The 57,671-nt window shown below is 70.6% G+C and carries 49 protein-coding genes (2 of these 49 cut by a window edge); 22 read left to right on the forward strand and 27 right to left on the reverse strand.

What is annotated here, in order from left to right:
- Together EAS64_RS14430 and EAS64_RS14435 are read right to left on the reverse strand one after the other, a co-directional pair.
- On the reverse strand, positions 1-472 hold the 5' end (the start) of the coding sequence (locus EAS64_RS14430; RefSeq protein WP_145853390.1) for a M56 family metallopeptidase. 638 nt of this gene lie to the left of the window's left edge; only the first 472 of its 1,110 coding nucleotides appear in the window; its start codon is at positions 470-472; its stop codon lies off the left edge, out of view.
- Positions 469-834, reverse strand: a complete 366-nt coding sequence (locus EAS64_RS14435; RefSeq protein WP_222849298.1) for a BlaI/MecI/CopY family transcriptional regulator — start codon at positions 832-834, stop codon at positions 469-471. The genes EAS64_RS14430 and EAS64_RS14435 overlap by 4 nt, the downstream gene beginning before the upstream one ends.
- Positions 835-989: 155 nt before the next feature.
- On the opposite strand from EAS64_RS14435, the gene EAS64_RS14440 reads away from it, so the two are divergent.
- Positions 990-1,796, forward strand: a complete 807-nt coding sequence (locus EAS64_RS14440) for a hypothetical protein (RefSeq protein WP_145853391.1) — start codon at positions 990-992, stop codon at positions 1,794-1,796.
- Positions 1,797-1,802: 6 nt separating this feature from the next.
- Here EAS64_RS14440 and EAS64_RS14445 read toward each other — a convergent pair whose 3' ends face one another.
- On the reverse strand, positions 1,803-2,249 hold the full coding sequence (locus tag EAS64_RS14445; RefSeq protein WP_145853392.1) for a hypothetical protein: 447 nt from the start codon (positions 2,247-2,249) through the stop codon (positions 1,803-1,805).
- A 40-nt stretch (positions 2,250-2,289) separates the two neighbouring features.
- Positions 2,290-3,924 carry a phospholipid carrier-dependent glycosyltransferase gene (locus tag EAS64_RS14450; protein WP_187365914.1) on the reverse strand — a complete coding sequence of 545 codons (1,635 nt, stop codon included), beginning with the start codon at positions 3,922-3,924 and terminating at the stop codon, positions 2,290-2,292.
- Positions 3,925-4,029: 105 nt separating this feature from the next.
- Here EAS64_RS14450 and EAS64_RS14455 point away from each other — a divergent pair, with 105 nt between their 5' ends.
- A complete protein-coding gene (locus EAS64_RS14455; RefSeq protein WP_145853394.1) occupies positions 4,030-5,187 on the forward strand; it encodes a hypothetical protein in 1,158 nt (385 codons plus the stop codon).
- Between the two features lie 58 nt (positions 5,188-5,245).
- Here EAS64_RS14455 and EAS64_RS14460 read toward each other — a convergent pair whose 3' ends face one another.
- The 3 genes from EAS64_RS14460 to EAS64_RS14470 all read right to left on the reverse strand — a co-directional run bounded on the left by EAS64_RS14460 (position 5,246) and on the right by EAS64_RS14470 (position 9,673).
- Positions 5,246-6,373, reverse strand: a complete 1,128-nt coding sequence (locus EAS64_RS14460) for a glycosyltransferase family 4 protein (RefSeq protein WP_145853395.1) — start codon at positions 6,371-6,373, stop codon at positions 5,246-5,248.
- Positions 6,374-6,393: 20 nt separating this feature from the next.
- Positions 6,394-7,644 (reverse strand): nucleotide sugar dehydrogenase, encoded by a 1,251-nt coding sequence (locus EAS64_RS14465; RefSeq protein ID WP_145853396.1) that lies wholly within the window; start codon positions 7,642-7,644, stop codon positions 6,394-6,396.
- Between the two features lie 190 nt (positions 7,645-7,834).
- Positions 7,835-9,673 (reverse strand): glycosyltransferase family 4 protein, encoded by a 1,839-nt coding sequence (locus tag EAS64_RS14470; protein ID WP_246115671.1) that lies wholly within the window; start codon positions 9,671-9,673, stop codon positions 7,835-7,837.
- Between the two features lie 134 nt (positions 9,674-9,807).
- On the opposite strand from EAS64_RS14470, the gene wecB reads away from it, so the two are divergent.
- The 3 genes from wecB (at position 9,808) to EAS64_RS43565 (ending at position 16,991) form a co-directional block, all read left to right on the forward strand.
- Positions 9,808-10,893 carry a non-hydrolyzing UDP-N-acetylglucosamine 2-epimerase gene (gene wecB / locus EAS64_RS14475; protein WP_145853397.1) on the forward strand — a complete coding sequence of 362 codons (1,086 nt, stop codon included), beginning with the start codon at positions 9,808-9,810 and terminating at the stop codon, positions 10,891-10,893.
- Positions 10,890-12,704: a hypothetical protein gene (locus EAS64_RS14480; protein WP_145853398.1), complete on the forward strand. Its 1,815-nt coding sequence runs from the start codon at positions 10,890-10,892 to the stop codon at positions 12,702-12,704. Before wecB ends, EAS64_RS14480 begins: the two co-directional genes overlap by 4 nt.
- 66 nt (positions 12,705-12,770) lie before the next feature.
- Positions 12,771-16,991, forward strand: a complete 4,221-nt coding sequence (locus tag EAS64_RS43565) for an asparagine synthase-related protein (protein WP_187365915.1) — start codon at positions 12,771-12,773, stop codon at positions 16,989-16,991.
- Between the two features lie 367 nt (positions 16,992-17,358).
- Here EAS64_RS43565 and EAS64_RS14490 read toward each other — a convergent pair whose 3' ends face one another.
- Both EAS64_RS14490 and EAS64_RS14495 read right to left on the reverse strand, forming a co-directional pair.
- Positions 17,359-18,507 carry an ABC transporter permease gene (locus EAS64_RS14490; RefSeq protein WP_145853399.1) on the reverse strand — a complete coding sequence of 383 codons (1,149 nt, stop codon included), beginning with the start codon at positions 18,505-18,507 and terminating at the stop codon, positions 17,359-17,361.
- A gap of 140 nt (positions 18,508-18,647) precedes the next feature.
- Positions 18,648-19,391 (reverse strand): zinc ribbon domain-containing protein, encoded by a 744-nt coding sequence (locus EAS64_RS14495; protein WP_145853400.1) that lies wholly within the window; start codon positions 19,389-19,391, stop codon positions 18,648-18,650.
- Positions 19,392-19,475: 84 nt separating this feature from the next.
- On the opposite strand from EAS64_RS14495, the gene EAS64_RS14500 reads away from it, so the two are divergent.
- Both EAS64_RS14500 and EAS64_RS45845 read left to right on the forward strand, forming a co-directional pair.
- The gene (locus EAS64_RS14500) at positions 19,476-19,952 is read left to right on the forward strand and encodes a pyridoxamine 5'-phosphate oxidase family protein (RefSeq protein ID WP_246115672.1); all 477 of its coding nucleotides are present in this window, start codon (positions 19,476-19,478) and stop codon (positions 19,950-19,952) included.
- A gap of 182 nt (positions 19,953-20,134) precedes the next feature.
- Positions 20,135-22,045: a molybdopterin-dependent oxidoreductase gene (locus EAS64_RS45845; RefSeq protein ID WP_145853402.1), complete on the forward strand. Its 1,911-nt coding sequence runs from the start codon at positions 20,135-20,137 to the stop codon at positions 22,043-22,045.
- Between the two features lie 467 nt (positions 22,046-22,512).
- On the opposite strand, the gene EAS64_RS14510 is transcribed toward EAS64_RS45845, so the two are convergent.
- The 3 genes from EAS64_RS14510 to EAS64_RS14520 form a co-directional block, all read right to left on the reverse strand.
- On the reverse strand, positions 22,513-23,469 hold the full coding sequence (locus tag EAS64_RS14510; RefSeq protein WP_145853403.1) for a ribosomal protein L7/L12: 957 nt from the start codon (positions 23,467-23,469) through the stop codon (positions 22,513-22,515).
- Positions 23,470-23,563: 94 nt separating this feature from the next.
- Positions 23,564-24,442: a GNAT family N-acetyltransferase gene (locus tag EAS64_RS14515; RefSeq protein ID WP_145853404.1), complete on the reverse strand. Its 879-nt coding sequence runs from the start codon at positions 24,440-24,442 to the stop codon at positions 23,564-23,566.
- Between the two features lie 112 nt (positions 24,443-24,554).
- Positions 24,555-25,787, reverse strand: a complete 1,233-nt coding sequence (locus EAS64_RS14520; protein ID WP_145853405.1) for a cysteine desulfurase-like protein — start codon at positions 25,785-25,787, stop codon at positions 24,555-24,557.
- 250 nt (positions 25,788-26,037) lie between these two features.
- On the opposite strand from EAS64_RS14520, the gene EAS64_RS45850 reads away from it, so the two are divergent.
- From EAS64_RS45850 to EAS64_RS44765, 4 genes are all read left to right on the forward strand, one after another.
- Entirely contained in the window at positions 26,038-27,903 is a 1,866-nt protein-coding gene (locus EAS64_RS45850) for an ABC transporter ATP-binding protein (RefSeq protein WP_145853406.1), read from the forward strand.
- Entirely contained in the window at positions 27,900-29,816 is a 1,917-nt protein-coding gene (locus tag EAS64_RS14530; RefSeq protein ID WP_145853407.1) for an ABC transporter ATP-binding protein, read from the forward strand. Before EAS64_RS45850 ends, EAS64_RS14530 begins: the two co-directional genes overlap by 4 nt.
- Before the next feature lie 129 nt (positions 29,817-29,945).
- Positions 29,946-30,998: an LLM class flavin-dependent oxidoreductase gene (locus EAS64_RS14535; RefSeq protein ID WP_145853408.1), complete on the forward strand. Its 1,053-nt coding sequence runs from the start codon at positions 29,946-29,948 to the stop codon at positions 30,996-30,998.
- Between the two features lie 144 nt (positions 30,999-31,142).
- Positions 31,143-32,165 carry a recombinase family protein gene (locus tag EAS64_RS44765; RefSeq protein WP_222849299.1) on the forward strand — a complete coding sequence of 341 codons (1,023 nt, stop codon included), beginning with the start codon at positions 31,143-31,145 and terminating at the stop codon, positions 32,163-32,165.
- Positions 32,166-32,194: 29 nt separating this feature from the next.
- On the opposite strand, the gene EAS64_RS14550 is transcribed toward EAS64_RS44765, so the two are convergent.
- Both EAS64_RS14550 and EAS64_RS14555 read right to left on the reverse strand, forming a co-directional pair.
- Positions 32,195-33,520 carry a TolB-like translocation protein gene (locus EAS64_RS14550; RefSeq protein ID WP_145853409.1) on the reverse strand — a complete coding sequence of 442 codons (1,326 nt, stop codon included), beginning with the start codon at positions 33,518-33,520 and terminating at the stop codon, positions 32,195-32,197.
- Positions 33,517-34,032 (reverse strand): RNA polymerase sigma factor, encoded by a 516-nt coding sequence (locus tag EAS64_RS14555; protein WP_145853410.1) that lies wholly within the window; start codon positions 34,030-34,032, stop codon positions 33,517-33,519. The genes EAS64_RS14550 and EAS64_RS14555 overlap by 4 nt, the downstream gene beginning before the upstream one ends.
- Positions 34,033-34,172: 140 nt before the next feature.
- On the opposite strand from EAS64_RS14555, the gene EAS64_RS14560 reads away from it, so the two are divergent.
- Positions 34,173-34,826 (forward strand): nucleotidyl transferase AbiEii/AbiGii toxin family protein, encoded by a 654-nt coding sequence (locus EAS64_RS14560; RefSeq protein ID WP_145853411.1) that lies wholly within the window; start codon positions 34,173-34,175, stop codon positions 34,824-34,826.
- A 128-nt stretch (positions 34,827-34,954) separates the two neighbouring features.
- Here EAS64_RS14560 and EAS64_RS14565 read toward each other — a convergent pair whose 3' ends face one another.
- Positions 34,955-36,682: a lysyl oxidase family protein gene (locus tag EAS64_RS14565; RefSeq protein WP_145853412.1), complete on the reverse strand. Its 1,728-nt coding sequence runs from the start codon at positions 36,680-36,682 to the stop codon at positions 34,955-34,957.
- Between the two features lie 210 nt (positions 36,683-36,892).
- Here EAS64_RS14565 and EAS64_RS14570 point away from each other — a divergent pair, with 210 nt between their 5' ends.
- Together EAS64_RS14570 and EAS64_RS44770 are read left to right on the forward strand one after the other, a co-directional pair.
- Positions 36,893-37,309, forward strand: a complete 417-nt coding sequence (locus EAS64_RS14570; protein WP_246115673.1) for a hypothetical protein — start codon at positions 36,893-36,895, stop codon at positions 37,307-37,309.
- A 408-nt stretch (positions 37,310-37,717) separates the two neighbouring features.
- Positions 37,718-37,918 (forward strand): DUF5999 family protein, encoded by a 201-nt coding sequence (locus EAS64_RS44770; RefSeq protein WP_145853413.1) that lies wholly within the window; start codon positions 37,718-37,720, stop codon positions 37,916-37,918.
- A gap of 62 nt (positions 37,919-37,980) precedes the next feature.
- Here EAS64_RS44770 and EAS64_RS14580 read toward each other — a convergent pair whose 3' ends face one another.
- Positions 37,981-38,625: an alpha/beta hydrolase family protein gene (locus tag EAS64_RS14580; RefSeq protein ID WP_145853414.1), complete on the reverse strand. Its 645-nt coding sequence runs from the start codon at positions 38,623-38,625 to the stop codon at positions 37,981-37,983.
- A 243-nt stretch (positions 38,626-38,868) separates the two neighbouring features.
- On the opposite strand from EAS64_RS14580, the gene EAS64_RS14585 reads away from it, so the two are divergent.
- Positions 38,869-40,113: a 4-hydroxybenzoate 3-monooxygenase gene (locus tag EAS64_RS14585; RefSeq protein ID WP_145853415.1), complete on the forward strand. Its 1,245-nt coding sequence runs from the start codon at positions 38,869-38,871 to the stop codon at positions 40,111-40,113.
- A gap of 314 nt (positions 40,114-40,427) precedes the next feature.
- Positions 40,428-41,273, forward strand: coding sequence for a COG4705 family protein (locus EAS64_RS14590; protein WP_187365916.1), 846 nt, complete (start codon positions 40,428-40,430; stop codon positions 41,271-41,273).
- A gap of 113 nt (positions 41,274-41,386) precedes the next feature.
- Here the strand turns inward: EAS64_RS14590 and uvrA are convergent, their stop codons facing one another.
- From uvrA to EAS64_RS14605, 3 genes are all read right to left on the reverse strand, one after another.
- Positions 41,387-44,248 carry an excinuclease ABC subunit UvrA gene (uvrA, locus tag EAS64_RS14595; RefSeq protein ID WP_145853417.1) on the reverse strand — a complete coding sequence of 954 codons (2,862 nt, stop codon included), beginning with the start codon at positions 44,246-44,248 and terminating at the stop codon, positions 41,387-41,389.
- Between the two features lie 427 nt (positions 44,249-44,675).
- Positions 44,676-45,446 (reverse strand): dienelactone hydrolase family protein, encoded by a 771-nt coding sequence (locus EAS64_RS14600; RefSeq protein WP_145853418.1) that lies wholly within the window; start codon positions 45,444-45,446, stop codon positions 44,676-44,678.
- A gap of 63 nt (positions 45,447-45,509) precedes the next feature.
- Complete coding sequence (locus EAS64_RS14605) at positions 45,510-46,058, reverse strand: flavodoxin domain-containing protein (protein WP_145853419.1); 549 nt, start codon at positions 46,056-46,058, stop codon at positions 45,510-45,512.
- Between the two features lie 326 nt (positions 46,059-46,384).
- Between EAS64_RS14605 and EAS64_RS14610 the strand changes: the two genes are divergently transcribed.
- Positions 46,385-47,602, forward strand: a complete 1,218-nt coding sequence (locus EAS64_RS14610) for an arginine deiminase (protein WP_145853420.1) — start codon at positions 46,385-46,387, stop codon at positions 47,600-47,602.
- 30 nt (positions 47,603-47,632) lie between these two features.
- On the opposite strand, the gene EAS64_RS14615 is transcribed toward EAS64_RS14610, so the two are convergent.
- The 3 genes from EAS64_RS14615 to EAS64_RS14625 are packed head-to-tail and all read right to left on the reverse strand — an operon-like array spanning position 47,633 to position 51,352.
- Positions 47,633-49,975: a xanthine dehydrogenase family protein molybdopterin-binding subunit gene (locus tag EAS64_RS14615; RefSeq protein ID WP_145853421.1), complete on the reverse strand. Its 2,343-nt coding sequence runs from the start codon at positions 49,973-49,975 to the stop codon at positions 47,633-47,635.
- A gap of 15 nt (positions 49,976-49,990) precedes the next feature.
- A complete protein-coding gene (locus EAS64_RS14620; RefSeq protein WP_145853422.1) occupies positions 49,991-50,461 on the reverse strand; it encodes a (2Fe-2S)-binding protein in 471 nt (156 codons plus the stop codon).
- A gap of 3 nt (positions 50,462-50,464) precedes the next feature.
- Positions 50,465-51,352, reverse strand: a complete 888-nt coding sequence (locus tag EAS64_RS14625) for an FAD binding domain-containing protein (protein ID WP_145853423.1) — start codon at positions 51,350-51,352, stop codon at positions 50,465-50,467.
- Between the two features lie 262 nt (positions 51,353-51,614).
- Between EAS64_RS14625 and EAS64_RS14630 the strand changes: the two genes are divergently transcribed.
- Positions 51,615-52,313, forward strand: coding sequence for a hypothetical protein (locus EAS64_RS14630; protein WP_145853424.1), 699 nt, complete (start codon positions 51,615-51,617; stop codon positions 52,311-52,313).
- A gap of 352 nt (positions 52,314-52,665) precedes the next feature.
- Positions 52,666-53,319 (forward strand): MBL fold metallo-hydrolase, encoded by a 654-nt coding sequence (locus EAS64_RS14635; protein WP_145853425.1) that lies wholly within the window; start codon positions 52,666-52,668, stop codon positions 53,317-53,319.
- Between the two features lie 190 nt (positions 53,320-53,509).
- On the opposite strand, the gene EAS64_RS14640 is transcribed toward EAS64_RS14635, so the two are convergent.
- From EAS64_RS14640 to EAS64_RS14660, 5 genes are read right to left on the reverse strand one after another with little or no spacing between them, the layout of a single operon-like run.
- Positions 53,510-53,821 (reverse strand): hypothetical protein, encoded by a 312-nt coding sequence (locus tag EAS64_RS14640; RefSeq protein ID WP_145853426.1) that lies wholly within the window; start codon positions 53,819-53,821, stop codon positions 53,510-53,512.
- Positions 53,822-53,826: 5 nt separating this feature from the next.
- Positions 53,827-54,153, reverse strand: coding sequence for a hypothetical protein (locus EAS64_RS14645; protein ID WP_145853427.1), 327 nt, complete (start codon positions 54,151-54,153; stop codon positions 53,827-53,829).
- Entirely contained in the window at positions 54,150-54,590 is a 441-nt protein-coding gene (locus tag EAS64_RS14650) for a chromate resistance protein ChrB domain-containing protein (protein WP_145853428.1), read from the reverse strand. Before EAS64_RS14650 ends, EAS64_RS14645 begins: the two co-directional genes overlap by 4 nt.
- The gene (locus EAS64_RS14655) at positions 54,587-54,946 is read right to left on the reverse strand and encodes an antibiotic biosynthesis monooxygenase family protein (protein ID WP_145853429.1); all 360 of its coding nucleotides are present in this window, start codon (positions 54,944-54,946) and stop codon (positions 54,587-54,589) included. Before EAS64_RS14655 ends, EAS64_RS14650 begins: the two co-directional genes overlap by 4 nt.
- On the reverse strand, positions 54,943-56,229 hold the full coding sequence (locus tag EAS64_RS14660; protein WP_187365917.1) for an MFS transporter: 1,287 nt from the start codon (positions 56,227-56,229) through the stop codon (positions 54,943-54,945). Before EAS64_RS14660 ends, EAS64_RS14655 begins: the two co-directional genes overlap by 4 nt.
- Positions 56,230-56,359: 130 nt before the next feature.
- Here EAS64_RS14660 and EAS64_RS14665 point away from each other — a divergent pair, with 130 nt between their 5' ends.
- From EAS64_RS14665 to EAS64_RS14675, 3 genes are all read left to right on the forward strand, one after another.
- On the forward strand, positions 56,360-56,839 hold the full coding sequence (locus tag EAS64_RS14665; RefSeq protein ID WP_145853431.1) for a Chromate resistance protein ChrB: 480 nt from the start codon (positions 56,360-56,362) through the stop codon (positions 56,837-56,839).
- Positions 56,836-57,273: a chromate resistance protein ChrB domain-containing protein gene (locus EAS64_RS14670; protein WP_145853432.1), complete on the forward strand. Its 438-nt coding sequence runs from the start codon at positions 56,836-56,838 to the stop codon at positions 57,271-57,273. The genes EAS64_RS14665 and EAS64_RS14670 overlap by 4 nt, the downstream gene beginning before the upstream one ends.
- 343 nt (positions 57,274-57,616) lie before the next feature.
- Positions 57,617-57,671, forward strand: partial view of a metal-dependent hydrolase family protein gene (locus EAS64_RS14675; protein ID WP_145853433.1) — the beginning only. 1,142 nt of this gene lie beyond the right edge of the window; the window shows 55 of its 1,197 coding nt (coding positions 1-55); the start codon lies at positions 57,617-57,619; its stop codon lies beyond the right edge, outside the window.

The raw sequence follows: 57,671 nt of genomic DNA on the forward strand, positions 1-57,671 counted from the left end.
TCGCGGTGCCAGGCTGAGTCGCGGTGCCGTGCTCGGCTGCGGCGGCGATGTCCTGTGCCAGGTCGCGGCCGACGATGCGGGCGGCCTCGGCGTGCGCCCTTGTCTGCCGTCGCGACCGCTTGACCCGGCGGCCGTAGCGCCAGGCCGCCACCGCGCCTCCCGCGGTGAGCGCGATCGCCAGGGCGGCCACGCCTGCCTGGTAGAAGACACTCTCGTAGACCGCGGTGGTGCACGCCTCGCCGGCGATGGAACGGCACAGGGTCTGGGTGAGGCGTGGCCAGTCAGCCGCAGCCGTTGTGAGGGATGATTCGAGTGCGAGGGCTGCGGCCGCGAGGACGCTGGCCATCGCGATCAGCCACGTGGCGAGGCCGACCCGCACGGACAGGCCGCGGCCGCACAGCGGCACGAGCAGCGCCGGCGCGCACCACGCGGCGCAGGCGGCGTAGCCGAGCAGGGCCAGGGCGCCGATCATGACGTGCGCCCGGCGAGCTTGTCGAGGACGGCGCGCAGCGCGGCGGACTCGGCCCCGTCCATCTGGGCGACGAAGTGGCTGAGCACCGCCTCGGTGTCGGCCGCCCCGTCCATGGCTTCGCGCATGAGGCGGGCGCTGTACTCCTCGCGGCTGCTGACCGCCGTGTAGCGGTAGGCCTTGCCGTCGCGCTCCCTGGCCAGCCAGCCCTTGCGGTGCAGGTTGTCCATGGTCGACATCACCGTGGTGTAGGCGATGTTGCGGTCCTCGCGCAGCTTCTCGAACAGGTCGCGGACGGTGACGGGCGCCTCATGCGCCCACACCTGGTCCATGATGACCGCCTCCAGGTCGCCGAAACCCCGCACCGGCCGCCTCCGTTCGCCTTCCCATTCGCCTCAGCCGCCCCGCGTGCCGCGCATTCCGCCGCCCCCGGGGCTCGCCCTTGCGTGCATGGCCATGGTAGTTGCTACTATCTCCGTACGTAAATAGTACGTAGTTGATACGTAGATCGGAGGACGCCGTGCCCTCTGCACGCAATTCCCGTGAGACCAGGCGGCAGGCGCTGGAGCAGGCCAGGCGGGCGCAGGCGCGGCGCAAAAGGCGGCTGCGCATTGGCATCTGGGGCGGCGTGGCCGTGGTGCTCGCCGGGGCAGGCACCGGGATCGCACTCGCCCTGTCGGGCTCCGGGTCGAGCACCCCCACCACCGGAGCCACTGGCTCCACTGGCTCCATCGGGTCCACCGGGTCCACGCTGCCGCTTTCGACGCTCGGCACGCTCCAGTCGACCCCCGCCGCCGGAGCACTCGGGCCGGAGCAGGTGCCGATCCCGTCCGCGCCCGTCCTCGCGGCGACGTCCGCGGCGACCGCCGGGCAGGCGATCGACGGCGTGAGCTGCAATACCAGCGAGCAGACGCTGTTCCACATCCACACGCACCTGACGATCTTCGTCAACGGGCAGGCGCGCCAGATCCCCGCCGGGATCGGCATCCCCGGCGCGGTATCGACGCAGTCCCAGTCCGGCCCGTTCGTCGAGTCGGGCAACTGCTTCTACTGGCTGCACACCCACGCCGCGGACGGGATCGTCCACATCGAGTCGCCGGTGAAGCGGACCTTCACCCTCGGCAACTTCTTCGACGAGTGGGGCCAGCCCCTTGGACCGGACCAGGTCGGCCCGGCGCACGGGAAGGTGACGGTGATCGTGAACGGCCGCGTGTTCACGGGCAACCCGCGCAACGCGCCCCTGGGGTCGCGCGAGAACCTGCAACTCGAGGTCGGCACCCCGCTGGTGGCGCCGGAAACCATCGACTGGTCCATCACCGGCCTGTGACCCAGGCTACTCCTGGCGCCAGCGGGCACGGCCGAACATGCCCCCGTACATCCGGTTGTACGCCCCAGGCGGGCCTGCCTGGTCGATGGCGTTGGCATAGAGGACCGGCGGGCCGGACGGCGGCTGAAGGAGTCCGGCCTGCGACCTGTCCAGGTCGCAGCGGATGTAGCCGACGGTGATCGCCGCGATCTTGTCCGCATGGACGAATCGCAGGTCGTTGTGCCGGAACGTCTCAAGGAAACGGGCGGCGGACTGGTGACCCATGCTCAGCTCGCGCTGAACCTTGCGCTCGACCCAGCCGCCGTGGCCGACCCAGACCACGATGCCCTCGAAGATGTCCTCCTCTTCCACCGCGAGAACATGCTCAAGGACGCCGAATTGCTCCCCGTCCCTGGTCAGTACCGGGAGGCCGAGGGTGGCTGCCATGTAGGAGACCTGCTCTTCATCGTCCACAACCAGTAACGCTACCCGCCGGGGAGGCGCCTGAGGAGGGTCAGGCGACCTGGTCGGGGACGGTGGACTCGACGCTGGCCGCCGACGCCGGGCTTTCCGGGCGGGCCGGGGTGGCGCGGCGCGGTGCGAAGGACAGGCCGGCCGCCAGGCAGGCGAAGGGGATGGCGGGCAGCAGGTAGCGGTAGTCGAAGTCGGCGATCGCGATCGGGAACACCAGCAGCGCGACGGCCGTGACCCAGGGCAGCATCGTCGTGCCGCGCGGCGCCCAGTGGACGCGGACGGTGCTCAGCCGTACCGAACGCAGCGCCTGGACAGGCCGCCGCCACGAGCCGCGGTCCGCGCCTGGCCGCCTCGCGGCGGTCACCGACAGCAGGCCCCCGAGCCCGATGAGGAAGATCAGCGCGAGCAGCGGGCCGTAGGTGAACACCACCCGCTGGTAGGCAAGGATCGGCAGGGCGAAGACGCGGTGCACGACGCCGGGCGCCTGATGGCCGTAGGACAGCCAGTCCTGGTAAGCGGTGCCGCCTGGAATCCACTCGTGGTTCGGGTTGTCCGGCGGCAGCGTGTTGTACGTCGATGTCACGTAGTGGACGTGGAAGTTGTAGAAGAACGTCGTGCCCGCACCCGGATAGGCGATCCTCGGGAAGCCGAACGACAGCATGGTGTTGAAGAACACCGTCTTCAGGTAGTCAAGCGGCTGCGCCTCGACCGCGTGGATGGCGAAGTTGGTCAGCAGCGTGTTGTTGGCCGCCGTGACCGGGCCGCCGCTGTCCCACATGTACTGCGAGCCGTGCAGGACGCCGTTGACCTTCACCGCGTGCACCTGCGGCGCGTGCCAGACGAAGTTGCCCGGCGGGGTGCGGGTCGCAAGCGGCTCGGTCGGGCAGACCTGCGCCTCGAGGCCCGTCGGCTTGATCCGCGCGCAGTCGGCGAACGAGGACACCCGGCCCCACAGGTAGAAGCCGGTGGACATGGTCATGTTGTATTGCCCGGTGCGCTGGTGGAACCAGGCCGCGTAGCCCGCGACGGGTACCAGCGAGACGACCGTGAACACGATCGCGATCAGCCAGCCGCGCAGCGTCTTCCACGCCCAGCCGCGCAGCAGCAGGGCCAGCGGGATCACCCCGAGCATGACCGCGCCCTGGGTGCGGACGATCACCGCGTACCCGACAAGCAGCCCGGCGATCACCGCCGCCCACCAGCGGACCCGGTCCGGCCGCCACAGCAGCAGCACGAGCGCGACCATGAGGCAGAAGGTGAACACCGTCTCCGCCATGATCAGGTGCTCGTCCTCGAGAATGTACCCGTCGAGCAGCACCGGCAGCGTCGCGATCGCCGACCAGGTCTTGGACACGCGGCTGCGGCGCAGCAGCACGTAGATCAGCACCGCGACGGCCAGCCCCATCAGATGCTGGACCGCCGTGACAAACGTCAGCGAGTGAAATGGCAGCAGCAGCCGCAGGAAGAGCGAGTACCCGGTCGACTTGGACAGGTTCGGCTGCGGGCGTAGCGCGGCGCCGAGATAGACGTAGGAATCCCCCGCGAACCAGAGCGCGCCCGGGTAGCCCAGCATCGCGAACAGCCGCAGCACGGCCCCGGCCGCCAGTGCCCCGGTGAACAGCTTGTGCTCACCGGCCAGCTGGCGCAGGCGCGGCACTACGAGTCGCGGATTCACGCCCATGATCCTATCGGGGCGAATCACGCCGTGTGGCCATGGCAAATTTCTGCCCCCGGCCTGCCACCATAACCACAGGTAGTATCTACCCGGGAAGGGAGTAGCATGCCGCCGCACGGTTACGAGCGCCCGACCCGGCCCGGGTCGTCGCAGCCCCGCGCCGACTTCGGCGTGCGCCGCTCCCCCGCCGGCCCACGCGACGCCGGCCCACGCGACGCCAGCCCACGCGACGGCAGCCCCTATCAGGACCGCGGCGAGCCGCCGCGCCCCGCCTTCACCCCCGCCCCGGAATTCCAGGGTCCAGGACCGCGCCCGCGCCCGGGCGGCGGGCCCGACCGAGGCGGACCGCGGCCGGATGAGAGCGGCCCACGACCCGACCGAGGCGGACGCCCCGAGCGCGGCGGCCAGCACCAGGAAACGGGCGTCACCAACCGAGGCGCACCCGATCGGGGCGCACCGCGGCCTGGTTCCGGCGACGAGCGCCTGGCCCCGCCGCCGCCGCCCCGCCTAAGCGGCGCGGAGCTGATCGAGCAGATGCTGCTCGCCGCGCAGCGGCAGATCGCCGAGTTCGCCAGGTCCGCCGCAGCCGAGGGCGAGCGCGACGCGGAGAAGATCCGCGCCACCGCCGAGGCGTACGCGGCCGGACTGCGCACCGCCGCCGAGTTCGACAAGGCGAGCGTGCACGCCGCCGCCGAGCGCGAGGCGGCCAAGATCAAGGCGGCCGCCGAGCGGGAACGCGACGACATCGTGCGAGCCGCGCGCCGCGAGGCCGACGAGATCCGCCGCCGCGAGCAGTTCCTGCTCGAGCAGTCCGAGGCGCTGCGTTCTCAGGCCGAGGCCGACCTGGAGGTCGAGCTCGCCGCCCGCAGGGAAGAGGCGGAACGGCAGCAGGTGGAGCGGCTCGCCGACGCTCAAGAGGCCACTCGCAAGCTGGTCGAGGAGGCCGAACGGCGAGCGGCCGACGCGGAGAAGCGCAGCGCCGACGCCATCGCGCGGGCGGAGCAGTCAAGGCGCGATGCCGAGGCCGACGCGAAGAAGGAGATCGCCGACGGGCACCGCAAGGCGGAGCTCGTCATCGCCCAGGCCAAAGACGACGGCAAGCAGATCCTCGCCGACATCGAGGCCGACGGCGACAAGCGCCGTGCCGCGATCCAGAAGGAGCTCGACGAGCTCACCAAGCAGAAGCACGACGTCGACGCGAAGCTGGCGCAGATGCGGCAGCTGTTCTCGGTCAGCACCATCCTCGACTCCCCAGCCGGCTGACCGGGACCGCCGGCCGCGTCGCCGGCCGGGGTTCAGCGCGCAGCGCTTGTTGCTGTTATCAGGCTGGGGTCCGGCCCGCGGCTGCCCAGGACTCGAGCTGGGCGACGAAGGCGGCCGCGTGCGGGGGCCAGGCCAGGTTGGCCAGGGCGTACTCGTGGGCGCGCAGGCCCATTTTCACCCGGAGGTCGGGGTCGGCGTCCAGTTTGTGTATCGCGTCCGCCGCGCCGCCCGGGTCATTGAACGGGACGACGAAGCCGCCGTCCGCCGCCTCCACTAGCTCCACGGCGAGCGGCAGCGGCGTGCTGACGACCGGGACGCCGCGGGCCATGTACTCGGCGACCTTGGTGGGCATGGAGTGGCGGAAGTTCGGCTCGTCCTGCAGCAGAGACAGGCCAGCCAGCGACCCCTCGACCAGGCGCAGCGCCTCGGCGTTGGGCACGAAGCCGTGCCAGCGCACCGCGTCTCCCGCTGCCTCGATGTGCGCGCGGGCGGCCGGGTCGGCCTGGCCGATCAGCTCGACCGCGATGCCGTGCGGTTTGAGCAGGCGGCCGAGCTCGACCATCTCGGCGGAGCCGCGGTCGGGAGACAGCCAGCCGACGTACACGACGCGGCGCGGTCCTGACGGCGGCGCCGCCTTCGCCGGGACCGACGTGGTGTTGGGCACCACCGGATGGGTGCCGGTGAAGCGGTCGTTGTAGCCGTGCTCGGCGAGGATCAGGTGCAGCCTGCGCTCGGCCAGGTGTTCCGCTCTGGCAACGCCGCCCGCCGCGACCGGGCGGAGCCAGCCTGGCAGCCAGGCCTTCGTGGTCAGTGCCGCCACCGTGTCCTCGTGGATGTCCCACACGGTCGGCGGGCGCTTGCTCTTCGGCGGCAGGACGAGCAGGAGTTCCGGGTCGTGCACGAGCAGCAGGTCGGCGCCGGCCGACTGGGCGGCCATCGCGGCCCGCGCGGCGCGCAGCGCGCCGAGCCGCCGCCGCCCGACCGCACGGGGAATGGTGACGGTGCGCAGGGAACCACGCAACCGTTCGGGATGGTCCTGATTTTCATCCGGAACGGGTTGGGCTGACTCGTTATGCGGCGCGATGTACGTGACGTCGTGGCCGGCGTCGAGCAGTGCCTGGATCTCCCGGTAGAAGATCCGGGCGTCGGCCGGGTGATGCACGACCGTGCAGACGACGACGTGCATGCCCTGCTCCTCCTAGGCTGTTACAGCGGGAAGACCGAATCCCCGGAAATCTTGCCACGGGTGTCGAACAGCAGGTGGGCGTTCGCGGCGATGGCGGCCAGGTCGTACTCGGAGTGCGCCTGGAGCAGGATCGTCAGGTCGGCCCGCTCGTCCGGCGCGGCTGCCCGGCGGATCTCCTTGCCGTCGATCTGCCAGGAGTCCACGAACGGGTCGTGGTAGCTGAGCACCGCGCCGCGCTGCAGCAGCTTGCGGGCGATCGGGCGCGCCGGGCTTTCCCGCTGGTCGGCGATATCCGTCTTGTAGGTGACGCCGAGCAGCAGCACCTTCGCGCCGTTGAGCGGCTTGGCGTCGGTGTTGAGCAGTTCCGCGGCGCGGTCCACGATGTAGCCGGGCATCCGGGAGTTGATCTCCTGGGCCAGCTCCACGAACCGGAACGGGTGCTTGAGCTCGGCGCGGACCTTGTAGGACAGGTAGTTCGGGTCGATCGGGATGCAGTGCCCGCCGACGCCCGGCCCCGGGTAGAACGCCTGGAATCCAAACGGCTTGGTCGCCGCGCAGCGGATCGCGTCCCACAGGTCGATGCCGAGCTCGTGGCAGAAGATCGCCATCTCGTTGACGAGCGCGATGTTGACGTGCCTGTAGGTGTTCTCCAGCAGCTTGGCCATCTCGGCCTCGCGGGCAGACTTCGCCTTGACCACGGTGTCGCAGACGGTGCCGTAGAACGCCGCGGCGGCGTCGGTGCAGGCAGGCGTGAGGCCGCCGACGACCTTCGGCGTGTTGCGCATGCCGTACTGCTCGTTGCCCGGGTCGATGCGCTCCGGGGAGAACGCCAGGTGGAAGTCGATGCCCGCGGCCAGGCCCGACGCCTTCTCGAGCATCGGGCGGACGATCTCGTCCGTGGTGCCCGGATAGGTCGTCGACTCGAGCACGATCAGCGCGCCCGGCTTGAGCAGCCGCGCCGCGGTTTCCGTGGCGGACTTGACCGCGGTCAGGTCCGGGCCATCGGACTCGCTGAGCGGGGTGGGGACGCAGATGACCGTGACGTCGGGCAGTTCGCCGACGCCGGTGACGTCGGTGGTGGCGCGGAAGCCGGCGGCGACCATCGCGGCGACGTCGGCATCGGACAGGTCATCGACGTGGGAGCGGCCGGCGTTGAGCCCGTCCACCGTCGACTGCCTGATGTCGAGGCCGGTCACGGTCAGGCCAACGTGGACCGCCTCCTGGGCAAGCGGCAAGCCCACATAGCCCAGGCCTATGATCACCACGTTCACTAACGGACCTCCTCGGAGCGATGACCTTTTATCGTAGCCGGGCACCAGCCATGACCGCCGCCATTCGTGCCCTTTGCCCAGGTCAGAAGGCACGTCTAAAAAGTGATAGACCGGCCAGGTTCGCGGGCCTGGCGCAGCGTAGCTCCTGAAGGGCAGCAACCAGGCATTCAGCGCACTTTTTAGACGTGCCTTACATCACGCCGAGGCGCTGGTAGGCCTCGCGGTAGCGGATGGCGTTGTGTGCCCAGGTGCGGTCGCGCGCGACCCACTGCCGGGCGCTCGCGCCGAGCTTCGCGCGCAGGTCAGGGGCGGAAAGAAGCTGCTGCAGGCAATCCGCGAGCCCGCCGGGGTCGAGCGGCGGTGCGAGCATGCCGGTCTCGCGATCCTGGATGATCTCGCTGAGCGCGTTCACCGCGCTGACCACGACCGGCAGGCCGCTCGCCATCGCCTCCACCGGCTTGAGCGGGGTGACCAGCTGGCAGACCCGGTCCGGGGTGCGCGGGACGACGAACACGTCGAGGACGGCGTGGTAGTCGCGGACCCGGGCACTCGGCACCCGGCCGGTGAAGATCGCGTTCAGGCCGAGGGCGGCGGCGTGCCGTTCGAGCGCGGTGCGTTCCGGGCCGTCGCCGACGATCAGCGCCCGCGCCTTGACGCCACGGTCGTTGAGCACCTTGACCGCGTCCAGCAGGGTGCCGATACCCTCGTGCGCGACCAGGGTGGAGACCAGGCCGACGACCTGCTCGTCCGGCGCGATGCCCAGGCTGGCCCGCAGCGCCGCCCCGTCGGGCAGCGGGCGCAGGAACTCCTCGCTCACCCCGTTGGGCACGATGATGACGTTTTCCTCGGGCACACCGCGGGCGACGATCTCCGCGCGCATCGCCTCACCGAGCGTCACCACCAGGTCGGCATCGGTCATGCAACGGGTTTCCAGGGCGCGGGTGCGCACATAGCGGTCGCTGAGCGTGAGGTCGGCGGACGTGGCGTGCCGCGACAGCCAGGTGTCCTCCCAGAAGCCGCGCACCTCGTAGATCACGGGCAGGCCCGTGACGTCGCGCAGCGCCAGCGCGATGACGGCGTTCGCGTAGTTGGAGGCGGCGTGCAGCACGGCGGGCTTGAGGCTTTCCGTCAGGCGGGCCGCGTGCCGCAGGTGCGCCTGATAGAGCCGGTCCATCCGGCCGGGCATGACCCACGGGAGCAGCCGGTGGTAGGGCACGCCCGTCACCGTGACGGTTGCCCTGCCGTCGATCGCGCCTGCCGTGACGGGGAACCCGATCCGGGTGCTGACGTGCGGGTCGATGCCCGCGGCGCGCTGGGCGAGCGCGATCTCCTGAGTACGGATCGTGTACCCGGCGCTGGTTGACGGCAACGCGTCGGTGACCAGGTGGAGGACCCGGCCGCGCACCTTGCCCGCAGCGCGAGGCGGTGCGGGGTGTGCGCCGCCTACCAACTTGAGCCACGGAGCCTTGACCTCGGCCACAGCGCGGGGGGCGCCGCGGTCTTGGCGGGGCTCCCCCGTGGGGGGGAGATGGGGGGGCAAGGCCCCCCCATGCGCGGGGGGCGCAGGGGGGTCGTCCCCCCGCGGGAGAGAGAGCGTGTCCAGCTCGGCCTGGAGCGAGCGGCGCAGGCGGGCGGCGCGCAGGCCGCGCGCGCCATCCAGTTCCCTGACCGCGTCGCCGAGGCGGCCCTCCCGGTAGGCGAGCCGGGCGGCGAGGCGGGGACGCGCCTCGTTCTGCTCCGACAACCGGGCGAGCGCAGACCTGGCGACAGTAGGCTGATCCACAGCGAGGCTGAAGGCGGCGAGCCGGGCGGGAGACGCCTCAAGTGCGGTGAGCGCGCCTCGGCGGTCCCCCGCGCCCCACAGCGCGGCGGCCCTGCCGTAGGGGCCCGCGAGCTTGAGCCAGCCGCGTACCGGTGCGGGCAGCGCCCGCCAGGCGAGCGTCAACGCGCGCACCGGGTCGTCGGTCACATGCCGCAGCATCACGGATGCGGCGAGCATGACCGCTCGCGGCGTCGGCTTTACAGTCACGCGGGCAGATATTAGTGCCAATTAGGTGGGAGACGCGGCGGACCGTAGTCTCAAGGCCGTAAAACCCGCTCACGCAAGAGCGGCAGAGTACGGGGTATGGGGGTTCGTCCCCCCGGGAGAAAACAGGAAGGCGAATGAGCGCGACGATCACGCACGTACTCGGGGCCAGGCCGAACTTCGTCAAGGCCGCGCCGGTCATTCGCGCGCTCGCCGCGCTCGGCCACTCACAGCGCGTCGTCCATACCGGGCAGCACTACGACGAGCGGATGTCGGACGTGTTCTTCGTCCAGCTCGGCCTGCCAGAGCCCGACATCAACCTCGGCGTCGGCTCGGGGACGCAGGCCACGCAGACGGCCGACGTGCTCGTCGGCATGGAGCGCGAGTTCCTCGACAACCCGCCGTCGCTCGTGGTGCTTTACGGCGACGTGAACTCGACGGTCGGCGCCTCGCTCGCCGGCGCGAAGCTCGGCGTTCCGCTCGCCCACGTCGAGGCGGGGCTGCGCTCCTTCGACAACACGATGCCCGAGGAGATCAACAGACGACTCACCGACCAGCTCTGTGACCTGCTGTTCTGCACCTCCCCCGAGGCGCTCGGGCACCTGGCGCGCGAGGGCCGGCCGGACGCCGCCATGCACCTGGTCGGCAACCCGATGATCGACACGCTTGTCGCCAACCTCGACAAGTTCGACGCCGCGGCGGCCCGCGCCGCCCACGGTCTCGGCGACGGCCGGTACGTGGTCGCCACCCTGCACCGGCCCGCGAACGTCGACTCGCCCGCGCGGGCGGCCGAGCTGGTGCGCGCGCTGCACGAGGTCGCGGCCGAGGTCGACGTGATCATCCCGCTGCACCCGCGCGGCCGGGCGACGCTGAGCGCCGCAGGCCTGCTCGACTCCGAGCGCATCCACGTCGTGGAGCCGCTCGGTTACATCGAGTTCATGTCACTCGTGCGCGGCGCCACCGCGATCGTCACCGATTCTGGCGGCGTGCAGGAGGAGACTACGCTGCTGCGCGTGCCCTGCCTCACACTCCGTCCGAACACCGAGCGGCCGATCACCATCACCAGCGGCTCCAACCGGCTCGTGACCAACGAGGAACTGGCCGCCGCGGTGCTCAAGGCCTGCGACGACGGCCCGTACGCGGGCGAGCTGCCGCCGCTGTGGGACGGCCAGGCCGGGCCGCGCATCGCCAGGATCATCACCACCTGGCTGGCGGCACGGTGACAGGCAGGAACGGCACGGCCGGCGGGCGCGTCGAAGCAGGCGGATTCGGCGAGGCCGGCGGCCACGTCGAGGTGGGCGGATTCGCCGAGGCCGGTGAGGCAGGTGAGGACGCGGGCGTGGCCGCCGAGCGGGAGCGGCTATCCAGGCAGTTGCGCGACACGCGGATGCAGCTCGCCATGACTGAGGCGCGGCTGTCCGCCCTCGAGCAGTCCGCCACCATGCGGTTCGGCCGCACGATCGCGAACGCCGCCAAGAAGCCGTGGCCGCGCGGCGCGCTGCTGCCCAGGGACCTGTTCAAGCTGTGGCGGGACAGGGGCGCGCCGAAGACCGGCGCGGCCAACGCCGCCACCGCCCTCGCCTCGGCTCAGCTCGCCGACCTGAAGGGGACGGGCGGCCGGTTCCTTTCCGCACTCACCGCGCCGGGCGCGACGCCCGTCGCCGACCCGGCGCGCGCCCTGGCGGGCACGGCGGGCAGCCCCGACGGCCTGGTGGTCACCGGGGCGCTCAGCGCGCTCGGCTGCGCCACGCTGGCGCCGGACGCCGTTGTCCACCCGCTGCTGCCGCACGACGCGGACATCGTTGTCGAGGGCACGGGCGCCGACGTCGTGGTGGTCCAGGCCTCGGCGCTGCTGCCAGGCGAGCCGTGGGCGCACGCCACCGACCCCGCCGCCGCCGACCGGGGCAGGCGGCTCGCGCGGATGATCATCATGGCCCGCTCGCTCGGCAAGCCGGTGATCCTGATACGGGACGTGCCGCACTCCCTGATGCCGGGCATCGGATGGCTCGCCGCCAGCTGTGACGCGGTGCTCGACGGCGGCTTCGGTGTGCAGCTGGCCCGGTTCAACCCGGTCGGCGTGACCTCGGCACGGCCCACCTCCCCGGTCTATGCGGGCGAGCGCGACCCCCGGGAGGCGCCGGCGGTCCGCGCCCTGCTCGACGCGCTGACCGGCACCGCTCGCGAAGGTTCCGGTTCCGGCGCGGTCCGGCTGACCGGCGCCAGGTCCTGGCGGTCGCTGCCCGCGCTGTACCGGGACCACGCGGTGTTCGTCACCGCGTCCGCGGAGCAGGGCCGGGAGCAGGTCGCGAGCGGCGCGCAGGTGATCGGGCCGCTCAGCTCTGGTCTCGACGCCGCCACGGTGCGCGGTCAGCTTGAGGCGGCGCGCGGCGCGCGCCCGCTGTCGCTGACTGAGATCCGCGCCCGGCTGCGTGACATCTCGGTGGAGCACTCGACACCAGCCAGGCTGGCAGCGCTCGTCAAGGCGGCTGGACTGCCCGCCAGCCTGGTTTCCGGACGGCAGATCGGCGTGCTGACCGCCGTCACCGACACGGCCCAGGCGAGCAGGCTCGCCGCCACGCTGCTCGGCCAGCGGCTGCGGCCCTCCGAGGTGGTCGCGGGCTGCCCGGCGGGCACGGCAGGCGCGGTGCGCGCCGCGTTCAGCACCCTGACCGGCCACGGCATCCGGGTCGAGGTCACGGACGCGCCGCTGCCCGGACCCGCTGCCCCCTCGCCCGGCGCGGACTGGGCACGCCCGCTCACCAGGCTCGCCACCGCGCCGTGGCTGGCCCTGTGGGCCGCCGATGGCGGGCAGCCGGACACGCACCTGCTCGACCTGGCGGGCGCGCGGGAGTGCGCGCAGGCGGACGCGGTGGGCTTCGCCGCCGGGGAGTTTGAGTTCACGCGCTGGCTGGAGGAACCCGCACTCGTTCGGGCGGCTCTCCTCGAGCCGGGCGGACCCGCGGCGGGTGACTGGGGCAGGCACGGACTGCGGCTGTTCACGATCACCCCCGAACGCGCGGCGGGCCAGGGCTGACCGCCTGCTGGCCTTTCAGGCAACTTCACGGACTTCAGGGATTTCAGGGACAAGGAGCGACACGCATTGGCCGGATCCAGACCCAGCGCGCTGGTCTACGGTGACGTCGACCTGAACCTGCTCGACGGCTCCGCTGTCTGGCTGCAGTCGGTCACGCAGGCCCTCGTTGCCGCCGGGTGCGCGGTCACGCTGGTGCTCAAGGCCCCGGTCCGCACCGACCGGCTGATCGCGCCGCTGCGCGACCTTCCCGAGGTCGCCATCGTCTCGCCGCACGCCGAATCGCTGCTCTCCGGGCTGACCGAGGCGTCGCTGACCATCGCGCAAGCGGTCACCGTGCTCGCCTCGGTGGATGCCGCGGAGCGGCACGACCTGGTGGTGCTGCGCGGGCGGGCGCTGGTGTCCGCGGCCGCGAAGGACGGCGCGTTCGACGGGCGCCTGTGGTCCTACCTGACCGACGTGCCGCAGGCGGTCCCCGCGATGACCCCCAAGGCCGCGGAGGACCTCACGGTCATCGCGAAGGCGTCACGGTACCTGCTGTGCCAGACCGAGGAGCTGCGCTGCTTCCTCGAGGGCTCGGTGCCCGCGGCGTGCGGCAAGTCGGTGCTCTTCCCGCCGGTGCTGCCCGCGCTCGACATCCACAGAGAACCCGGACGCAAGGCGGCCGCCGACGGCGCGCCGCTCAGCCTCATCTACACGGGCAAGTTCGCGCCGCGGTGGAACACGCTGGAGATGACGAAACTGCCCGCCCTGCTCGCCCGGCGCGGCGTCACCGCCGAGGTGCAGATGGTCGGCGACAAGGTGCACGACGACCCCCGCGACCCCTCCTACCGGCGGCGGATGCGCTCCGCGCTCGGCGAGGTGGGCGCCTCCGCCATCGACGGGGTGATCTGGCACGGCGGCCAGCCGCGCGCGGAGGCGATGCGGATCGCCGCCGCCGGCGACATCGGGCTGTCCTGGCGGCATCCCGAGCTCGACGCGTCACTGGAACTGTCGACCAAGGTCCTGGAGTTCGGCCAGCTCGGCCTGCCGGTGATCCTCAACAGGACGCCGATGCACGAGGCGCTGCTCGGCGCGGACTACCCGCTGTTCGCCGCCTCGCTTGACGACGTGGCGGACGTGGCGGCGCTCGCCGCCGACGACCCCGCGGTGTTCGCGCTCGCCGCGTCGCGGACCTCGGCGGCTGCCGCCTCGTTCGCGCTCGACCGGGCGGCCGAGCGGCTGCGGTCGTATCTGGCAAGTGCGGTGCCCGCCGCTAGGCAGCCAGACGCGGGCCCCAAGCTGCGCGTGGTCATCGCCGGGCACGACCTGAAGTTCTTCGGCCAGCTCATCGACTACTTCCGGCTGCAGCCCGACCTCGAGGTCCGCGTCGACCACTGGGCCTCGCTCGGCGAGCACGACGAGGCACGCTCCCGCGAGCTCGCCGAATGGGCCGACGTCATCGTCTGCGAGTGGTGCACGCCGAACGCCGTCTGGTACTCGCGGCACAAGCCCCGCTCGGCGCGGATGCTGGTGCGGCTGCACCGGTTCGAGCTGTACTCGCCGTATCCGAGCCAGGTCAAGATCGGCAATGTCGACCGGGTCATCTGCGTGTCCGACTACTACACGCGGCTCACGGTGGAGAAGACCGGGTGGCCCGCGGCCAAGATCATCACGGTGCCCAACGCGCTCGACATGCGGCAGTTCGACCGGCCCAAGCTGGAGGGTGCGCGGTTCCACCTCGGCATGACCAGCATGGTGCCGTCGCGCAAGCGCGTCGACCTGGCGCTCGACGTGCTCGAGGAACTGCGCCGTGACGACGACCGGTACCAGCTGTACGTGAAGTCGGGCATGCCGTGGGAGCTGTGGTGGGTGTGGCAGCACCAGGAGGAGCGGACCCACTACTTCGACGCGTTCCGCCGGGTGCAGCGCTCACCGCTGCTGCGCGACGCCGTGGTGTTCGACGACGCCGGGCCCGACGTCCCCGCATGGTTGCGCAGGATCGGTGTCATCCTGTCGACGAGCGATGACGAGTCGTTCCACATGGCGCCCGCCGAGGGCATGGCGTCGCGGGCCGTGCCGGCGATCAGGCACTGGGCCGGCGCGGAGACGATCTACGACAAGCGCTGGATCAGGGAAAACCCGGCGGAGATGGCCGCGTCGATCGCGGAACTCTCGACCGCTGAGGCTTGGGAGGCCGCCAGGCAGGACGCACACCAGGACGTGCAGGCGTTCGAACTCGGCACCGTCGCGGAGACCTGGCTGCGGCTGATCCGCGCTGACTCGGCCGAATCCGCCGCACAGCTAGAGGGTTCAGTCTCGCACGGCGCGGACTTACCGATGTTCTTCACGCTCGCGGTCAGCGCGCAAACTCCCGCGCTGTGCGCCGCGCTGACCGACCGGGCGCGGATCGCCGACCCTGCCGTGCTGCCCATTCCCGGGCCGGCCGTAGTCGTCTGGCGGTCACCCGACGGGCGCGCCTCCCTGCTGCACTGGGGCAGCGGTTACGGCGCGGCGGGTGCGTTTCCCGGTGCGTTCGCAGGCGGTTTGGCTGGCGGTTTCGCCCGCGGGTCCGCCGGCGCGGACGAGCCGGGCGGGGTGTCGCACGGAGGCACCATCTGGGCGGGATCGCCGACGCCTGGCAGCGGCCGGGCGCCCGTGTACGCGCGCACCTCGGTCACCCGGGTCGACCCGGTGTACGTGGCCGAGGTGACCGGCGCCGTTATCGTCTCCGACCGGGCCACGTGGGCCGCATGGGCCGCGTCGCGGCTCGACGACCACGATCCGCTGCATGTGTGCGCGCTGCTCAACCCCGGGTTCGCGCTCGGCTCGGTGACGCCGTTCCGCGGCGTTTCCGCGCTGTCCGGCTCCACCACTCTGCACTTGCTCAACGGGGAGCTCACCACCATGCCGACCCCGGTCGACACGGGGAGCGGCCGGTCGGCCGACGCCGGTGCCCCGGGCGGCGGCACTAGAGGCTCGCCGAGCAGGCCGAGCATCACCCTGCGCCCGCCGGCGCGATCTCCCGCGGTGCGTGAAGCGCCCGCGGCGAGCGAGTCGGGCGGCACGGTCAGCGTCGGCCTCGCGGGCCTTGGGCTCGTGGCGGACGAGCCAGGCGGCGATGCGGGCAAGACGGATGACACGGCGAGCGTGGCCAACGCGGCCGCCGCTGACGAGACGCTTGTCACCGGCGCGCGGGCGGTGGCGGAGGCGCTCGTCGCGGCCGTAGCGCCGCTGCGCGGTGCGGGGCGTCCGGTGGAACTCAGCCTGACCGGCGGCAAGGACAGCCGCCTGATCGCCGCCGCGCTGGTGGCGGCAGGAATCCCGGTGGCGGCGCGGACCCACGGCTTCGCCGACCATCCCGACGTGGTGACCGCCGCCGAGATCGCGCGCCGCCTGGGCATCGAGCACATCGTGCGCACACCGGCGGCGCCTGGACAGCAGGTCGACGTGCTCGCCAGGATCCGCGGCAGCGTGGTCGTGGCCGACGGGATGCTGTCGGCGTTCGAGAACGTGGGCCGCCCCGACCCGGCGCTGGCCGAGGCGGTCACCGCCGGCGGCCACGGCGGCGAGTTGCTGCGCGGCGGCTACGCCGAGACCGCGGGCCACCTCACCGGCTCGGCCGGGCTGCTCGGCGGCGCCCTCGATCCCGTCCGCAGGGCCGCGCGCTCCGCCGAGCTGCTGCGCCGCCTCACCACCAAGCATCTGGGCCTGCTCCGCCGCGGTCCCGCGGCGTCGTACGTCGCGTCGCTCGGTTCCTGGACCCCGGCCCTGACTCGCCACCCGCTTCAGGCGCTCGACGACTTCTACCTGGTTAACAGGGCCGGGCGCTGGTCGGCAGCCGCCCGGCAGGCCTACCTGCTGCGCGAGCGCCTCGTGCAGCCGCTGTTCGACGACCGCGTGGTGCTCGCCGCCCGCGCCGTCCCGCTCGCGGAGCGGGTGAGCGGCGCCCTGTCCGCCGCCGTCCTCGCCGAACTGTCCCCCGCCCTCGCGGACGTGCCGCTGGCGGGCAAGCCGCCCACGCCGAAGGGCCAGCCGCCAGCCGGCGCCGCGATGGGAGCCGCCCACCACTCCTTCGACTGGCGCCGCCAGTACGGCGAGACGATCGCGTCGTTCCTGCGCGGCTACATCCTCGACCTGGGTCCGAGCGGCGGCCTGTTCGACGTGGTCAGCCGCCCGGCCGCGGAGAAGCTGCTGGCGCCGCCGCAGGCCGACCGCACCACCGTGTGGGCACTCGCCACCCTCGCCTGTCTGCTATCCGGCGACTACCGCCACGCCCGGGCATCCACTCCCAAGCTCCCCGTCGCCTAGCTCGCCTGACCGGCTAGCCCGCCTGGTGTCCCGGCTAGCCCGCCAGTCCCGGCGACCCGCTGGCGCGCGAGATGCTTCTTGCTGTTATCCGCTACGACCGCATCCTCGGCAGGCCAGCTGCCGAGCGTTCGGCTCTCACTCCGAGCGTTTCTTGCTGTTATCAGTGATCGGCGCACGCGGAGACAAATGATCTTGGAAACTCTTCTCCTGATGGAAAAAGGGAACCCGATCCGGGGGAAAAGTTTCCACCACGAGAAAAGTCTCCACGATTATGGGCGACCAAGGTGTCTTGCAACTGTCCCGGCTCGGCAGTATGTGCGAAATGCCTGATATGCCCGAGAGGGAGAAGGGCCTAGTGCGAGCAGGGCTAGCCGCGGCCGTACAGGTTCTCGGCGCGCCAGAAGAAGACGATGCCGAAGGCGAAGAAGACGACACCCCACCCCACGGCGGCGATCCACAGGTCGTTGTTGGTAACGATCGCGTGGCAGTAGGCCTGCAGCGGGATGTTCGAGATCTTGGAGAGCGGGCCGCTCTTGGGGATCACGATGCTCGGCAGCTTGCTGTTCGGGAGGATCAGCGTGGTCGGCACCCTGGTGCCCGGGAGGATGTGTTTGCCGGGCCCGGGGATCTTGAGGAACTGCTGGCAGAGCCCGTAATTGTAGGGCTGGTTGCCTGCCGAGTTCGTCCGGTAGGAGTGCATGAAGGCGACCCGTACCAGCGAGATGTAGACCGCGAACGGGTTGAGCGACAGGACCTGCTTCTGCCAGTTGGTCAGCACGGCGGGGAGCGTGATGATCAGGTACATCACGCCGCAGAAGTACCGGGAGATGCGCAGGAAGAACGGGATCAGCTCCGACACGTCCGCGAGCGAGCCGCCGAGCCTGGCGACGATCAGCGCCGCCCCCGTGTTGAACAGCGTCTGCAGGAAGACCGCCGGAATCAGCAGCAGCCAGTACCAGCTGGGGTATTCGCCGCTGACCAGCATGATGACGACGAGCACTACCATGCCGACCAGCATCTGCTGCAGCTCGACGATCACGTACGCGAGCGGGAGCGAGGCGCGCGGGAAATAGAGCGCTCGGATCAGCTGCAGGTTGGCGCGCATCACGTTGGAGCCGGTCACGATCGACCGTTCGGAGAACGCGAACACGAACACGCCGGTGACCAGGAACGCCGGGTAGTGGGCCACACCGCGAGCAGCCTCGAAGAGCAGGCCGAAGATCAGGTAGTACACGCCCGCGTTCAGCAGCGGCGTCAGCACCTGCCAGATCTGGCCGAGCTTGGCGTCGGTGTACATCGAGACGTTGCGCGCGGTGGCGTAGCCGATGATGAAGTGCCTGCGCTGCCAGAGCATCGCGACGTACCTGCGCAGCGGCGGCCGCGCGCCGGAAAGCTTCAGCTCATAGTCGGCGGCGAGCTCAGCCAGTGGCCGGTCGGGCACCCGCGGCGGCTCTGGCACGATGACCGCGCCTGCCTGCAGGGTGCCTGGTGCGCTGATCTGACCGCTGTTGTCCACGACGGGGAAGTCTATTGGACGCAATGTGGAAAACGGTCATTGACGTCGGGGTTGAGAGGCAGCCGCATCCGTTCCGCAACCTGGGAGTGGTGGCGGAACGGATGGCGGGGACCACGAACCCGTTCGGGATGAAACTGGTGTTACAGGCCGGAGTCGGCGGTGCGCACCAAGATCCTGCCGCATTCCTCGTGCCGCACCACCTCGTCGGGGGCGGCGGCCCTGACGGCGTTGAGCTCGACGGTGGACAGCATCTCCCGGCAGCCGCCGCACTGGCCGCGGCGCAGCAGGGCGGCGCCCCGGCCCGATGAGGACGCGCCGATCCTGTTGTACAGGGCAAGCAGGTCGGCCGGCACGTCCGCGATCACCGCGATGCGGGCGGTGGAGGCCTTGGCGGCCTGCTCCTCGATGTCGGCGAGGGCCGCGTCGCGGCGCTCGGTCACCGCCGCGGTCTCCGCGGCGAGCGTCTCCGACTCGGTGACCGCGCTGTCACGCAGCGCCTGCGACGCCTCACGGCGCTCCATCAGCTCGAGCACGACGTCTTCCAGGTCCCCCTGGCGTCGCTTCAGCGAGGCGACCTCGGACTGCAGCGACTCGAGCTCGCGGGCGTTCGACACCTGCCCCGCGTCCAGCCTCTTGTTGTCGTTCGCGATGCGGACCCGGACCTGCTCGACGTCCTTTTCCGCGCGGGCCAGCTCGCGGTCCAAGTCGGACAGGTTGGTGTCAGCCATCGTCATCGCGTCCCTGACCTTGGCCGCGCGCTCGCCGAGCTGGGCGAGCTCGGCGGTTTCTGGCTGGGTGCGCCGCCGGTGGTCGAGCCTGCCAAGCTCGGTGTCCAGGTCGGCCAGTTCGAGCAGCCGCAGCTGCGCCTCGGGAGATGCCTTCACGAAGGGCAACGTTAGTCGCCCGCGCGGTCGTTGTCGCATGGTAGACACTTCGGCATGGGGATCCCTCGGGTAAGCAGGCCCTATATGCCCGGATACGGCGTTGCGAGCGCCGAGCACGGGACCGGGCTGCTGCACTGGTCCTGGGCAGCGGAGCGGCTCACCGCCGCCCGCAACTACTGGGTGGTCAGCACCTGGCCGGACGGCCGCCCGCACACCATGCCGGTCTGGGGCATGTGGGACGACAGCACGCTCTGGTTCACCTCCGCGACGCAGTCGCGGAAGGTGAAGAACCTGCGCGGCGATCCCCGCTGCTGCGTCACCACGGAGGACGCGTCGGACCCGGTGATCATCGAGGGCACCGCCCGCTTCGTCACCGACCCGGCGATCCTGCAACGGGTTGTCGACCTGATGAACGCCAAGTACCACAGCGATGTGGACCTGGACTTCCTCAACCCGGCCAAGAACGCGACCATCGGGGTCCGGCCCCAGCGCGTGTTCTCCATGCTGCACAGCGACTTCACCGGGTCGCCGACGCGCTGGGTATTCGACGAGGACCGGTGAACCGTCCGTTGCCGGACATGCCGGATATGTCACCTGTTCCAGGTCGCTTGAGGTCGTAAGCCGATCGCAATCATTCCGAACGGTTGCGTGTTGAACCAGACAGGTAGCGTGACCGTGTAATCACTCGTGAAGCCATCTCGTGCTTCGCGTAACGCGCACTTACTCAAAACGGACCATGGTGCATGACCTATAGGACTGGGGTGTCCCGCTGGTGGGGCGCCGTGTGCGGGCTGCTCACCGCCGCCGCCGCGATGGGGTTCGCGCAGCTTTTCGCCGGGCTGACCATCCCCGCGGCGTCGCCGGTCGTCGCCGTGGGCGAGGCGGCAATCGATCGCACGCCGCTCGGCCTCAAGAACTTCGCCGTCTCGACCTTCGGCAACTCGGACAAGACCGTGCTGCTCGCCGGGGTTCTCGCCGTGGTCTTCCTGTACGCCATCGTGGTCGGCGTGGTGGCCATGCGGCGGCTGTGGCTGGGGTTCGGGGGGCTGGCGATCTTCGCTCTTATCGGGCTGTGGGCCGCACTGACCAGGCACGGCGCTTCCGCTTCCTATGTGGTGCCGACACTGTTCGGCGCCGCGGCCGGGGCGCTCGTGCTGTGGCGGCTCGTCGTGACGGCGCGGGCGGCGGCCGCGGAGGCGCAGGCAGCCAGGAAATGGCGAGCCGCACGGGCGGCCGGTAAGCGCGGCCCGGCGGCGGAGCGCCGGCCGCCGACTGGGTCCGGGCCGGGGACCGCGGCCGGTGAGCGCGGGCCGGCGGCCGGCGCCGGTCCGGGCGGCCTAGGCGGGCCCGCTGAGGACGTCGGCTGGGTGGCGGCCCACGATGAGCCCGCGGAGCCGGCCGGCTGGACGGGCGGAGCTGGGGCTGCCGGGTCTGCCGGGTCTGCTGGGTCTGGGCCTGCTGGGTCTGGGGTTGCTGGGCCTGGGCCTGCTGTCCCTGCTGGGGCTGGGGCTCGGGCTGGGGATGGCGGGGGGTTCCGGTCGGGGCCGTCGGCGGAACCGGCGCCCTGGACCGGGCGATCCGGGCCGACCGCGCGGCGGCAGTTCCTGGTCACGGCGGGCGTCACCGTCGCCGCGGCGGCGCTCGGCGAGGTCGCGGGGCGGTCCCTGGCGACGCGCAAGAACGTGTCCGCCGCTGAGCGCGCGGTGCGCTTCCCCAAGCCGTCGGTGGCCGCGCCGCCGTTGCCGCGGGGTGTCAACCTGCCGGTGCCCGGCATCAGCCCCTTCATCACGCCGAAGGGGCAGTTCTACCGCGTCGACACCGCCATCATCGTGCCGCAGGTCGACCCGGCCAACTGGCAGCTGCGCATCCACGGCATGGTGGCACGCCCGATCACTATCACCTTCGACGAGTTGCTGCACCGGCCGCTGATCGAGGACTACGTCACGCTGTGCTGCGTGTCCAACCCGGTCGGCGGCCCGTACATCGGCAATGCGAAATGGCTTGGCGCGTCCTACAGCTCGCTGATCCGCGCGGCGGGTCCGCTGCGCGGTGCGGACCAGCTGCTTTGCACCTCGGTCGACGGGTTCACCTCGGGCACGCCGCTCTCGGTGGTGCTCGACGGGCACCGCGACTCGCTCATCGCGGTCGCCATGAACGGCACCGTGCTGCCGACCGAGCACGGCTTCCCCGCCCGCCTCGTCGTGCCCGGCCTGTACGGGTACGTGTCGGCCTGCAAGTGGGTCGTGGACATCGAGGTGACCACGTTCGCCGCCGCGCAGGCCTACTGGGTGCCGCGCGGCTGGTCGCAGCAGGGCCCGATCAAAACCGAGTCCCGCATCGACGTGCCCGTTCCCGGCACCGAGGTGAAGGCGGGCAAGGTCACGATCGCCGGGGTAGCCTGGGCGCAGCACAAGGGCATCGAGGCCGTCGAGGTCCGGGTCAGCGGCGGGCCGTGGCACCAGGCCACGTTGGCCGCCGTGCCGGGCATCGACACCTGGCGGCAATGGTCCTGGGAGTGGGACGCCCCCAAGGGCAGCTACCTCATCGAGGCGCGGGCCACCGACAAGACGGGCTACACGCAGACCTCGCTGGTGCAGGATGTGGCGCCCAACGGCGCGAGCGGCTACCCGTCCACTCAGGTCACCATCATCTGACCGCCGGCGGGTCCGGCGAAGATCATCCCGAAAATGCCCTTGTCATTACCGGGGTGATAGCCCCGGTAATGACAAGGGCAACGGCTTAACGATCACCGAAGTCACAAATGATCTTAGGGATTTGTTAAGGTTTTGGGCATGCCGGGAGCACCCAAGCCAGCCGCGCCGTTGCTTGCTAAGCCATTGATCGTTACCGGCCATCTGGTGACATTCGACCCGCCGGGGGCGGAGATTCCCGACGGCGCGTTGTATATCGACCGCGACGGCATTATCCAGGCCGTCCAGCGGCGTGCCGACCCGGCGCCGGCCGGCTTCGACGCCGCCGCGCGGGTCGACACGAACGGGCTGGTCTACTCGGGCCTGATGGACCTGCATAACCACATCGCGTACAACTGCCTGCCGTTGTGGATCGCGCCCGACCGTTCGGTGCCGTGGACGTCGCGTGAGCAGTGGCCGCGCGATCCGGACTATAAGCCGGCCGTCGATAATTCTCTGGTCAGGCCATGTCGCGGCGTAGTGGTGACGATGACGGTCGCACCCAGGCTTTCCAGTACTTCCCTCGCCCTTTCCGCCTGCCCACTCGTGACGCGGGTCATCACCAGGCCGGGCGCGGTGTCGATGAGGTCCTTCGCCTCCGTCAGGCCCATGCCGGTCAGGGTCCGTACCGCCTTGATGACGAGGATCTGGCGGACACCAGGTGACACGAGGGCCACGTCGTGGTTGGCCTCGATGCCGAACTCGGCCAGCCATTCGTCCGGCGATCGCGGGGACGGAGGCGGAGACAGCTGTCTCTTGCGGCGTCCGGACACGATCCCGCCGAGAAGGAAGCCAGCGAACAGCCAGATGAACTGGGCCGCCGTCACGGCAAGCCAGGCCGGGCGCGACTCGACCCGCCAGAAAACCATCAACGGCGAGAGCGTGGCCAGCGCGACAGTGACTGCGAACAGGCCGCTGCCGAAGGCGTCGCGGGCCACTGCCCGCACGCAGGTGCCCAGACCGAGCAGGCAATCGAGGGCGATGACCGTTCCCGCCACGGCGACGCCGGTGAACCACAGCGTCCAGCTGGCATCCGCCACGGGAGGCAGGTGTATGCCCTTCGCCCCGAACGACTGAGTCGCGACCAGCCCGAGGATGGCGGCGGGAAACGAGAACGCGGCAGCCCCGCCCACGACGAGCGGCGTCTCGGCGCGGAGCTTGGCGGGCGAGTCAACCCGCTCCCTGGCCCGGCGAAGTTTCCTCAGCAGGACGGCGCCGACCTGCTCGCCGTCGCGGCGGACCCGCCAGACACCGGCTGTCGCGGCGGCCGCGATCAGCGCGGGCACCAGGAAGGGAAGCGGGATGTTGACCATGATGGCGGGTGCCAGGATCACCACACTTACCCAGGCGGCCACCCGGAGCGCCACCGTCCAGCGGCGTCTCTTCATTCGCCGCCCACCCGGCGCTCACGCCGCATCCCGAATCGCACGGACAGGGAGATATCAGCTTCTGTCTTTCCGCGTCAACGGCGTGTTCGGTGGGTTAGGCGAGCGCTACGGAGATGGGGGCGAACAGTCGCTCCGGCGTGCCGCGCGGCACGATCTCGCCGTGGGCCATGACGAGGGTGCTCGCGGCCGGTTCGAGGCCGTGCGCGTTCGCCCAGCCGGGCAGTCCCTCGCGGTCGGGGTCCAGGTCGAGGCGGACCGTGGTGGTTACCCCGGCGGCGAGGTGGGCGACCAGGCGCTTGGCCGCCTCCTGGTCGGCGGCGACCAGGGGGCCGATCACCGTGGAGGTGACGTGGTTGCGCCAGGCGGCGGCGTAGCCGGTGATGCCGTGGGCCGGATCGTCGAGGATGGCGATGCGGTCGGCGAAGCCGGGCAGGCGGCCGAGGATGTGACCGCGGTCCGCGCCGAACGCCGCGCGGTCGGCTTCGAGGATCGCCGGCAGGTCGGCCGCCGTGGCGGTGCGGACGGTGCCGGGCAGAGCGGCAGGAACGCGGCCGGGCTTGAACTTGCCCACGAAGGAGACGTTGCGGCGGACGGGCTTGAAGCCTAGCTTCTCGTACAGCGGCCTGCCCATGTCGGTCGCGAACAGGGTCACCGTGGCGCCCGCGCCCGCCGCCGCGAGCAGGTGCTCCATCAGCGCCTTGCCCAGCCCGCGCCGCTGGTACCTGGACGCGACGAGCATCATGCCCACCGACGCGTAGTCCGCGGCCCAACGGGTGAGCACCACCGCGCCCGCCAGGCCGCGGCCGTCTGGCGCGTCGATGCCAAAGGTCTGCGAGCCGGCGAGCAGCAGCGACCACTTCGCCTTCTCCGGCAGCCAGCCCCTGTCGATCGACAGGGCAACGCACAGGTCGAGATCCGCGGGGCTGAGCAGGCGGACGGGCGGAAACGCGTCGTCGCGGGATTCTGTCGGCATGGTCACCGAGGCTATGACGACAGCCCCGGGGGACGCCAACGCGTTTAGCCGCGTGACGCCGGCCAGGTCCAATCCCGGGCCGGATCGGCGGCCCGGGATCGGCGAGACCAGGTCAGCCGGCCAGCTCCGCGAGCCCGGCGAGCAGCCGGTCCACGTCGGTGACGTCGTTGTAGTGCACGAGCCCGGCCCGCACGGCGCCGTCCGGCTCGAGTCCGAGCGCGGTGCACAGCTCGTAGGCGTAGTTGTCGCCGTCCCACACGTTGACGCTGCGGGCGGCCAGGTGCTCGGCCACCGCACGCGGCGCCACGTCCGCCACCGAGAAGAACGCGGTCGGCGCGCGCCTGGCGGCGTTGCCGTACAGGGTCACCCGGTCGAGCTTCGCCAGGCCGCCGAGCAGCCGGGTGAACAGCGCCGACTCGTACGCCTCGATCGCGGCCATAGACGCCAGGACGCGCTCACGGCGCGACCCGTCAGCGGCGGCGCCCGGGGCGAGCGCGGCCAGGTGCTCGACCGCGGCGGTCACTCCGGCCAGGTCCGCGAACGGCAGCGTGCCGCGCTCGAACCGCCACGGGACGGCGTTGGAGGACGGCGCGAGCTTGTCCGGCCAGATCGTCTCGAGCAGTTCCGGCGCGGCGGCCAGCGCCGCCACGTGCGGGCCCGACCACTTGTAGGCGCTCGTGGTGTAGAAGTCCGCGCCGAGCGCGGTCACGTCGACGGGCACGTGCGGCGTGGCGTGCACGCCGTCCACGTAGCACAGCGCGCCCGCGTCGTGCGCGATCGCCGCGATCGCCGCGACGTCCGGCCGGGTGCCGATCGCGTTGCTCGCGGCGGTGACCGCGACCAGGCGGGTACGCGGCCCGACGAGCTCCGCGTACTGGGCGACGGGCAGCTCCCCGGTCACCAGGTCGGCCTCGGCCCAGTGCACGGTGACCCCGGCCCGCCCCGCCACCTGAATCCACGGCCGCACATTGGAGTCGTGGTCGAGCCTGGACACCACGATGTCGTCGCCCGCCGTCCACGCGCGCGACAGCGCGTCGGCGGTCCGGTAGGCGTGCGCGGTCGCGCTCGGGCCGAACACGATGCCGTCGGCGCTGCCGCCGACCAGGTCCGCGACAGCCGCGCGGGCGGCGGCCGTGATCTCGCCTGCCCGGTCGCTCGCCGCGAACGCGCCGCCGAGGTTGCCGATGCCGCCGCGGTACGCGGCGGAGATCGCCTCGATCACCGGGACTGGAACCTGCGTGCCCGCCGCGCCGTCCAGGTACGCGTGCCCGTCGGCGAGCGCGGGATACAGGGCGCGGACCGCCGCGATGTCGAACGAACCGGGATCGGACGCGTCCTTATGCATGCCAGCAGTCAACTACCGGTACTCCATTTCCTCGATTCCGCCGGCCATCGCGGCCGGCGAAGGGCAGATCGGTCAACACGATACAACTCCCCGCTCGCCCCGCAATGATCAGCGAGAATCACGCGTTGCCACGTGTCACGGCAAATGAGATCACGGCATGTCAGATTTGCAATACCGTCAGCGACATCGGCCATTTTGTTACAGAAAAAAACACGTGACACCATGACGTTTGTCAATTAGTCTCCACCTGGTGTCCCAGAGCCCAGTCGCCGCCCTATGGCGGCTGCGTCCTTACCTGCGCCCCTACCGCAAGCAGCTGATCATCATGGTGACCGCGGCCCTCGTCGTCGAGGCCGCGGACATCGCCGTGCCGCTAGTCACCAAGTCCGTTATCGACGGCGCCATCGCCCACCACGAACGCGGCCTGCTGCTACCGCTCGGCCTGCTCGCGATCGCGCTCGGCGCCTTGTCGGCCGGCCTCAGCCTGATCCGCCGCTGGGTGCAAGGCAACGCGGTCGCCAACATGGAGAAGGACATCAGGGACGACCTGTACGCGCACCTGCAGCGGCTCGAACCCGCGTTCCACGACGAGTGGCAGTCCGGCCAGCTGCTGTCGCGCGCCACCACCGACCTGGGGACAATCCGGCGGTTCATGGGGTTCGGCATCGTGTTCCTATTCATCTCCACCATGACGTTCACCGCGGTGAGCGCGCTGCTGATCAGCCTCAACTGGTGGCTCGGGCTGATCACGATGGCCATGTTCGTCCCCGTCTTCGTCTTCTGCCTCAGGTTCGAGAAGAAGTACAAGGTGCTCGCCAGGCGCGCGCAGGACCAGGATGGCGACCTCACCACGCTGGTCGAGGAGGCGGCGACCGGGGTCCGGGTGCTGAAGGCACTCGGCCGCGCGCCGGAGGCGGCGGACACGCACTACGCCGAGGCGGACCAGCTGTCGCGGACGCGGATCGCGATGGCCGGCGTGGTCGGCTGGTTCTGGTCAGTGCTCACCCTGGTGCCGAACGCGGTGATCGCCCTCGCCGTGGTGCTCGGCGCGGTCGCCGTCAGCAAGCACGCGATGACCGTCGGCGGCCTTGTCGCCTACATCACCCTCGGGCTGCAGCTCGTCTGGCCGGTGGAGGCGCTCGGCTACATCCTCGCCTCCGGCGAGGAGGCCGCCACCGCCGCGCAGCGGGTGGTCGAGATCTTCGACACCGATCCCGCGATCACCAGCGAGGCGGCCGATGAAGAAGAAGATCATCCCGAACGGGTTGTGGTGCCCCTGACCGCCGAGCCGCGGCTCCCGGCACCCGGCCACCCCTCCATTCGGGGGGTCACCGGGGGGTCGGCCCCCGGGGGCAAAACGGATCACGGGCCGGATCTGGGTCACGCCGCACACGTTCTGTTCGACAATGTGTCCTTCTCCTATCCGGGAGACCGGCGCCCCGTGCTCAGCGAGGTCAACCTGGAGGTCACGCGCGGGGAGACGCTGGTGCTCACCGGGGCGACCGGCTCGGGGAAGACCACGCTGCTTTACCTGGTGCCGAGGCTCGCCGACGTGAGCGGCGGGCGGGTGCTGCTGGCCGGCCGGGACGTGCGGGACATCCCGCTGCCGCAACTGCGGCAGCGGGTGGCCTGCGGGTTCGAGGAGGCGACGCTGTTCTCCGCCTCGGTGCGGGAAAACGTCACGTTCGGCGCGGCGGACGCGACCGAGGAAGAAATCGAGGCGGCGCTGATCGCGGCGCAGGCCAGCTTCGTGTTCGAGCTGCCGTGGGGACTCGACACCCGGATCGGCGAGCAGGGCATGGCGCTGTCCGGCGGGCAGCGCCAGCGGGTCGCCCTCGCCAGGGCGATCCTGTCGCGGCCGGAGGTGCTGATACTTGACGACCCCCTGTCCGCGCTCGACGTGCAGACCGAGGAGCGGGTGACCCGCGCGCTGCACGAGATCCTGGCCGGGGTGACCGCGATTGTCGTCGCGCACCGCCCGTCCACGGTGGCGCTCGGGGACCGGGTGGCGCTGCTTGACGACGGGGTGATCGCGGCGGTGGGCAGTCACCGCGAGCTGATGGCGACCGACCCGGTTTACGCCAATCTGATGACCATGGAGGAGGTGGCACGATGACCGCTGATGTCACGACCGACACGGCGGACTCCGACAAAACACGTCCCGTCTCCGCGGGGACGGACGGTGACACAGGCTCCCTGGACACGAAGTCCCAGGGCCAGAATTCCTGGCGCGGTATCGCCACGGAGCACGTCGACGACATGTCCGCGCCGCTCGCCGCGCTGCTGCGGCGGCGCAGCCGGGTGCTGCTCGGCAACCTGCTAAGGCCGCACCGGCGCGGCGTGACGCTGACCGCGGTGCTGATCGTGATCTCCTCGCTGTGCGCGCTCGCCGGACCGTGGCTTATCGGCATCGCGATCGACAACGGGCTGCCGCCGATGCTGAAGGGGAACTCGGGGCCGCTGCTGTGGATCGCGCTCGTCTTCGCGGTGACGGTCCTCGTGCAGGCGTTCGCGTCCCAGGCGTTCGTCACGATGACCGGGCGGATCGGGCAGGCGGTGGTGCTCGAACTGCGGCGGCGGCTGTTCGCGCACCTGCTGCGCCTGTCGGTGTCGTTCCATGAGTCCTACACGTCGGGCCGGGTGATCTCGAGGCAAACCTCAGACGTGGAGGCCATCTCCGCGCTGTTCGACGAGGGCCTCGACTCGCTGATCATGGCGGTGCTGACGCTGCTGCTCGTCGGCACCGGCATGCTGCTGCTCGACTGGCCGCTCGCGCTCGTCGTGCTGTCGGGCTTCATTCCGCTGGTCTGGCTGTCGGCCTGGTTCCGCCGCGAGTCCGCGGTCGCCTACCGCCGCATCAGGGATGCCAACGCGCTGGTCATCGTGCACTTCGTGGAGACCTTCGGCGGACTGCGCGCGGTGCAGGCGTTCCGTCGGGAGAAGCGGAACGAGGAGATCTTCGACGCGCTTTCGACGGATTACGCCGCTGCGTCGAAGCGGTCGTCGCAGCTCAGCTCGGTCTTCGCACCGGGCATCGCGATGGTCGGCAACGTCATCACCGGCATCGTGCTCTGCTACGGCGGCTTCCGTGTGCTCGACGGTGACATCAAGGTCGGCGTGCTTGCCTCGTTCCTGCTGTACCTGCAGCGGTTCTTCGACCCGCTGCAGGAGGTGTCCCAGTTCTACAACTCCTTCCAGGGCGCCGCCTCCGCGCTTGAGAAGCTCTCCGGCGTCCTTGAGGAGGAGCCGTCTGTCGCCGAGCCGGCGCTCCCGGCCGAGCTGCCGGGCGCGCTGTCCGGCCGGCGGGTGTCGTTCGACTCGGTGCGGTTCGGTTACCGCAAGGCGGTCGTGCTGCCGGACTTCTCACTCGACATACCGGCCGGGCAGACGGTCGCGCTTGTCGGCGAGACCGGGGCGGGCAAGACCACGGTGGCGCGGCTGCTCGCCAGGTTCTACGACCCCAACGCGGGACAGGTGCTGCTCGACGGAGTGGACCTGCGCGAGCTGCCCGATGACGTGCTCCGGCATGAGATCGTGCTGATCACGCAGGAGTCCTTCCTCTTTGAGGGGTCGGTCGCGGAGAACATCAGGCTCGGGCAACCGTCGGCGACCGATGAGGAAGTCGAAGCGGCGGCGCGGGCGATCGGCGCGCACACGTTCATCGCGGGACTGCCCGACGGGTACGCGACGGCGGTCGGCAAGCGCGGCGGGAAACTGTCGGCGGGCCAGCGGCAGCTGATCTCGTTCTGCCGTGCCTTCATCGCGGCGCCCTCGGTGCTGGTGCTCGACGAGGCGACCGCGCTGCTCGACATCCCGTCGGAACGGCTCGTCCAGTCGGCGCTGCGCACGGTGCTGGCCGGGCGCACCGCGCTGATCATCGCGCACCGGCTGTCCACGGTGGCGATCGCCGACCGGGTGCTCGTGCTGCGGGCCGGCGAGATCATCGAGGACGGATCGCCGGCCGAGCTGATGGGCGGCACCGGCGAGTACGCCGAGCTGCACGCCCGCTGGGCCGCCAGCCTCGCCTGACGGCCCCGGCCCGCCTGACGGCCCAGCCTCGCTTGACGGCCAAGGCCCGGTGGCGGCAGCCCGGATGGGCCGCTGGCCAAGCGGATCCCCGCTTGGCCGGCGGCGCGGGCGACCGGCATACTGGCCGTCATGATCATCGGCGCCGGGCTTGACGCCCGTCTCGGCCTGCCGTTCGAGCAGATGCGCGCGGCCGCGAAAGATGCGGAGCGGGCCGGTTTCGAGAGCCTGTGGACTCCCGCGGGCGGCGTGCCCGACTCGTTCCATGTCTGCGCGGCCTGGTCGCAGGACACCACGCTACGCACCGGGATCTCTGTCGTCCCGGCGGCGCGGATGTGGACGCCGCTTGCCCTGGCGGCCCAGGCCGCTACGCTGGCACAGCTGTCGGGTGGACGGTTCGTGCTCGGCCTGGGCACGGGAGGCTACGGCCCGGGGTTCCTGTCATCGCTTGGCCTGCCGGACCGGCCGATCGCGCTGATGCGCGAATACGTCACCGCCGTCCGCGGGTTGCTCGCCGGCCAGGCGGTGACGGCCGGACCCCTCATCGGCGCGGGCCACGGCGCCCCCGGCTGGCCGCGGTCGGCGTCGCTCGGGGTCACGGACCTGCCGCCCGCCCCGGTGTACCTGGCCGCGCTGGGTCCGCAGATGCTGCGGCTGGCAGGCGAGAGCGCCGACGGAGCGCTGCTCAACTGGGCCACCCCCGAGCGCATCGCGGCCAGCAGAGAGCTTGTCGACGAGGGAGCCGCGCGCAGCGGACGCGGCCCTGGCACGGTCCCGCTGACCATGTACATCCGGGTCTGCGTCGATGAGGACGTGACCGCGGCCCGGCAGGCGTTCGGTGCGCAGGTGCTCGGCTACGCGATGGGCCAGCCCGGCATCCCGCCGAGCGCCGGCTACCGCGGCCTGTTCGCGCAGATGGGGTTCGAGGCGGAGCTGAGCGAGCTTGAGCGGCGGCGGGACCGGGGCACGGCCATGCGCGACCTGGTGGACGCCGCCCCCGACGAGATGCTGAGCGCGGTCGGCTACTACGGGCCGCCGGCCGGGGCGCCCGCCGCGTTCGCCAGGCTGAGCGCCGGGCTTGACGAGGCCATCGTGCGGATCATCACCGCACGGCCCGGCCTTGAGCCGGTGGCGGCGGCCATGGCCGCGCTGACGCCGGCCGTCATCAGGAGCGCCCAGGGCTGAGCGCCCCCGTCCGTGTGAAGGCCGGGCGCACCGTCGGGTGCGCCCGGCCTTTCTCATGGCATCCTGTGTACGGAAAAAGATCATTCCGCATTAATGGACATGTCTGTCAATGCGGAGCCCTCCCTTTCCTGTACAGTGGAACACATGAGCGAAACCAAGGTGCGGCAGCCAGGCAAGCGGACGTCGGCGCGAACCCGCGCGGGCGGCCAGGCGGTCGTCGGCTACGCGCGGGCGGACGGTGACGGTGCCGCCCTGACGACGCTGACGCGGCAGCTCCGCGAGGCGGGCTGCGCCCTGGTGGCCACCGACGAGCGGCCGGGCAGGCAGGACGACCTGCCCGCCCTGCGCGACTGCCTCGCGGCGCTGCGCCCCGGTGACGTCCTTGTCGTGGCGAGCCTGGACCAGCTCGGCCGGACCAGGCCGGAGCTGATCGGCGCCGTCGAGCGGGTGCGGCGCAGCGGCGCCGGGCTGCGGTCGCTTGGCGAGGATCTCGACACCACGGGCCCCGGCGGCTCGGCCATCTTCCGGGTGTTCGAGAGCCTGGCGGACTTCGGCAGGGCCGCGATCTCGGCGGGGACAACCGACGGGCTCGCCGCCGCCCGCGCCCGCGGCACCCGGCTCGGACGGCCGCCCGCGCTCACCCCTGACCAGCTTCGTGAGGTGCGTGAGCTGCTGCTCCGGCCGGAGAACACGGTCGCCGGCATCGCCCGCGAGCTTGGCGTCAGCCGGTCCACCCTGTACAAGTACCTGCCCGATGCCATGCACGCGGGCGCGCAGGGACAGCCGACCGTGTTCGGCGAGGAGCTCGGGAGCCATGGCCGTCCGCCGGCGGCCGCGCATGTCGCCCCGTACCAGGCCCGCCCAGGGCGGCGGGCAATCGTCATCGACAACCTCGCTGACCTGTGCGGGCCCACCAAGGGCAGCGTGAAGCTACCGCTGCGCCTGTTCTGGAGCCTTCCCGATCACCACTTCGACCTTGACGATCCCGACATTCGCCGGTGGTACTACCAGACGGTGCTGCGCGAGGCGAGCCGCGCGGAGGACCTCACCACCTATCTCGACGCCGGAACCCTGACCGGCCTCTGGCCCGAGCTGTTCCTGCCGCGCGGCGTGCGGCGCGCGTGGGAGGAGTACCACCCTGCACTGCGCGCCGTGGTAAGCGCATGACGCGCCGCGGCGAACCGCATCGCCTGGTCCTACCAGGCCGGGGGGCCAGGGGGGATAAAGAGCGGGGGGCCACCGGTGATCTCGGGGGCGAAGGGCCTGAACCTGCCGTGTCCGATGAACGCCTGGTGGCTCGTCACGGAGACACTCCGGCCGGTGGTTACCTCCGGATTCCAGGCGCCGATCACCTCGGTGCCCGACGAGTTCGCCCACTGCACGATGTTAGGGCCGTCGAAACCTGTCACCTGCCGCGGCTCGGTGACACTGCCGATGACGCGGGGCCGCGCCGGCGTCGCGACCGGGTATGCGAGCCAGACCGCCGACAGGCGCTTGTCCGTTGCTGAGTAGGAACTGGTGGCGCATACCACGGTCTGCCCGTCGCCGGTGAGGAACGGTGTGTCGCAGGTCCGCGGAGTGCTCTTGCCGTACTTGCCACCGGCCGGCGGGTGAACGTACTGCACCCAGACGACGTGGCTGTCGGCGAGCAGGTCGGAGCCGGCTGAGCTGACGTCCAGCGTCCGGACTTCTTCCCTGACATTCGGCGTGCCGATGAACGCGAACCCCACAGTCTCGTCGCCCACCCAGCTGGGATCGGTGACCGGGGTGTCGACGCGGGGTACGTCTCTCATGGCTATAGACCAGGAGTGCCGCAGTTTTCCTGTGGCCACGGAGAAAACGGCGAGCCCGACCGAGCTGCCGGTGTTGGACACGACCGCGAGCTGCGTCCCGTCCGCGGACAGCGCTATCGAGATGACATCCGTGCCTGTTGAGGTGACCGACGTGGCCTGGATGGCCAGCGGTGTCACCCGGACGGGATCGGCGGAGCCGGGGAAGATCCTGACCAGGTACCACCGGACGGGACCGGCGACGGTATGCGGCCCGTACTTGAACACGGCGGCGGACACCACGAACGTCCTGTCATCCGCCGCGCCACTCGCCGCCCACGAGAGCCTATTCCCGGCGGGGAGAGTGTAGTAGCCGACCCTCTTCCCGGTCTGGGCGTCACCCGCGACGATGGCGTAGTTCCCGTGACCGCCAGGCCGCGAGACCGAGCCGATTCCCACGTAATAGCGCGGAGCGGCCACGGTCCCGCCTCCGCCGAGCGTGGAGGACGCGGGTGCGGCGCTTGAGTTCTCCAGCGCCCTGACGGTGACCAGGGCCGCCGCGACGAGCACGATCGCGGCCGCGACCGCCGCCGGGGCGAGCCACGCGCGCGGCAAGCGCAGCCGGGAGGCGCGAAGCGCGCGATGCGGCGCAGGGTGAGCGGCCTCGGGCGGCAGACGCAGGTAGCGCACCTCGCGCAGGCGCGCCGCCTCGGATCGCAGGCTGGCGCGGATCGCGTCCTCAACCTGGCTCATGATTCCTCCTTGAGCATCCGGCCAACGGCGGCGACGGCTCTGGACGTGGCGGACTTGACGGTTCCGCGGCTGACTCCCATCGCCTGCGCTGCCTGGTCCTCGGTCATGTCGAGGTAGTAGCGCAGCACGAGCGCCTCGCGCTGCCTGGCCGGGAGCCGCTGGACCGCCGCGAGCACCGCCCGCTGCTCCTCGGTGTGGATCAGGGCCGCCTCGGCGGACTCCAGGAGCTCCTCAGCGGCTCGGAAGGGCACGCGTGACCGCTGCTTCAGCATCGTCCGGCAGCCGTTGAGCACGCTGGAGCGCAGGTAGGCGGGCGCGGCACCGAGGTCGGCGAGCTTGTCCCAGCGGCGGTAAAGGCCGAGGAAGGCGTCCTGAACCACGTCCTGAGCGGCAGCGGAATCGCCGAGCATGAGCAGCGCCAGCCGGGCCAGGCTCAGCGCGTGCGCCTGGTAGAGGGCAGTGACGTGCCGTTCGGCCTCGGTACGTGTCGCCTCGGGAGATCGGGTGTCCATTCGGTCCACGTAGTAAGGACTGCCGCCAAGAGGAAAGGTTGCCTGCCGCTCGGACCCAGGTTACGAGCGCGGCTTCCTGCTACGCTAGAACACATGAGCGATAGCGCGATACTGGCGACTTCACCGGCCGTCGTGGCCTGATGCCACTCACTGAGCTGCACCACCGGGTCGCGACCGTCGCGCTCCGGGTCGCCCACAGGTACGGATTCGCGCTCGGCGGCGGCAACGCGCTGATCGCGCACGGCCTGATCACCCGTCCCACGCAGGACGTGGACCTGTTCACGAACGAGGAGCGCGGCGTCGAGGCCGCTGCCGACTCCGTGGAGGCCGAGCTGCGCAAGGCGGGATTCGGGGCCGAACGGGAGGACAAGAACGCCGGGCTCGCCGACATCTTCGAGGGCATGGGCGAGGGACTCGCCGAGTGGACGGTCACCGCGCCGGACGGGGAGCGGATGATGCTCCAGATGGCCTACTTCGACCGAGCGGCCCAGCCGGTCGCCATGGAAGTCGGCCCCGTCCTGAACATCGAAGACGTGGTGGGTGGCAAGGTCTGCGCGCTGGCAGGGCGGGCCGAGCCCCGCGACTACATCGACACGGCGGCCGCACTGCAGCGCTACAGCATCGAGCAGGTGATCGGCTTCGCACGGCGGCTCGATCCTGGCCTTGAGGATCGCGATTTCGCCGACGCTGCGCGGCGGCTCGACCGGTGGGGGGACACCGTATTCGCTCCCTTCGGCCTGGAGCCGGCGGATATCGCCAGGCTCCGGGCGGCGTTCGCGGCCTGGCCTCGGTAACTACTGCCGCGGTAACCCCGCCGCCGGGCGGGAACGTATGGTGGCCAGGCCGCGTCGGAGGGGACAGCGGCCTGGCCACGTCGGGTGCCGGAGGCCACCGATGCCGCCAGCCTCCGGCCGGTATCCGGCTAGCGGTGCTCGGGGTCGATGCCGTCGTAGGCCGGGACGACGAAGTGCCTGTGGCCCTTGGCACCGCTGATGATGACCTTCCGCAGCGAGATGTCGTTGCGGTAGGTGGTCTCCTTGAGCACGTGCTCCGGGTTCGCGGTGATCGCCACGTAGTAGGTGCCGTTCTTCAGGTTGGTGATGTCGAATGCCTGGCCCGCCAGGAACTGCTCGTACGTGTCGCCCCAGCCGACCGGCATCATCTCGCGGACCCACAGCGCGGTCGTCGAGCCGCACTGGCCGCCGAATCCGATGAAGGTCGGGTTCCAGACCGCGTTGTGCAGCAGCAGGTTGACCGCGTCGGTGGGCGCGATGCAGAAACCGACCTTCTGGCTTCGCACCACGACCTTCTTGTTCGCCGACAGGAGGCTGTACTTGGCGAACTGCTCGAAGTGCCAGTGGTTGTGCCCCTTGGCCTTGTCGAAGCCCATGGTTCCCGCGGGGGCCCGGCCGACCACGTTCCCGTTCTTGTAGAAGTACTGGTAGGCCTTCATCACCGGGCTGGCGTTGGAGCGGAACGCCTCGACGTCGAGCGGGCTGTTGCCGCCAACCGCGACGGTCGCGGCGAAGTCCAGGTAGTCATGGCCGACGACCTTCTTCGATCCAGTGTGGGCGATGTTCATCCCCCAGGCGGGCAGCGGCACCAGGTCAGGCAGCACGTCGGCGGGCGGGTTCTTCATCGTCCGCACGGCGGGCAGTGCCGGCAGCGGCCCCGCCGGGCGCGCCGCGGTCCGCGCCCGCGTGGGCAGCCGGTAGAACGTGCTGGCGGGTACTCCGGCCGGTGACGCCGACAGTGACGCGGAAACCGTCACGGTTGGCGTGGGCAGCGCACTCGGCGAGCTGGACGCCGTCGCCGTCGCGGAGACGGTCGTCGTCGGGGTCGGCGACGGCGGGGGTGGGGGCGGCGGGAAGCCTGGCGGCAGCGACACGGTCACGTTGACCGTCGCGCTGGCGTTGGCCGGCGTGACGCCGAACCAGTTGGTGTAGCGCGGGGTGATCGACTCGGTCACCTGGTAGGTGCGGTTCGGGACGAGCGAGATCGGGCGGCCGAAGAAGCTCTCCGACGGGTCGACGGCCCACCCCTTGGCGATGCCCCAGACCTCGCCGAGCGGGAACGGGTCGAACGGGGCGCACCCCTGCAGCGGGTACGGCGAGCTGGCCGGGCTGTCCGGGATCGCTCGCTCGGGGTCGTAGCTGTTCGGGCAGAAGGTGAGGCTGTGGGAGGTAACGATATGGCCGGCGTAGCGCACGGTGAGCCGGATCATGCCCTCGACGCCGTTCCAGTGGTCGAGCATCGAGGCGGGCAGCGCCCTGGTCACCCGGGTACCGCCCGGCGTATTGATGACCTGGGTCAAGGTGACAGGCGACCGGTAGTTCGCCCGGCCGACGTTCAGCTGGAACGACGACCCGAGGGATGCGAGCCAGATCCCTGGGTCCATGAAGACCTGGACCGTCTTGCTGTTCGGCCGGTTCGGGTACCCGTAAACCGTGATGTCATGCTGGGCCGGGATCATCGTCAGCCGGGGCCCCTGATAGTGGGCGGGCGACTGCGGCTGCGCGGCCGCCGACGCCTTGGCGGGCGTGCCCGCGGTGGCCACAGCGATGCCGACCGTCCCCGCCGCCAGAGCCGCGGCGGCGGTAATCGCCGCTACCCGTGTTCGCGACAGCGGTCTGCCGCCCTCCCTTGCCAAGCCTCGCAACATCTTCAATTCCCTTCGGTCCCGAACGCCTCAGGCCGCGGCTGCGTTACCCGATACTTCGACGGCGCCGCAGGGTCAAACGTTGCTCGCCGGGAGGGGTGTTATAAAACGGAAACGCTTATTCACATCCGGTAAAGACGACCCTCGTGCACGCAACGGGGAGCCGGCGGGCGGCGGGTACTGGATGTGGCGTAATCTACGGTGCGGGTTGATACCGAGGACGGAGACCGGAGCGGGATGTACAAGCCGAGCCAGGAGGCACTGGACCTGCACGCGGCCGACGTGGCCGAGGCGGCAGAGCGCGGAAAGCTGCTCGACGAGGCGCGCGCCGCGGACGCGGCATTGCGCGAGGCCGAGGCCTCGCGTGCCCCGGTGACAGAGGTGCACCGTCTGGCCAAGGACCTCGACGCGGCGCTGACCGCCGCCATGCGGGCGGCGTACGCCGCGCAGCGCGCCGAGATCGGTCCGCGCGGGTACGAGGACCGGATCTTCCACCGCAAGGCGAAGGCGCGCCCGGCGGTCCACACGCTGACCGCCGAGGCCGAGCGGCTGCTCACTCTCCGTGAGAATCACCGGCTCAACCGCATCCCCGAGGTTCCGCCCGTTCCCGCTGTCTGACAATACGCTGACCGTTGTCTGAGAATCCTCGGTAACGATCCGGATACACTTATCCCGGACTTTCCGGCCGCAACAAGTCGCTTTCCTGGGCGTTTATCATCCCCTCACGGGTAGCGACCAGGCGAAGTCAGCCGGAAACGTTAGGTATGATCCAGGACAGTCCCGACGCTTGTCGGTCCGCTGGCGGGAGGTCTGAACCACCCCGCGTGCGTGGCCGTATCAACAATTGGGAAATCTATGCTTAACGCGCCGGCAAGTCGCTTGCACTTACCGACACGGCGGGGCAAAGTTAAGTGAAGTGGTCTAGGCCATTTGGTGGGGTTTGAGGTTCGCGCTCATTGCGGAGCGTGACCGAAGGGCCAGATGGCGTAAGGCCGTGGATGCTCATGAAAGCCAGGAGGCACTGACATGTGCCCGCACTTTCCGCCTTGTCCGGATGCTTCGGCACCGGATCGCGAGGCGGCACACACGATCGCGAGTCACCCGGAGCAGGGCTGGTCGCTGCTCTGCAACGGAGTCGTGATCTTCGAAGACACTGGTGAGTTGCTGCCGAACGGGCGGACCATCGCCCCGCACAGACCCACCGACCATCAGGCCCCGGCCGCATAAGCCAGCCGAGAGCGGAAAAACAGGACTAGCACTACGAGCCGGGCCGCGGATCCGGCAGCACTTCATCCGGAGCGGCTCGGGGGCACCAAGGGTTTCTGCCCCATCGTCAGCGCACCCAGCCAGGCGGTGACCGTATCTCCAACCACCGCCGGGCGCCTGGACAGGGCGTGCGTTTCCCCGGGAATGACTACGACCTCTGTCGTCTCATCCGGTTCGGGGACGCCGAACGGGTCGCGCTCCCCGTTGATGACAAGCACGCTGGTTCCGGCTGCGCGCAGTTCGGCGTCCCGTGACTTGTCTGGCTGACCCGGCGGGTGCAGCGGGAAGGCGAGTGCGATCACGCCTGCCGCTCCCACCGCACGCGCGGTGCGGCAGACCACCCGCGCCCCGTTCGACCGGCCGCATTGAACCAGCGGCAGCGGGCGGGACCGTGTGGCAGTCTCCCGCAGCAGCGCGGCGATTATCTCCGACCACGCGGCGTCCTGCCGCGGCGCCGAGCCGGGTGCGCGGGCTCCCCTGACCCGGTAGGGCTGAGTGATCAGGGCGGTGGCGGCCCCAAGCGCTCTGGCGGCGTCCCGGACCGCCAGGACGTCGGCGGTGTCGGGCGTTCCCCCCGCGCCGTGGGTAAGCACGGTGAGGAAGACGGGCCGTCGCGGCCGCTCAAGGACCACGCGGCCCGGGCCGGCCGCGGTGATGATCTCCTCCACCTGCCGCACGGTACCGGTACCGGGCCCGGCGGCCCTGCCCGGGGCCGGTCCCGGCCACGCGGCACATAGTGCCAGGTCAAGGGAATTCTGTCGGCGCATTGCCGGTCCCCGACGGCGTCCTGCATTTTGCATTGCAAGATGATTTACACACAGTTATCTAGCAATTACTTTCCGTATGGTTACGATATAGAGCGGGATGACTACATTTCGTTAGGTGGTCTAAGCGGAAAGGAAGGTGCGCCGATGACCGTGCACGAGCGCACTCAGGTCGGAATCGTTGGCGCCGGCCCGGCGGGACTGCTGCTTTCGCACCTGCTCAGCCTGGGCGGAGTCGACTCGGTATGCGTCGAGACCCGCAGCCGGGCCTACTGCGAGTCGCGGCAGCGCGCCGGGATGCTGGAATCCACCACCGTGGAACTGCTGCGCGCGGTAGGGCTCGGGGACCGGCTGGACGCGGAGGGTCTGGAGCACGATGGCATCTACCTGCAGTTCGACGGCGAACGGCACCACATGAACTTCCGCGAGCTGACCGGCGGGCGGTGGATCACGATCTACGCGCAGACGGAGATTGTGAAGGACATCATCGCCGCGCGCACGGCGGCCGGCGCGGCGCCCCAGTTCGAGGTCAGCAACACGGCGGTGAGCGCGCTCGACACCGCGCGGCCAGTGCTCTCCTACACCGATGCGCGCGGGATGAGGCACGTGGTCACCTGCGACGTCATCGCCGGCTGCGACGGGTTCCACGGCATCACCCGCCGCTCGATCCCGGGAGGCGGGCTCACCATGCTGGCCGAGCGCTCGTACCCGTACGCCTGGCTCGGCATCCTCGCCGCCGCACCGCCGTCCACCGACGAGGTCATCTACTGCAGGCACGACAACGGCTTCGCGCTGCACAGCATGCGCACTCCGGAGATCGGGCGGCTCTACCTGCAGGTGCCGGCCGACGAGGACATCTCCCGGTGGCCTGACGAGCGGATCTGGCCGGAGCTCGCCACCCGGTTCGCGCTGCCCGGCTGGTCGTTGACCAGCGGCCCGGTGCTGCAGAAGTCCATTACGCCGATGCGCTCCTTCGTCGCGGCGCCGATGCGCTTCGGCAACCTGTTCCTGGCCGGCGACGCCGCGCACATCGTGCCGCCCACCGGCGCGAAGGGCCTCAACCTCGCCGTCGCCGACGTCACGGCGCTGGCCACCGCGCTGATCAGGCTCATCCGCGACGGCGACGCCGAGCTTACGGCGGCGTACTCCGACCACTGCCTGGAGCGGGTCTGGCGGTCCACCCACCTGTCCTGGTGGATGACGTCGATGCTGCACATCGCCCCGGACCAGGACCAGTTCGAGTCTGAGCTCCAGCTCGCCCAGCTGCGCCATCTCGTCAGCTCGCGAACCGCTGCCGCCTCCCTCGCCGAGACCTACACGGGCTACCGCCCGCTGCGCTTCGACCCGTCCACCCGCCTGGACGCCGCCCGCCTCTGGCCATCTGTCGCATAGGCGTAGGAGCGGGGCGGCGAGTGAACCGCCGCCCCGCTTCTACGCGGAAACGGTGGAGGGCGGGAAGACGCCAACTTTTTGCGTTTCCTCTGAGTATTCGATGAAATCGGCTCCGCGACCAAATCAGGAAAGCTAAGCGTTCGGAATTGGGTGCATCGGAACCTGCACGCTAACGATTCGCGCAGCAGCGGTATCTGAACTACCTCCTTTATGGACTTTGCTGTTTCTGCCTGGTTAAGTCGCAGCAACGACTGGCTGGCATTCGGCTGGCCTAGAGGAAATCGCTGGTTCACCGTCGAATGGATAGCGGTCGTATGGGGTTTAGCAATCGGCAGACGCTCGTGAAGGTTCCCGAGCTGCTGCTCCTCTTCTGGATCGCGAAAGTGGCCACCACCTGCTTTGGCGAGGCATTCTCTGACTTCGTATTCTTCAATGACGCGAGCTGGATTACCCGTGACCGGGCGATCGCGGCGGGCGCCGTCCTGATTCTCGTCGCCTACGGGATTCAGATCGCGCAGAAGAAGTACATCCCACTGGTGTACTGGTTCGCGGTCACCGCGGTCGCCATCTTCGGCACCATGTCCTCGGACTTCCTCATCAAGAACCTGGGCTGGACCCTGTGGCAGGACACCCTGGTCTGGCTGGTCGCGCAGGCCGTGATCTTCTTCACCTGGTGGAAGACCGAGGGAACGCTCAGCGTTCACAGCATCACCACGACCCGCCGTGAGGTCTTTTACTGGCTGACCGTCTACGTCACGTTCGCCCTCGGCACCGCGGCTGGCGACTATGAGAACGGCACGCTGGCCATCAGCACCTGGTGGTGCACCGTCACGTTCCTTGGCCTTCTTCTCATCCCGCTTGGGGCCTGGCTGTACGCCAGGACCTATGTACGGCCCAGCAATGAGCAGGCGTACCAGGTCATCGCCGTCGCCGCGTTCTGGGTGGCGTATACGTTCACCCGGCCATTGGGTGCCTCATTCGGCGACTATCTCGCCGTGCCGGCCCCGTTCGGCGACGGCCTGCAACTCGGCACCGGCCCTATCAGCCTCTGGTCGGGCCTCGTCCTGGTCGCAATCCTCACCGTGGTGGCCGTTCTTTACTACCGCCAGCAGCCAAAGACTCAGTCCGCCCCGGAAGCGGTCACCGTAAAGGCAGATTAAATGCCGAGCCGTTGGCTCGTATTCGCCTCAGCCCGGCCGCCCAAATATGCGGGAAAAGATGTTAAAAGGGAGCGCGGTGATGGCGGCCCGCCGCCATCACCGGGCTCCCACCGCTACCGGCGCAGCAGCGGGGCCAGGAACTGGCCCGTGTAGCTCTTCTCGTTGGCCGCCACGTCTTCCGGTGAGCCGGTTGCGATGATGGTGCCGCCGCCGGTGCCGCCCTCGGGGCCCATGTCAATGAGCCAGTCGGCGGTCTTGATGACGTCGAGGTTGTGCTCGATGACCAGGACCGTGTTGCCGGTCTCGACCAGCTTGGTGAGCACGCCGAGCAGCTTGCGGATGTCCTCGAAGTGCAGGCCGGTGGTCGGCTCGTCGAGCACGTAGATGGTCCGGCCGGTCGAGCGGCGCTGCAGCTCCGTGGACAGCTTAACGCGCTGCGCCTCGCCGCCGGACAGCGTGGTGGCGGGCTGGCCGAGCCGGACGTAACCGAGGCCGACCTCGTTGAGGGTCTTCAGGTGCCGGTGGATCGCCGGGACCGCCTCGAAGAACGTCGCGGCCTCCTCGATCGGCATGTCGAGCACCTCGGCGATCGACTTGCCCTTGTAGTGCACCTGGAGGGTGTCGGTGTTGTACCTGGCGCCGTGGCAGACCTCGCACGGCACGTACACGTCCGGCAGGAACTGCATCTCGATCTTGATCGTGCCGTCGCCCGAGCAGGCCTCGCAGCGGCCGCCCTTGACGTTGAAGGAGAAGCGGCCTGGCTGGTAACCGCGCACCTTCGCCTCGGTGGTGGCGGCGAACAGCTTCCTTATGTGGTCGAATACGCCGGTGTAGGTGGCCGGGTTGGACCGCGGCGTGCGGCCAATCGGCCCCTGGTCGACGTGCACCACCTTGTCCAGCTGGTCCATGCCGGTGACCCGCACGTGCTTGCCCGGGACGGTGCGCGCCCCGTGCAGCTCCTTCGCGAGCGCCCGGTAGAGGATGTCGTTGACCAGCGTGGACTTGCCCGAGCCGCTGACCCCGGTGACCGCGGTGAACAGGCCGAGCGGGAAGCTGACGTCGACGTTCTTAAGGTTGTTCTCGGCGGCGCCCTTGACGGTCACCTCGCGGCCCTTGGCCGGCTTGCGCCGCTTCTTCGGCACCTCGATCTGCTTGCGGCCGGACAGGTAGGCGCCGGTCACCGAGGCCTCGCTATCGATCAGGTCCTTGACCGTGCCGCTGACCACGACGTGGCCGCCGTGCTCGCCCGCGCCTGGGCCGATGTCGACCACCCAGTCGGCGGACTTGATCGTGTCCTCGTCGTGCTCGACAACGATCAGCGTGTTGCCGAGGTCACGCAGCCGCAGCAGCGTGTCGAGCAGCTTCTGGTTGTCCCGCTGGTGCAGGCCGATCGACGGCTCGTCCAGGACATAGAGCACGCCGACAAGGCCGGAGCCGATCTGCGTGGCGAGCCGGATCCGCTGCGCCTCGCCGCCCGCCAGGGTCGCGCTCGCCCGGTCGAGCGTCAGGTAGTCGAGTCCCACGTCGAGCAGGAAGCCGAGGCGCGCGTTGACCTCCTTGAGAATCAGCCGGGCGATCGCCATGTCGCGCTCGGACAGCTCAAGGTTGAGCAGGTTCTTCGCCAGCTCGCCGATCGGCTGTCCGCAGTAGTTGGCGATCGACTTATCGTCGATTGTCACCGCGAGGGAGACTGGCTTGAGCCGCGCACCGCCGCAGGACGGGCACGGCACCTCGCGCATGAAGCCCGCGAACTTCTCCCTGCTTGAGTCCGACTCCGCCTCGGCGTGACGGCGCTCGACGTAGGTGATCGCGCCCTCGAAGTTCGTGTAGTACGAGCGCTCGCGGCCGTAGCGGTTCTTGTACCGGACGTGGACCTGCTGGTCGAGGCCGTACAGCAGCGCCTTCTTAGCCTTGGCGGTGAGCCGCTCCCACGGGGTGTCCATCCGGAAGCCCACGGTCTCGGCGAGGGCCTCGATCAGGCGGTCGAAGTAGTCGCTCACGTGCCCGCCAGCCCACGGGGCGATCGCGCCCTCGTCCAGGGACTTGGCCGGGTCGGGGACGATGAGGTCGGGGTCGACCTCCATCCTGGTGCCGAGCCCGGTGCAGTCGGGGCAGGCGCCCCACGGGGAGTTGAAGCTGAACGACCGCGGCTCGAGCTCGTCGAACGACAGGTCGTCGTACAGGCAGGCCAGGTGCTCTGAGTACATCCGCTCCCGGTGCGGGTCGTTGTCCGGCAGGTCGACGAAGTCGAGGATGACCACGCCGCCCGCCAGGCCGAGCGCGGTCTCCACCGAGTCGGTGAGCCGCCGCCGCGCGGTTTCCTTCACCGCGAGGCGGTCGATGATGACCTCGATGTCGTGCTTCTCGTACTTCTTCAGCACGGGCAGGGTGGTCGAGTCGTTCGCGACCTCGTCCAGGCGGATGACCGTGCCGTCGACGCGGGCCCGGGAGTAGCCCTTGGCCTGCAGTTCCTTCAGGAGCTCGGTGTACTCACCCTTGCGGCCGCGCACCACCGGCGCGAGCACCTGGAACCTGGTGCCCTCGTCGAGTTCGAGCACCCGGTCGACGATCTGCTGCGGTGTCTGCCGCGCGATCGGGCGCCCGCACAGCGGGCAGTGCGGCTTGCCCACGCGGGCGAACAGCAGCCGCAGGTAGTCATACACCTCGGTGACTGTGCCGACAGTGGACCGCGGGTTGCGGCTCGCGGACTTCTGGTCGATGGAGACCGCGGGGGAAAGACCGTCGATGAAGTCGACGTCCGGCTTGTCCATCTGGCCGAGGAACTGCCTGGCGTACGCTGACAGCGATTCGACGTACCGTCGCTGGCCCTCCGCGAAGATCGTGTCGAACGCCAGGCTTGACTTGCCGGAACCGGACAGGCCGGTGAACACGATCATGGCGTCGCGGGGGAGGTCAAGGGAGACGTCCTTGAGGTTGTGCTCCCGTGCGCCGCGAACGACAAGCCGGTCAGCCACTGCGCGCTCTCTTCTCTTCAGTCAGTCGTTGTGCGTCCCGCGGATCGCTGGGCGGGCCCAGTGCCGACACCGAGCCACGGACACCATAACGAGGGGGTCTGACATTCCATCCCGACGGCGGAACCGCTCCCCTGATAGCGCCGCAGGGGCGCCCGTTATGCCCGGTCCCCCGGCTGCGCGTCCTCGGGCCAGCCGTGCTCCCAGCGTACGACACGACTCCGCCGCCGACGTAGCGGACGGGAAAACGTCTTCGAATGAAGAGTCAGCCGCACCCGTTCCTTATGTCTCTGTTCATATACCGCCACCCGGGCCGACCCGCGGGCCGGAGAGGCGCGGCGCGCCGAGGCGGAGGCGGAGTCGCGGAGGACCGCGGACGTTCCATCACAGAACCTGAGCGTGGCCTGCTTTGGCGACCGGCTCACGGACCTCAGGGAGCGGCCGGCCTCAGATGCTCGTCGAAGAAGGCAGCAATCCGGGCTCTGGCGTCGCCCGTCGCCTGTTCGTCGAAGCCCATCCCGATCAGCGGTCCGCTGAGCAGGCTCACAATCGTGAACACGCGGGGCAGCGCCGCGTCCTTGCCCGCCGCACCCGCGAACGTGGCCAGCTTGCCTGGATGGTCATTCATGAAGGAGTGACCGACGCCCGGATAGACCTTCACGTCATTATCGATGCCGTTGCCGTCCAGGATTCGCTTCAACCGCACGGGCGCGTCCCCCACCGATCGGTCACGATCACCGTAGCTCGCCACCACCGGGCAGGCGTTCCCGAGCAGGTCCTCGGCGTTTTTGGGCAGCGCACCGTAGTTGACGCTCGAGGCTTCGAACCCGTGACCGGCAGCCAGGACAACGGCGAATCCGCCGCCCATGCAAAATCCGATCACTCCGATGTGCCCGGTGCAGCCGGGCTGGCCTGCGAGCCAGCACCGGGTCGCCTCGACGTCATCGAAGGCAGGACCCCGGCCCCGGGTGACGTCCTTGATGGTGGAGACGACACAGCGGAGCTTGCCGCCCCAGGAGTAGAGATCCGGTGCCACCGCGAGGTACCCCGCACCTGCCAGCCATTCCGCCTGCGCGCGCAGATCCGGCGTCATGCCGACGGCGTCATGAATGACCACGACGCCCGGCCATGGCCCGGGGGCGGCAGGTGTCGCCAGATAGCCGCGCAACCGCCGCGGGGCCGGGATCTGGACCTCACCCATGCCGGCCCTCCTCGGTGCCGGAACCCGGTGATGACGGCGGCGGGACCGGCGAAACGGGCCATGTCACTGCCCGCACGGCTCGCTGGTCCCTAGCTCGGCGGCGATCCGCGCTGCCCAGGCGTCGATGGCCGACCAGTCACGGAAGTCCCCGGCCGGCAGGGCGGTCCGCGCGGCGGGCATGTGCCGCACGAGCCGCTCGCCCGCGCCGACGGGCGGCGCGTCCGGGTCGTAGGCGCCGAAGAAGACCTGCTCGCCTCGCGGGTGCAGCAGCTTCGTAAGCTCGTCGAACTCTTTCGGCCTGGTGGCCTCCAGGACGTTCTTCCCGTCCTTGTCCACCAGGTCGGTGCCGAGCGGGCCGCTGCTGAACAGCCATACCGGCCGTGTCGCGAGCTCCTCGCGGTGCCGCCGGGCGAACGTCATGGCCGGCTTCAGCCAGTGGAACATGTAGGCCGCACCGCCGAGCACAACGGCGTCGTAGGGCCCGATGTCCTTAATGTCAGCAACCGGCCGCGCCTCGGCCGGCTGGCCCGCCGCCGTCAGGGCAGCCGCGACCCGGCTGGCGATCCCGGCAGTGGCGCCGTGCCGTGTGGCGTAGGCAACAAGGACTCTCACGGCAGCTCCCTTCGTCAAGGGCAGTTTCCGTGACAGGCCGGTACCCTGCCAGGGCCGAAGGTCACGGATCATCCCGGAGACACGGGTGGGCTGGCCCCCGGTCCCGCACCGCGGCCGGTGAGCACCGCGGCACCGGATGCGATGATCCGGCGGGCACTGCCAGTGAGAGTGCTCAGGCTTGTCTCCGCTGAGGATGCTGGGATGCTCAGTGATAGCCGCTAGCGCTTTCCGCCTGGTCACTAGCCAACGAGACGCGGCCGCGAGGTGCTGGTACCCGCCGTTCCCGGTTACCGGCAGGCCCGCGCGGCCGGTCGGAACGGGGATGCATGTTCCACGTCGATTCTGAGGTCGGCCGCCTGCGGCAGGTGATCCTGCACCGCCCCGACCTGGAGCTCAAGCGCCTGACCCCCGACAATGTCGCCGACTTGCTGTTCGACGACATGCTGTGGGTGAGCCGTGCCCAGGCCGAGCACGACGCGTTCGCCGCGGTGCTGCGGTCGCGTGGCGTGGAGGTCCACTACTACGGCGACCTGCTGGCGCAGACCCTGGACATCCCCGACGCCCGCGACTACATCCTGAATCACCTGTTCGACCCGCGACGGCACGGGCCGCTCGCCGCCGCGACCCTGCGGGCGACGATGGACGGGCTCGGCTCGGCCGAGCTCGCACGGTACCTGGCGGGCGGGATAACCAAGCGGGAGATCGCCGAACTCGGCCCGGTGCCGAAGAGCATCGCATTCCACTCACTGGATCCGGACGGTTTCGTGCTCGCGCCGCTGCCTAACCTGCTTTACCAGCGAGATACCTCCTGCTGGATCTACGGCGGGGTGTCCGTCAACGCGATGCGCCGCCCGGCGCGGATACCGGAAACGATCAACGACGAGGCCATCTACCGCTGGCACCCGATGTTCGCCGGGGCCGGCTTCGACACCTGGTACCACGGGACCGACGCCGCCCCTGCCACCGTCGAGGGCGGCGACGTGCTGGTGATCGGCAACGGCGCGGTACTGGTCGGGATGAGCGAGCGGACCACGCCGCAGGCGGTCGAGATGCTGGCGAGCCGGCTGTTCGCCGCCGGGGCGGCCCGCTGCCTGGTCGCCATCGACATGCCGAAGGCCCGCGCCTTCATGCACTTGGACACCCTGCTCACCATGGCCGACTACGGCGTCTTCACCAAGTACGCGGGAATGGGCATGCTGCCGTCCTACACGGTCGAGCCGGGTGCGACCTCCAGCGAGCTGAAGGTCACCGACCACCCGCCGCAGGACATGCACCGAGCGATCGCCGCGGCGCTTGACCGGCCGGAGATCACCGTGCTGACCACGGTGCAGGACGTGCACGCGGCGTCGCGCGAGCAGTGGGATGACGGATGCAACGTGCTCGCGCTCGAGCCCGGAGTGGTGGTGGCCTACGAACGGAACGTCACCACCAACGCCTACCTGCAGGACAACGGCATCGAGGTGATCACCATCCCGGGCAGCGAGCTCGGCCGCGGGCGGGGCGGTCCGCGTTGCATGAGCTGCCCGATAGAACGCGACGCCTGACCGCCGCCGGTCCTGGCCGCGCCGCACTTGTCAGCCGGCGGACTCCGCGATGAGCTCGAGGATGCGGGCCGGCGGCAGGTGCTGCTCGTAGATGCGCACGCCGAACGGCGCGAGCGCGTCCTCGATCGCGTTCACCAGGGTGGGCGGCGCGACGATCATGCCGCCCTCGCCAACGCCGCGGAAGTTGACGTCGGCGTCGAGCGGCACGGTCTCCAGGTGTTCGATCTCGAACCGGGGAATCTCGCAGGCGGTCGGCAGGAGGTAGTCCATGAACGTGGCCGACTGGTAGTTGCCGTCCTCGTCGTAGGCGGACCGTTCGAGCAGCACGGCGCCGATGCCCTGGGCGATGCCGCCGCGGATCTGCCCCTCGACGACCGCCGGGTTGATGAGCGCGCCGCAGTCCTCGGCCGCGACGTAGCGCTCGACGGTGACGATGCCGGTCTCCACGTCGACCTCGACGATGGCGCAGTGGCTGCCGCCCGACCAGCCGCCCTCGCCGCCGTCGAACGAGGCCTCGACCTCCAGGCTGGTGTCGACGTCGGGGCCGAACTCCCCCGACGCGGCCCGCCTGGCGACCTCGCCCACGCCGATCGCGGTGTCGGGGTCGCCGACCACCTGGACCTGGCCGTCGACGATCTCCAGGTCCGCGGCGCTCGCCTCGATGAGCAGCGACGCGATGTCGAGCACCTTGCCCTTCAGCTGCCTGGCGCCGTGCAGCGCGACACCGCCGGTCATGGTGGCCGACCTGCTGCCGCCGGTGAACCCGAACGGCACCACGGCACTGTCCCCGACGACGACGCGGACCTGCTCGAACGGCACGCCGAACTCGTCGGCGGCGATCTGCGCGAGGGTGGTCTGGTGGCTCTGGCCGTGCGGCATCTGGCCGGTGAACAGCGTCACGATGCCGTCTTCCGACAGCATCAGGCGCATGTGCTCCAGGCTCATCGGGCCGCTCGGCGCGCCCGGCTGGCGCGGTCCAGGCGCGGCCTCGATGAAGGTCGCGAGGCCGATGCCCAGGTAGCGGCCCCTGGCGCGTTCCTGCGCCTGGCGGCGCCGGAAGGCGGGGATGTCCACCATCTGCGCGACCCGCTCAAGCGACTCCCGCGTGGTGACACCGACCAGCGGGCGGCCGGTGACCATCGAAAATGGCGGGTCGGTGCGCGGTGCGACGTTGCGCAGCCGGATCTCAAGCGGGTCGAGGCCGAGGTCCTTCGCGAGCACATCGAGAATGCGCTCCCTGACGAACGTCTCCGACGCCCACGGGCCGCGGTAGGCGACGTAGGAGGCCTTGTTGGTGGCGACCGCCGTCGACTCGAAGCCGAACGCCGCGAGCTTGTACGGTCCCGGCATCATCGCCTCCACGATGCCGGCCACCATCGTGCCCATCACCGGGTACGCCCCGATGTCGATCACCATCGCCACGTCGAGCCCGAGCAGGTCGCCGTCCTTGCTGACGGCGGCGCGCACGTCGAAGCTCTCCTCGCGGGCGTGCCCCGACGCGGCGAGGTTCTCGCTGCGGTCCTCGGTCCACTTGACCGGCCTGCCCAGCGCGCGCGACGCGGCCGCGACCGCGAGTTCCTCGCGGGACGCGCCGATCTTCAGCCCGAACGAGCCGCCGATGTCACCGGCGAGCACACGCACCTTGTCGGGCTCAATGCCCAGGCGCATGGCGATGCCCAGCTTCGTCATGTGCACGCCCTGCGTCGCGGCATGCGCCGTGAGGATGCCGGTGCCGGCATCGTAATCCGCGACGATGCCGCGGCCCTCCATCGGCACGTTCTGGTGCCTGTGCACGTCGATGTGGAACTCGCTAACCAGGTCCGCGCCGGCGAACGTGCCGGCCACGTCGCCAAACTCGGTGCGCTTGTGCGGGCCGATGATGTTGTCGTCCAGGTTGGCGAACAGCGGCGGGCTGCCGGCGTCGAGGGCGGCGGCCGCGCTGGCCACCGGGGGGAGGTCTTCGTAGTCGACCTCGACGAGCTCGCAGCCGTCCTCGGCCAGGTACCGGCTCTCCGCGACCACGATCGCCACCGGGTCGCCGACGAAACGCACCTTGTCCGTGGCGAGCAGGGTGTACTCGGGCGCGGGCCCGCCGCCGCCCATCATCGCGAACAGCGGATCCTGCCCGGGTAGCGTCATCGCCGCCATGTCCGCCCCGGTGTACACCGCGACGACGCCCGGCAGTTCCCTGGCGGCCGCGGCGTCCACCGCGACCACCCGCCCGTGGGCCAGCGGCGAGCGGACGAACGCCGCGTGCAGCATGCCGGGCAGCTTGATGTCGTCGACGTAGCGCCCGCCGCCGGTGAGGATCCGGGGATCTTCCGAGCGCTTGACGCTCGTGCCGGTGTAGCGCTGGGCCGCGATCTGGGTCATCGTCGCTCCCCTCGGTCAGGCTTCCCTGCTGCGCCGCGCGGCCAGCAGGACGCCATCGATGATGCTCTGGTAGCCGGTGCAGCGGCAGATGTTGCCGGACAGCGCCTCGCGGATCTCCCGCTCCTCCGCGTCCGGGTGCGCGTCAAGGAACGCGGTGGCCTGCATGACAAACCCCGGTGTGCAAAACCCGCACTGGAAGCTGTGCGAGTCCGCCATCGCCTGCTGCAGCGTGCCGAGCTCGCCGTCGGGCGCGAGACCCTCGATCGTGGTCACCTCGCTGCCCGCGGCCTGCACGGCGAGCATCAGGCAGGAGCGCACCGCCCTGCCGTCCACGATGACCGTGCATGCGCCGCAGACCCCGTGCTCGCAGCCGAGATGGGTCCCGGTCAGGTCGAGGTCGTCGCGCAGGAAGTCGGCCAGCGTCTTGCGCGCCTCAACCGAGCCGGCGCGGGCGGCGCCGTTGACGCTCACGGTGATGTCCACCATCGGTTAGTGCCTCCCCTGGGCGCTGTTTCGCTCGGCACTGTCCGCGGCGGCGCGCAGCGCGCGACGGACCAGCGTTGCCGCGATCTTCTTCCGGTACTCCGCCGAGCCGTGCAGGTCGGCGGGCGGGTCGATGCCGGCGGTCGCGGCGCGGGCCGCCTCGTCGAACAGCTCGGCCGACGGCCGCTCGCCGTTGAGCAGGGCTTCTGCCTCCGCCGCACGGACCGGCACGTCGGCGACGCCGGAGAACGCGAGCCGCGCGTCGGTGATCACGCCGCCGGCCAGCGTCAGCGAGGCCGCGAGACCGACGATGGCGAAGTCCCCGTGGCGCCTGGCGACCTCCTGGAAGGCCACGCCGGTGCCCGGCGCCGCCACCGGGAAGCGGATCTCGGTGAGGAGCTCTTCCGGGCGGCGTGCCGTCGTCAGGTATCCCTGGAACCAGTCCGCCGCCGGGATGACACGTCCCCGCGCCCGGCCCCGCAGCACGAACTCGGCGTCGAGGGCCAGCGCGACCGCGGGCAGCTCGCCCGCCGCATCGGCGTGCGCCAGGCTGCCGCCGATCGTGCCGCGGCTGCGGATCGCCTCGTGGCCGATGAGCGGCAGGGCGGCCGCGAGCAGCGGCACGTCGCTGGCGACCGCCGCCGATTCCTCTGCCTGGTACTCGCGGGTCATCGCGCCGATGGCCAGGTGACCGTTGACCCGTGACACGCCGGACAGCTCGGTCACGCCGTTGATGTCGATAAGCACCGCGGGTCGGGCCAGCCGCAGCGCGAGCAACGGGATCAGGCTCTGACCGCCGGCGAGCACGCTCGCCTCGTCCTGATGCTCGGCGAGCAAGGCGACGGCCTCGGCCGTCGTCGTAGGCGCCTCGTACTCAACGGAAGGTAGCTTCATCGGCCCGCCCCTTAACGCCTGATGGCACACGCGGTTTTGACTCTAGCGAACATCTCAGGCCCATGGCACCCGCCGGGCGGGCGCCGTCCGCGGGGCGGGGGTCCGGCCCCGGCGACGCTCTTCGGCGAATCGCGGTGCGGTCTTCGGTGTTGGCCGGCCGGTAATCCGCGTGTCGACCGCCCGAGTTCCGCGTGTCCGCCGACCGAGTTCCGCGTGTCCGGCGGTCGGGTTCCGCGCCACCGCCGCGGCTATGATCGGGCGGGTGAGGCATAACCCGTCCACCGTGGTAGTCCTCGCCGGGCAGCCGCGCGAGGACGTTCTCTCCGCCGTCGGCCGATCGCTCAACGTCGTCCTCGTCCGGCCGGAGTTGCCCGCGGGCGGGGCAGGCCGTGCCGGTGGCGGCACGGCGGAGGGCGAAACCGCGGACGGCAGGATTGAGGTGGCCGCCGTCGCGCTGCGCAGGGCCGCGGCGGTGTCCGCGCCCTACGTACTTGTCGCCGCCGACCCGCTGGCCGACGTCGCCGCGTCGTGGCAGGCGATGTGGTCGCTCACGGCCGAGAGCCACGGGAGCGACGAGTTCGAGCTGCGCGCGGCGGAGGCCATGGCCACCTGGCGGGCGAAACGCTTTGAAATGCCGGACTATTACCTGGTTCTCGCCGAGGAGACTGGGGCCGGCCCGGCCGGCGCACTTGAGCCAGTCGGCGCGCACGAGGCGGGCGCCGCGGCGCCGCGCCCTGATTTCTATCTGGGGCCACTGCGCGCCGTCCGGCCGAACCGGGTGGCAGTGGCCGCGGGCGCCTCGCCCGCCGCGCAGGCGGACGCGCTCCTGAGCGAGCTCGGGTCCCTGCGGCACGGGCCATGGTGGCCAGCACTCGACGAGATCCTGCGAACGGTGCGCGGCTTCTACCCTGGCGCTCTCGCGGAGTCCCCGGCGGCGGGGCAGGCCAGCCTGCTCGCCTAGCCGCTCCACGACGGCCCGCTGCGCAGGCGGCCAGAGAAGATGAGCCGAGCGCGCGGGGACGGCTGACTGCCGAGGCCGGGTCTGTCAGCTTCGCTTAACCGCCGGTGGGATAAAGGGTACAAAGCGGACGGGAATGTGGTCGCCGGTTAAGCAGAGGCGGGAAAAGTGGTCGCCGGTTAAGAAAAGAGCGTCGCCGGATCCGGCTGGAGAAAGACGCAGTGACCGATGTGGCGGGAGGGCCCGGGCGGGCGTGGCACTGGATGGCGGCGGCTCACGCTCTCGCGGCGGGCGCCGAGGGGTCATGGGGCGGGGTGGCGAAGACACGGAACCGTTCGGCGGATAGATTTTTCTCGTGACTTACACGGGAGACGTGACTGTTGGCGGGCCGTCGGACACGCGGGAAATCGGCGGCGTGACCCTGACCAAGCTCGCGGTGGGCGAGATGCACAACAACGCCTACCTCCTTGTCGATGGAACCGGGCAGGGGCTGCTCATCGACGCGGCCGCCGAGCCCGAGCGACTGCTCGCGATGATCGGCGACACGCCGGTCGTGAAGATCGTGACCACGCACCAGCACCCCGACCACTGGCAGGCGCTCGCCGCGGTGAAGGCGGCGACCGGCGCCGTCACCGTGGCGCACCCCGCGGACGCGCCGGGCATCCCGGTGCCGACCGACGAGCTCGTCGAGGACGGCGGCACGATCAGCTTCGGCGACACGGTGCTGTCGGTGACGCACCTGGTCGGGCACACACCGGGGTCGATCGCGCTGACCCTGGACGTCGGCGGGACCGCGCCGCACCTGTTCACCGGGGACTGCCTGTTCCCCGGCGGGGTCGGCAACACACAGAAGGACCCGGCGCGGTTCTCCTCGCTGTACGCGGATGTCGTGGCTAAGGTGTTCGACCGGCTGCCCGACGCGACCTGGGTGTATCCCGGCCACGGCGGCGACACCACGCTCGGGGCGGAGCGGCCGCACCTGGAGGAGTGGCGCGCCCGGGGCTGGTAAGACCTCATCACCGCGCGTCACGGCTCGCTCAGTTACGGGCCGGCGGAAGCGTCTCCGGCTGCCCTCGGAGCCGTCCCGGCGTCATCGTGCTCGTGCCGCCGACCCGCGCCGAGCCGGACCGGCCAGCCCGGCTGCCTCTTGGTGCGAACGGGGCGGCCACGAGGACCGCAGCCTGGGTTGCCCGTATCGGTCAGATTGTCACCACGTTGACGACGAGCGAGGCGATCGTGGCCAAGGCCCGAGCTTGCCCATAGCGCCGTGCGTCCGCGGGCGGCCGCAGGTGCGCGTATGCGCCGAGGAACACGTAGGTGAGTACGGGCGCCAGCCAGTCGTTCGCGGAGAAGCCTGCCAGGCCATCGGCGTTGAGCTGGGGCATGTTCGCCGAGACTCTCCAGAGGAAGACCGACACCCCGGACAGCAAGGCGACCGCGGACAGGTCAGTCCACGCGCCGTGAGGCAGCCGCCAGAACGCTGCGGCGGACGCGAGCACCGTGGTGACCACGGCGGTCAGCAGGATGTGGGCGTGGCTGAACGTCGAGCCGGAGGCCAGGGCCGTGTTCGTTGCATGCTCCTTGATGGTCTGGCGTCGACGGCGTCGGCGTCGCGGAACCAGATCCGCTCGCGGCGTTCCTTGCCGCGGGCCCGCATCCAGGCGGCCAGGTCCTGCCGGGTGCCGGGGTCGTCGGCGATCACGGTTTCCATGAAGCCGGGTTTCCCGGCGAGGAACAGCTGCCCGCCGGATTTGGGGGCGGTGATCGCGGCAGCGGCCATGAGCTTGGCGACCTGGCGGACCGTGTCGGCCCGCAGGTCGTCGTAGCCGATGGTGCCGGTCATGCCGCGGCGGGCACCTGGCGCTGGCACCAGGCGTAGAGCGCGTCGTAGACGAACCGGCCCTTCTCCAGCAGCCGGTGGTCGTCGGCTTCAACGTCAAGCCCGCCCACGCCGATCGCGAGCAGTCCGGGCCCGGCCGGGTCGCTGTCCAGGTCCTCGGCGATGTCGGCGGCGTGCACGATGCGGGCCAGGCGGATCAGCGCCGGGTCGCCGTCCAGGCCGTATTCGTCGATGAGGACCTCGAAGGTGCACCTGGCGCCGCGGTGGGTGTAGCGGGCGCCCGGCGCGTCGAAGCTGATGGCGTCCTCGCGGGCGGCTGCGTCCAGGACCTGGCCGGCGGGGACGTAGAGGATCTCCGCGGCGGGGTCGATGAACTTGGCGATCAGCCAGGGACAGGCGATCCGGTCGGTCTTGGGGCGGGCGCGGGTGATCCATTTCATGACGTCTCCTCGGATATGTGCGGCGGGTTACGGGACTGGTCGTGCGCGGTGAGTCCTGGCAAGTTGAGGTAGCCTCCGGTCACCTCGTAGCGGGTGATCGGCCGGTAGGTGACCGCCTGGTGGACCTCGCTGGCGGTCAGGGCATCGCGGTCCGGGGTGGCGATCCACGCGTCGAATACCTCGTGGCTCGGCCACACGGTGACCACGACGATGTCAGCGCCCGGGTCGGCGGGCTCGCAGACAAGCTCGGCGAGGATGCCATGCTGCTGGCGGACGGCGCGCCCGGCGTCGATCCAGGCCAGGTACGGGTCCCGCCATTCTGGCGGGACGGAGACGGTGCGCAGGCAGACGATCACGGCGGCTCCCCGGGTGAGGCGGTAACGGTAGCGATGGCAGCGCTGCCGGGGCCTGGCGGGCCGGCGCGGGTTGTCAGGCCGAGGCGGTGCGCCCAGCACCACAGGGCAAGGTCATAGCCGGATTTGACCGCGCCGGCGACGACCAGCGGCGCGCCGAGGGCGAGCTGCTGGACCAGGCCGGCGGCCAGCGGTCCGGCCGGCCGGACCGTGTACCGGGAGGCGTTGGTGACCGCGGCGGCCGCGGTGCGCTCTGCGGGGGTGACGACGGTCATGACCAGCGCCTGGCGGGTGGGGACGTCCATCTGCGACAGCGTGGTGCGGGCGAGCAGCAGCAGCGCCGCGACGCCGAACGTGGGCGCGAACGCGACAGCGGCAAGCAGCACGTTGCTGGGCAGGTGCGTGCCGACCATGGTGGCGACCAGCCCGAAACGGCGGGCCAGCAGCGGTGCCAGCGCGACCGAGACCGCCTGCACCACTGAGACCGCGAAGAACAGCCAGCCCAGCGCGGCAACCGATACGTGGTAGCGGTCGGTCAGGTAATAGGACAGGAACCCGGTGGTGACCAGGCCGCCGCCGGCGGCGTCGACCGCGAACAGGCCGGCCAGCCGCCGCACCACCGCCCGGGACGGGCCGAGCCGTGACCGGACCCGGCCTGCCGGCCCTGGCGAGCCGGTCGAGGCGGCGGGGGCCTCGACGGCAGGGGACAGGCGCGCGGCCAGGACCGCGCCGGTTATCCCGACCGGGACCAGGACCAGGAACAGCCATCCGTGCACACCCCCCGTGGCGCCGTGAGGGCCCAGGCCGGTAAGCGTCACGGCAAGCGAGCCGAGAGCGCCGGCGGCAGCGCCGATCATGTTGTACCGCCCGTACACCGTCGCAGTGCCCGCGTCCTCGGCGGCCAGCATCACCTGCTCCAGCGTGGTCGCCGGGCCGTTGTCGACCACGTCGGTCGACAGCGTGCCGGTCAGCGCCACGACCAGCAGGACCCACAGCGGCGCGCCCGCCGCGACCAGCACGCCCGCGACGGCGATGCCGAAGAAGAACGCCGCATACGAACGGCGGCGGCCGAACCGGTCACCGAACGCGCCCACCGCCAGGCTGGCCAGCGCGGTCCCCGCGATCAGCGCCGTCAGCACCGCGGCTGCCTGCAGGCTGCTGTACCCGCGGGCGGCGAGCAGCGCCCCCAGCAAGACCGCGGTGAACCCGTAGCCGGCAGCCCGCACCCCCTGCCCGGCCACCAGCAGCCTGGCATCCCCGGTCAGGCCCGGGTGCGGGGACCTCACCGGGCCCCCGTCACTGCCGTGTTGCCGCGCTGGCGGATGCATACGTCGTGCACGAGTACGATTCTGCAACCACGGTCGCAATAGTGCAACCCCGGTCGCATCTCAGCTACACTCACTGGGGGTGATGCGCATGAGCCAGGCCGAGGACTGGGTGCTGCTGGCCTACCGGCTGCCCCGCGTGCCGTCCACGCCGCGCTCGGCGGTCTGGCGCAAGCTCAAGCGGCTGGGCGTGGCCTGGCTCAGCGACGGGCTGGTGGCGCTGCCCGCCGACCCGCGCACCCGCGAGCAGCTCGAATGGGTTGCCGAAGAAGTCACCGAGCACGGCGGCGAGGCGACGGTGTGGCTGGGCCGCCCGCTCGACGCCCGGGCCGCGTCTGCAGTCGCGGGCCGGATGACGGCGGCGGTCGCCGCCGAGTACGACGCCCTGGCAGCCGAAGCGGCCACGCTGCGCAGCGCTGATGCCGCCGGCCGGCGCCGGGCCGTCACGCGGCTGCGCCGTGAACTGCACCGCATCCAGGGCCGCGACTTTTTCGCCTGCCCGCAGCGGGAGGCCGCCCGGCTCGCAGTCGAGCAGCTGGCCGCGGCCGACACCGCCGGGACGCCCGCGTGATCTGGGCTACCCGGCCGGGCATCCACGTCGACCGGGCCGCCTGCGCCTGGCTGATCCGCCGCTACGTCGACCCCAGCGCGGAATTCGTCTTCCCCGCCGACCCCGCGGCCGTGCCACCCGGCGCGACCCCTTTCGACGTGCGCGGCGCCGCACTGGGACATCACGAGGGCCGGTGCTCGTTTGAAACAGCGCTGGAAACGTTCGGCCTGACGGCAGACCCCGCGCTCGAAGAGATCGGCCACATCGTCCACGAGGCCGACCTGGCCGACGAACGCTACGACGCGCCCGCCGCAGCCGGACTCGACGTCCTGATCCGCGGCCTCACCCTGACCAGCAGCTCGGACCACGACACCCTGACCGTCACCGACCGGCTATTCGACGGCCTGTACGAGCAGACCCGCCGCCAGCTCATCACCGGCCGCCCGCCTGCCTAGCCGGCCCTGCCCAGCGGCCTCCAGCCGCGGGCGGATCAGTCCGTGCAGTCGACATAAGCCATGTACTGCCGCGCCGGCATCCGGTACTGCGGCACCATGTCCGGGTTGCTGAGCATGAGGTCGATGACCTTCTCCTGCTCGTCTGGGGTCGTTGTCGGCGATAATCCCCGGTTGGCGAAGCGGCACCACGAGACGCAGTGGTAACGCGACTCGACCTTATTGGTCGCGCGGTGGCCCCGGTGCGCAGGGTGCCCCTACCTGACCGCCGGCAGTCAGCGATGCGTACCTCGGGTGCGTACTACCACGGATGCGGCGGGGGGCGGGAGCGACCACCGTTGTCAGCATGACAAGCCTCATTGTTTCCGAGCGTCGCCGGCTGACAGCGATCCGTGCGTCGT

It is taken from the genome of Trebonia kvetii, from assembly GCF_007827045.1.
In the GTDB taxonomy this organism is placed as follows: domain Bacteria; phylum Actinomycetota; class Actinomycetes; order Streptosporangiales; family Streptosporangiaceae; genus Trebonia; species Trebonia kvetii.

What these genes read in the sequence shown, in the direction of transcription:
- EAS64_RS14455 (WP_145853394.1), top strand. Translation starts at nt 4,030, where the DNA reads ATGCCGCCGCACGGTTACGAGCGCCCGACCCGGCCCGGGTCGTCGCAG.
- EAS64_RS14460 (WP_145853395.1), bottom strand. Translation starts at nt 6,373, where the DNA reads ATGCACGTCGTCGTCTGCACGGTCGTGCATCACCCGGCCGACGCCCGG.
- wecB (WP_145853397.1), top strand. Translation starts at nt 9,808, where the DNA reads ATGAGCGCGACGATCACGCACGTACTCGGGGCCAGGCCGAACTTCGTC.
- EAS64_RS14500 (WP_246115672.1), top strand. Translation starts at nt 19,476, where the DNA reads ATGCCCGGATACGGCGTTGCGAGCGCCGAGCACGGGACCGGGCTGCTG.
- EAS64_RS45845 (WP_145853402.1), top strand. Translation starts at nt 20,135, where the DNA reads ATGACCTATAGGACTGGGGTGTCCCGCTGGTGGGGCGCCGTGTGCGGG.
- EAS64_RS14510 (WP_145853403.1), bottom strand. Translation starts at nt 23,469, where the DNA reads ATGAAGAGACGCCGCTGGACGGTGGCGCTCCGGGTGGCCGCCTGGGTA.
- EAS64_RS14515 (WP_145853404.1), bottom strand. Translation starts at nt 24,442, where the DNA reads ATGCCGACAGAATCCCGCGACGACGCGTTTCCGCCCGTCCGCCTGCTC.
- EAS64_RS14520 (WP_145853405.1), bottom strand. Translation starts at nt 25,787, where the DNA reads ATGCATAAGGACGCGTCCGATCCCGGTTCGTTCGACATCGCGGCGGTC.
- EAS64_RS14530 (WP_145853407.1), top strand. Translation starts at nt 27,900, where the DNA reads ATGACCGCTGATGTCACGACCGACACGGCGGACTCCGACAAAACACGT.
- EAS64_RS14535 (WP_145853408.1), top strand. Translation starts at nt 29,946, where the DNA reads ATGATCATCGGCGCCGGGCTTGACGCCCGTCTCGGCCTGCCGTTCGAG.
- EAS64_RS44765 (WP_222849299.1), top strand. Translation starts at nt 31,143, where the DNA reads ATGAGCGAAACCAAGGTGCGGCAGCCAGGCAAGCGGACGTCGGCGCGA.
- EAS64_RS14550 (WP_145853409.1), bottom strand. Translation starts at nt 33,520, where the DNA reads ATGAGCCAGGTTGAGGACGCGATCCGCGCCAGCCTGCGATCCGAGGCG.
- EAS64_RS14555 (WP_145853410.1), bottom strand. Translation starts at nt 34,032, where the DNA reads ATGGACACCCGATCTCCCGAGGCGACACGTACCGAGGCCGAACGGCAC.
- EAS64_RS14560 (WP_145853411.1), top strand. Translation starts at nt 34,173, where the DNA reads ATGCCACTCACTGAGCTGCACCACCGGGTCGCGACCGTCGCGCTCCGG.
- EAS64_RS44770 (WP_145853413.1), top strand. Translation starts at nt 37,718, where the DNA reads ATGTGCCCGCACTTTCCGCCTTGTCCGGATGCTTCGGCACCGGATCGC.
- EAS64_RS14585 (WP_145853415.1), top strand. Translation starts at nt 38,869, where the DNA reads ATGACCGTGCACGAGCGCACTCAGGTCGGAATCGTTGGCGCCGGCCCG.
- EAS64_RS14590 (WP_187365916.1), top strand. Translation starts at nt 40,428, where the DNA reads ATGGGGTTTAGCAATCGGCAGACGCTCGTGAAGGTTCCCGAGCTGCTG.
- EAS64_RS14600 (WP_145853418.1), bottom strand. Translation starts at nt 45,446, where the DNA reads ATGGGTGAGGTCCAGATCCCGGCCCCGCGGCGGTTGCGCGGCTATCTG.
- EAS64_RS14610 (WP_145853420.1), top strand. Translation starts at nt 46,385, where the DNA reads ATGTTCCACGTCGATTCTGAGGTCGGCCGCCTGCGGCAGGTGATCCTG.
- EAS64_RS14615 (WP_145853421.1), bottom strand. Translation starts at nt 49,975, where the DNA reads ATGACCCAGATCGCGGCCCAGCGCTACACCGGCACGAGCGTCAAGCGC.
- EAS64_RS14620 (WP_145853422.1), bottom strand. Translation starts at nt 50,461, where the DNA reads ATGGTGGACATCACCGTGAGCGTCAACGGCGCCGCCCGCGCCGGCTCG.
- EAS64_RS14625 (WP_145853423.1), bottom strand. Translation starts at nt 51,352, where the DNA reads ATGAAGCTACCTTCCGTTGAGTACGAGGCGCCTACGACGACGGCCGAG.
- EAS64_RS14645 (WP_145853427.1), bottom strand. Translation starts at nt 54,153, where the DNA reads ATGACCGGCACCATCGGCTACGACGACCTGCGGGCCGACACGGTCCGC.
- EAS64_RS14650 (WP_145853428.1), bottom strand. Translation starts at nt 54,590, where the DNA reads ATGAAATGGATCACCCGCGCCCGCCCCAAGACCGACCGGATCGCCTGT.
- EAS64_RS14665 (WP_145853431.1), top strand. Translation starts at nt 56,360, where the DNA reads ATGAGCCAGGCCGAGGACTGGGTGCTGCTGGCCTACCGGCTGCCCCGC.